The organism is Cellulophaga fucicola (assembly GCF_900119145.1).
Classification (GTDB): domain Bacteria; phylum Bacteroidota; class Bacteroidia; order Flavobacteriales; family Flavobacteriaceae; genus Cellulophaga; species Cellulophaga fucicola.
The window spans coordinates 115,344-173,014 of the sequence record NZ_FPIY01000005.1 but is presented as its reverse complement, the minus strand read 5'-3'; the positions used below and the strand labels follow the sequence as shown (position 1 = coordinate 173,014).

39 protein-coding genes and 1 tRNA gene (2 of these 40 cut by a window edge) are annotated in these 57,671 nt (G+C 30.0%); 26 read left to right on the top strand and 14 right to left on the bottom strand.

The genetic code is table 11. From position 1 onward, the window contains the following. Positions 1-842: the 5' portion of a Na+/H+ antiporter NhaC family protein gene (locus BT107_RS15135; RefSeq protein WP_072304674.1), read on the bottom strand. Its footprint begins 637 nt before the window's first position; only the first 842 of its 1,479 coding nucleotides appear in the window; the start codon lies at positions 840-842; the stop codon falls past the left edge of the window. Between the two features lie 241 nt (positions 843-1,083). Here BT107_RS15135 and BT107_RS15130 point away from each other — a divergent pair. The 26 genes from BT107_RS15130 to BT107_RS15005 all read left to right on the top strand — a co-directional run bounded on the left by BT107_RS15130 (position 1,084) and on the right by BT107_RS15005 (position 41,514). Further along, positions 1,084-1,156, top strand: a tRNA-Met gene (locus tag BT107_RS15130). 54 nt (positions 1,157-1,210) lie between these two features. Continuing rightward, a complete protein-coding gene (locus BT107_RS15125) occupies positions 1,211-2,587 on the top strand; it encodes a tyrosine-type recombinase/integrase (protein WP_072304673.1) in 1,377 nt (458 codons plus the stop codon). Further along, complete coding sequence (locus BT107_RS15120) at positions 2,588-3,268, top strand: transcriptional regulator (protein ID WP_072304672.1); 681 nt, start codon at positions 2,588-2,590, stop codon at positions 3,266-3,268. A 360-nt stretch (positions 3,269-3,628) separates the two neighbouring features. Beyond that, positions 3,629-4,846 carry a DNA polymerase IV gene (dinB, locus tag BT107_RS15115; RefSeq protein WP_072304671.1) on the top strand — a complete coding sequence of 406 codons (1,218 nt, stop codon included), beginning with the start codon at positions 3,629-3,631 and terminating at the stop codon, positions 4,844-4,846. After that, positions 4,846-7,848 carry a DNA polymerase III subunit alpha gene (locus BT107_RS15110; protein ID WP_072304670.1) on the top strand — a complete coding sequence of 1,001 codons (3,003 nt, stop codon included), beginning with the start codon at positions 4,846-4,848 and terminating at the stop codon, positions 7,846-7,848. The genes dinB and BT107_RS15110 overlap by 1 nt, the downstream gene beginning before the upstream one ends. A 192-nt stretch (positions 7,849-8,040) precedes the next feature. After that, complete coding sequence (locus BT107_RS15105) at positions 8,041-11,691, top strand: AAA domain-containing protein (RefSeq protein ID WP_072304669.1); 3,651 nt, start codon at positions 8,041-8,043, stop codon at positions 11,689-11,691. Further along, positions 11,681-13,909, top strand: a complete 2,229-nt coding sequence (locus BT107_RS15100; protein WP_072304668.1) for a PIN domain-containing protein — start codon at positions 11,681-11,683, stop codon at positions 13,907-13,909. The genes BT107_RS15105 and BT107_RS15100 overlap by 11 nt, the downstream gene beginning before the upstream one ends. A 1-nt stretch (position 13,910) precedes the next feature. Further along, a complete protein-coding gene (locus BT107_RS15095; protein WP_084639249.1) occupies positions 13,911-14,549 on the top strand; it encodes a hypothetical protein in 639 nt (212 codons plus the stop codon). A 4-nt stretch (positions 14,550-14,553) separates the two neighbouring features. Continuing rightward, positions 14,554-16,149, top strand: coding sequence for an AAA family ATPase (locus tag BT107_RS15090; protein ID WP_072304667.1), 1,596 nt, complete (start codon positions 14,554-14,556; stop codon positions 16,147-16,149). A 682-nt stretch (positions 16,150-16,831) separates the two neighbouring features. Then, entirely contained in the window at positions 16,832-17,839 is a 1,008-nt protein-coding gene (locus BT107_RS15085; RefSeq protein ID WP_072304666.1) for a restriction endonuclease subunit M, read from the top strand. Between the two features lie 5 nt (positions 17,840-17,844). Continuing rightward, the gene (locus BT107_RS15080; RefSeq protein WP_072304665.1) at positions 17,845-21,828 is read left to right on the top strand and encodes an Eco57I restriction-modification methylase domain-containing protein; all 3,984 of its coding nucleotides are present in this window, start codon (positions 17,845-17,847) and stop codon (positions 21,826-21,828) included. Positions 21,829-21,833: 5 nt separating this feature from the next. Continuing rightward, a complete protein-coding gene (locus BT107_RS15075) occupies positions 21,834-24,335 on the top strand; it encodes a DUF4268 domain-containing protein (RefSeq protein WP_072304664.1) in 2,502 nt (833 codons plus the stop codon). A gap of 140 nt (positions 24,336-24,475) precedes the next feature. Further along, a complete protein-coding gene (rnhA, locus tag BT107_RS15070) occupies positions 24,476-25,219 on the top strand; it encodes a ribonuclease HI (protein WP_072304663.1) in 744 nt (247 codons plus the stop codon). 159 nt (positions 25,220-25,378) lie between these two features. Beyond that, positions 25,379-30,196 (top strand): RecQ family ATP-dependent DNA helicase, encoded by a 4,818-nt coding sequence (locus BT107_RS15065; protein WP_072304662.1) that lies wholly within the window; start codon positions 25,379-25,381, stop codon positions 30,194-30,196. Between the two features lie 538 nt (positions 30,197-30,734). Then, positions 30,735-31,466 carry a phospholipase D family protein gene (locus BT107_RS15060; RefSeq protein ID WP_072304661.1) on the top strand — a complete coding sequence of 244 codons (732 nt, stop codon included), beginning with the start codon at positions 30,735-30,737 and terminating at the stop codon, positions 31,464-31,466. Between the two features lie 176 nt (positions 31,467-31,642). After that, a complete protein-coding gene (locus tag BT107_RS15055) occupies positions 31,643-32,479 on the top strand; it encodes a hypothetical protein (RefSeq protein ID WP_072304660.1) in 837 nt (278 codons plus the stop codon). A gap of 209 nt (positions 32,480-32,688) precedes the next feature. Further along, positions 32,689-33,753, top strand: coding sequence for an ArsO family NAD(P)H-dependent flavin-containing monooxygenase (locus BT107_RS15050; protein WP_072304659.1), 1,065 nt, complete (start codon positions 32,689-32,691; stop codon positions 33,751-33,753). 84 nt (positions 33,754-33,837) lie between these two features. Then, positions 33,838-34,299: a lipocalin-like domain-containing protein gene (locus tag BT107_RS15045; RefSeq protein WP_072304658.1), complete on the top strand. Its 462-nt coding sequence runs from the start codon at positions 33,838-33,840 to the stop codon at positions 34,297-34,299. Between the two features lie 242 nt (positions 34,300-34,541). Beyond that, positions 34,542-35,063 (top strand): hypothetical protein, encoded by a 522-nt coding sequence (locus BT107_RS15040; RefSeq protein WP_072304657.1) that lies wholly within the window; start codon positions 34,542-34,544, stop codon positions 35,061-35,063. A gap of 54 nt (positions 35,064-35,117) precedes the next feature. Then, on the top strand, positions 35,118-36,368 hold the full coding sequence (locus BT107_RS15035; RefSeq protein ID WP_084639248.1) for an outer membrane protein assembly factor BamB family protein: 1,251 nt from the start codon (positions 35,118-35,120) through the stop codon (positions 36,366-36,368). 56 nt (positions 36,369-36,424) lie between these two features. Further along, positions 36,425-37,489, top strand: a complete 1,065-nt coding sequence (locus BT107_RS15030) for a hypothetical protein (RefSeq protein ID WP_139254332.1) — start codon at positions 36,425-36,427, stop codon at positions 37,487-37,489. Between the two features lie 52 nt (positions 37,490-37,541). Beyond that, a complete protein-coding gene (locus BT107_RS15025) occupies positions 37,542-38,057 on the top strand; it encodes a hypothetical protein (RefSeq protein WP_072304655.1) in 516 nt (171 codons plus the stop codon). Position 38,058: 1 nt separating this feature from the next. Further along, a complete protein-coding gene (locus BT107_RS15020; protein ID WP_072304654.1) occupies positions 38,059-39,549 on the top strand; it encodes a hypothetical protein in 1,491 nt (496 codons plus the stop codon). A 92-nt stretch (positions 39,550-39,641) separates the two neighbouring features. Beyond that, complete coding sequence (locus tag BT107_RS15015; RefSeq protein WP_072304653.1) at positions 39,642-39,881, top strand: hypothetical protein; 240 nt, start codon at positions 39,642-39,644, stop codon at positions 39,879-39,881. Positions 39,882-39,904: 23 nt separating this feature from the next. Beyond that, a complete protein-coding gene (locus BT107_RS15010) occupies positions 39,905-40,696 on the top strand; it encodes a hypothetical protein (RefSeq protein WP_072304652.1) in 792 nt (263 codons plus the stop codon). A gap of 89 nt (positions 40,697-40,785) precedes the next feature. After that, positions 40,786-41,514, top strand: coding sequence for a hypothetical protein (locus tag BT107_RS15005; protein WP_072304651.1), 729 nt, complete (start codon positions 40,786-40,788; stop codon positions 41,512-41,514). Positions 41,515-41,617: 103 nt separating this feature from the next. Here the strand turns inward: BT107_RS15005 and BT107_RS15000 are convergent, their stop codons facing one another. The 13 genes from BT107_RS15000 to BT107_RS14940 form a co-directional block, all read right to left on the bottom strand. Continuing rightward, the gene (locus BT107_RS15000; protein ID WP_072304650.1) at positions 41,618-42,331 is read right to left on the bottom strand and encodes an SDR family oxidoreductase; all 714 of its coding nucleotides are present in this window, start codon (positions 42,329-42,331) and stop codon (positions 41,618-41,620) included. Positions 42,332-42,377: 46 nt separating this feature from the next. Next, a complete protein-coding gene (locus BT107_RS14995; protein ID WP_072304649.1) occupies positions 42,378-43,904 on the bottom strand; it encodes a Dabb family protein in 1,527 nt (508 codons plus the stop codon). A 5-nt stretch (positions 43,905-43,909) separates the two neighbouring features. Beyond that, the gene (locus tag BT107_RS14990) at positions 43,910-44,455 is read right to left on the bottom strand and encodes a GlcG/HbpS family heme-binding protein (RefSeq protein ID WP_084639247.1); all 546 of its coding nucleotides are present in this window, start codon (positions 44,453-44,455) and stop codon (positions 43,910-43,912) included. Positions 44,456-44,536: 81 nt separating this feature from the next. Continuing rightward, positions 44,537-45,112 carry a Crp/Fnr family transcriptional regulator gene (locus tag BT107_RS14985; protein WP_072304648.1) on the bottom strand — a complete coding sequence of 192 codons (576 nt, stop codon included), beginning with the start codon at positions 45,110-45,112 and terminating at the stop codon, positions 44,537-44,539. Between the two features lie 12 nt (positions 45,113-45,124). Continuing rightward, positions 45,125-46,609, bottom strand: coding sequence for a cryptochrome/photolyase family protein (locus BT107_RS14980; RefSeq protein ID WP_072304647.1), 1,485 nt, complete (start codon positions 46,607-46,609; stop codon positions 45,125-45,127). Positions 46,610-46,680: 71 nt separating this feature from the next. Then, a complete protein-coding gene (locus tag BT107_RS14975) occupies positions 46,681-47,451 on the bottom strand; it encodes a M90 family metallopeptidase (RefSeq protein WP_072304646.1) in 771 nt (256 codons plus the stop codon). Between the two features lie 148 nt (positions 47,452-47,599). After that, positions 47,600-48,940 (bottom strand): cryptochrome/deoxyribodipyrimidine photo-lyase family protein, encoded by a 1,341-nt coding sequence (locus tag BT107_RS14970; protein ID WP_244543134.1) that lies wholly within the window; start codon positions 48,938-48,940, stop codon positions 47,600-47,602. 66 nt (positions 48,941-49,006) lie between these two features. Continuing rightward, positions 49,007-49,408 carry a DUF2452 domain-containing protein gene (locus tag BT107_RS14965; protein WP_072304645.1) on the bottom strand — a complete coding sequence of 134 codons (402 nt, stop codon included), beginning with the start codon at positions 49,406-49,408 and terminating at the stop codon, positions 49,007-49,009. A gap of 114 nt (positions 49,409-49,522) precedes the next feature. Beyond that, on the bottom strand, positions 49,523-50,959 hold the full coding sequence (locus BT107_RS14960; RefSeq protein ID WP_072304644.1) for a rubredoxin: 1,437 nt from the start codon (positions 50,957-50,959) through the stop codon (positions 49,523-49,525). 10 nt (positions 50,960-50,969) lie between these two features. Then, positions 50,970-54,500 (bottom strand): nitrate reductase, encoded by a 3,531-nt coding sequence (locus BT107_RS14955; RefSeq protein ID WP_072304643.1) that lies wholly within the window; start codon positions 54,498-54,500, stop codon positions 50,970-50,972. 181 nt (positions 54,501-54,681) lie between these two features. Next, positions 54,682-55,353: a response regulator transcription factor gene (locus BT107_RS14950; protein WP_072304642.1), complete on the bottom strand. Its 672-nt coding sequence runs from the start codon at positions 55,351-55,353 to the stop codon at positions 54,682-54,684. 131 nt (positions 55,354-55,484) lie between these two features. Beyond that, positions 55,485-56,765, bottom strand: a complete 1,281-nt coding sequence (locus tag BT107_RS14945; protein ID WP_072304641.1) for an alginate export family protein — start codon at positions 56,763-56,765, stop codon at positions 55,485-55,487. Between the two features lie 48 nt (positions 56,766-56,813). Further along, positions 56,814-57,671, bottom strand: the 3' portion of a protein-coding gene (locus BT107_RS14940) for an MFS transporter (protein ID WP_072304640.1). Its footprint extends 540 nt past the window's final position; only the last 858 of its 1,398 coding nucleotides appear in the window; its start codon lies beyond the right edge, outside the window — the gene reads right to left on this strand; it ends in the stop codon at positions 56,814-56,816.

Here is a 57,671-nt window from a genome sequence, read left to right as displayed (position 1 = left end):
AAGTTTATTGGCATCATAAACACCATTGTAGCCAAAGGAATAATCATATTATACGCCTTTGCTTTAATACCCTCTTTTGGAGCTAAAGAAGTAACCTCACTAGATAGCATAGGTTTAGAATTGTCGTTTAAAAGTTTACCTGTTTCTCGTGTTCTTTTTTCTGCTTTGGCCATAGGGCCAATATCTTTTTTAGACACAATTACAATTACCACTATTGCAATGGCTAAAATTGGATAAAAATTATACACTATAGATGAAAGCATTAATCCAAACGGATTTTCTAACCCTTGTGTAACCAACAAGCCCATAATAAAAGCTCCCCAAGCATTAAAAGGAATTAATATAGATGATGGTGCAGAGCTAGAATCTGCTATATAAGCTAGTTTTTCTCTTGGTATTTTTAGTTTATCAAAAACTGGTCTGTACAACGTACCAACCGTTAAAGAACTAATACTAGTTTCTACAAACAACAAAATACCCGTTAATAATGCTAATAACTGTACAATTACCCTACTGTAGCCTTTTTGTTTTTTCTCAAAAAAAGCAATTACTTTATTAAGCTGATTAATAAAACCTTCTACACCTTTGGAATACTGAATAAACAGTAGCAATGCACCAACTAAAGCACTAAACATTATGGTTCTTGTATTCCCTTCTGACTTAAATACGTTTACCATACCTTCTATAGCACTTAATGTACCTGTTAAAAAGTTCCAATCGTTTATAATTACCCAAGAAAACCAAATACCAAATAGCAATGCTATGTAAACTTGTTTGGTACGTAGCGCTAGTACAATTGCAATTATAGGAGGTAATATTGATAGCCAGCCGTAATTATCCATAAAAAATAGGTTTAGTAAAGGTTTTAAAAATCTTTACAAAATAGTAAGATTTTATAGAATAGCAGTTTTTTTAAGCAGTAAAAAACTGCTTAAAAAAATGGGGAATAAATATTTTTTAGAATTATTTTGATTTTAATTTGCCAGTTCTAAAAAAGGGCGTATATTTGCAGTCCGAAATATAACGGTCAGCAGTTATGATCTGAAAGTTAAAAGCTAAGTTGTTTATTTTGGAAACGCAAATCGCGGGATAGAGCAGTAGGTAGCTCGTCGGGCTCATAACCCGAAGGTCACTGGTTCGAGTCCAGTTCCCGCTACAAAGCTTCAAGCTAATAAATTAAACGGATTGTGTTCTCACAATCCGTTTTTTTATGTCTTCTATTTTCTTACTTTTACAAAAAGTACACGATAAAGTACACGATTTGCCAATGAAGCTAAAATATTCACAACCAAAAATCTACACAGGTGGTATTGATATTAATGCTTGGAGTTCCCTTTCAAAACAAGAAAAAAAACTAGCCTTAGAAAAAGACTGGTATGTATATTTTTCTTTTAGAAATCCTAAAACAAATAAGTTAGTTCGTCAACAAAACATCAAAGCAGGTGCAAATAGATATAAAGACAAAAAAACTAGATTGCACATTCTTAATATTCTAGCTAAGAGCTTAGTTATTTTATTAGAGGAAGGTTTTGACCCCTATAAAACTAATTTAACACTTAAGCAATATTTAGAATTAAAAGAAAAAGAGATCGAAACTGAAAAAACAATTGATCTACCTCCTACTACACCAACAACTAAAATAATTCCAACAACAGAAACTACAACTGTTGTTGCTAAAGACACTGTAAGCATAAAAGAAGCTTTTGAACTAGCTCTTCCATTGAAGCAAAGTGTTATGAAAGAAAACTCTTTTAGTAAGTTTAAGAGTAAAATAGGACAATTTGAACGATGGCTTGTATCACAACAAATAACCCCTGATCAACCTATAAGTATTATTACCAAAAAGATTGTAATGCGATACTTAAATGATGTACTTATAAGAACAAGTGCACGTAACCGAAATAATACACATACAGATTTACGTTCATTTTTTCAGGTATTTGAAGAAAATGAGCTAATTCCAGATAATTTTCTTCAAAAAATATCAAAATTAAACTCTAAACCAGAACGCAACAAAACATACACTCCAAGTCAACAAGAAGAAATTTTTGAGTATCTAAAAGAAAATGACAAAACATTATTGTTGTTTATTCAATTTGTTTCTTATAATTTTTTACGACCTATAGAGGTATGCCGATTACGAATAGGAGATATTGATGTAAAAGATAAAAAATTGTACGTTAGAGCTAAAAATCAGCCTGTAAAAATTAAAATCATTCCAAACATCTTATTAAAAGAACTTCCTGATTTAAGTATTTATAAAAAAGATGATTTTTTATTTACAAGTACTTCTGTTGGTGGTGTATGGGATTCAAAAGAAGACAACAAAAGAAATCATTACTCTAAAAAGTTTAAAAAAGTTAAGGATCATTTTGGTCTTGGTACAGATTATGGTTTATACAGTTTTAGACATACCTTCATCACTACATTATATAGGGAAATGGCCAAAGTTCCAAATGCTACACCATCTATGATAAAAAGTAAAATGCAATTAATAACAGGACATTCAACTATGCAAGCATTAGAATTGTATCTTCGAGATATTGATGCTGCACTTCCTGAAGACTATTCTAATTATTTTCAATAGATGGATAATTTCGAACTATATACATACACTTATGAAAAAACCTATCGTATAGCGGAACGATTTTTACGATTTGCTTTTATCGATAACAAAAACAAGAATAGACCATTTGCAACAATAAAAAACCAAATAACTAAATGGTTGTATGTATATACTCAAGAAAACTATACTAATATACTTGACACAAAATATACTGAGCCTTTTGAGCTTTTTAGTAAAAAGGCTCAGTATTATGAAATGGAAACTGAATTGGAAGAAATTAAATGTATTTTAGAAAATGAAATACAAGAATATTTTGCAACAACAAACAACAACATAAAGGACTTTATCTTTTCCGTTGCAATACATAAAGCACTACAGGAAATCTACAATATATTTAGCACAACTAGTCCCTTTTTCAAACTCGTATACAATCAAAAAAAATACAAATACATTCAATTTAAAAAACTAAAAAACACTAGTTACCAAACGTTGACTATCTATGAAAAAATGATGGATATTGAATACCCTTATCGTATAATAGAAAGAGAGATTCAAAACCCAAAAGCAGAAATAACAACAACTAAAATTGATAAAATCAAAAACAATCTTACACATAAGAAGAAACAATTATTTGACTTTACCGAGGATGACGGGATTGCCTATTTAATTACCAATTATTTTAATAAGACTAGAAAGTCATAATACGTAGTGCTTACTATTAACGAAACTCTTTTTTTCTAATAACACTTTTAACAACAACCAAAAAAGTGTTGTTGCAACGGCATATACAGCTCCCCAACTAGATACATTAGGAAAATTACATTAAGCAACACTAATATAATTTGTTGTTGCTAATCCAGATAATTAAAAAAAGATCAACAAGGAGAATACATCTTTTTTTAATACACTACTCTAATTCCGTAACACATAATTAATTCCGTTTACTACAATTTACTAAAAATTACCATTGTTAATAACAACAATGTTAAAAATGAGTTTTGATTTGCTTTAATGTGTAGTTTTGGAAAATATCCAGTTTTACAATTGGATTATATCCAATATATGAAGCCAGAATCAATATTACATTTAGATTTAGATACTTTTTTTGTGTCTTGCGAACGCTTAATTGACTCAACGTTAGTAAAGCGACCTCTTTTAGTTGGAGGCACGGGAGACAGAGGTGTTGTTGCTGCCTGTAGTTATGAGACTAGAAGGTTTGGAGTACACTCTGGTATGGCTATGAAATTAGCAAAACAGCTTTGCCCAGAAGCTACAGTAATTAGAGGAGATTCTAGTATTTACACAAAGCACTCGCAAACTGTTACCCAAATTATAAAAGAACGTGTACCCTTGTTTGAAAAAGCTAGTATAGATGAGTTCTATGCAGATTTAACAGGTATGGATAAGTTTTTTGGTACGTATAAATTTGCCACAGAATTACGCAATACTATAATTAAAGAAACAGGTTTGCCCATATCTTTTGGTTTATCATCAAATAAAATTGTTTCTAAAGTTGCTACTGGTGAGGCTAAACCCAATAATCAAATGCGAGTAGACAATGGTTTAGAAAAGCAATTTTTAGCACCGTTATCAATTCAGAAAATACCTTCTGTAGGTACAAAAACCTACCAAACACTGCGTAATTTAGGGATTACAACAGTGCAAATAGTACAAGAAATGCCTGTAGAAATGTTGGTTAGTGCTTTAGGTGTAAAAGGTGAAGTGATATGGAAACGAGCTAACGGAATAGATAGACCTCCTTTAATTCCGTTTCACGAGCGTAAATCTATCTCTACAGAGCGCACATTTTCTAAAGACACAACAAATATGGTTCAGTTACGAACCACATTAACCGCAATGGCAGAAAATTTAGCTTATCAATTACGTAGAGCTGATAAATTAACTGCTTGCATTTCTGTTCGACTTCGGTATTCGGATTATCAAACCTATTCAAAACAAATAAAAATACCTTATACGAGTGCAGATCATATTTTAATACCTAAGATATTAGAGTTATTTGAGCGTTTATATGATAGACGTTTGTTAATACGCTTGGTTGGCGTAAAATATACAGACATAGTAACTGGCAATTATCAAATAAACCTATTTGATGACACTGAAGAAATGCTAAATCTATATGATGCTATGGATCATATACGTCAAAAGTATGGAGAAAAAAGTATTATGAGAGCAACATCTATGGGCGCAAAAACTATAGGTCGTTTTCATAATCCATTTAGTGGAGAACCACCAATTGTTTTAGCTCATAGAAAACAATAATGTATTTAAATTGTCACACATATTATTCTTTGCGTTTTGGTACATTTTCAGAAATAGACCTTTTGGAAATGGCTAAAGGTTTTGGCGTGTCTTGTTTGGCGCTAACAGATATCAATAATACATCTGCTTGTTTAAACTTTATTCGTAAATCTAAGGAATATGGAATAAAACCAATTGTTGGTATTGATTTTAGAAACGGAGCAGAACAATTGTATGTAGGCTTAGCTATAAATAATGAAGGATTTAAAGAATTAAATGATTTTTTATCACTGTACTCTCATAAATCACAACCTTTACCTAAAGAAGCACCAGAGCTAGCAAATGCATTTTTTATTTATCCTTTTGAAAAGGTTTTACAATTAGAGAAAATAGAATTTAGACCTAATGAATACATAGGCATTTCTATAGAAAACTTAAAACGATTGCCATTTTCTAAATATAAAATGTATGAAGAGAAATTGGTAGTTCAACAACCTGTAACGTTTAGAAATAAAAGAGATTTTAATGCGCACCGCTTGTTAAGAGCAATAGCAAACAACACCTTACTAAGTAAACTTCAAAAAACAGAAGAAGGTAGTCCGTCAGAAAAAATGTTACCTATAAATGAGTTGCTAAAAACCTATGGTGATTTCCCATTTATTATAGAAAATACTAAAAAGCTGTTGTCTACTTGTTCTATAAGTTTTGGTTTTGGAGAAAATAGAGTCTCACAGAATCAACAAGTATTTGGAGAGTCCAAAGAAGCTGATTTTGAATATCTAAATGAGCTTTGTAGTATTGGATTACCAAAACGATATTCTACTATAACTAATGCCGTTACAAAACGTTTAGAGGTGGAGCTTAAAACAATTAAAGAAATGGATTTTGTTTCCTATTTCTTAATTAATCACGAAATAGTAAGCTATGCCAATTCTAAGGGTTATTTACACGTTGGTCGTGGTAGTGGTGCAAATAGTATTGTTGCTTATATAATAGGAATTACAGATGTAGATCCTATAGAGTTAGATTTATATTTTGAGCGCTTCATCAATCCTTACCGTGCTTCGCCTCCAGATTTTGATATTGATTTTAGTTGGAAAGACAGAGATGACGTAACTACGTATATTTTTAATCGATTTAAAAATACAGCGTTATTAGCAACCTATAATACTTTTAAATACAGGGCTGTTGTTAGGGAATTAGGTAAAGTATTTGGTTTACCTAAAGAAGAAATAGACAAACTATGCAAAGGTCATTTTTCTATGAATGACATAGATGAAATGGGAAAACTGGTTTTAAAATACAGTGCACTTATTAGAGGTTTTCCAAATTACATTAGTGTACATTCTGCTGGTATATTAATACTAGAAAAACCAATACATTATTATTCTGCAACAGACCTACCACCTAAAGGTTTCCCTACAGTACAGTTTGATATGAATATAGCTGAAGATGTAGGTGTTTTTAAGTTTGATATTTTAGGACAACGAGGTTTGGCTAAAATTAAAGATGCCTTAGATATTATTAAAGAAAATAAACCAGAAGTAGGCGACATAGATATTACTCAGGTTGAAAAATTTAAAGTAGATAAAAACATCAACAAACTTTTAAGTCAAGGTAAAGCAACTGGTGCTTATTATGTAGAATCTCCTGCTATGCGTGGTTTAATGAGTAAACTTAGGGTTAATGATTATTTAGGCTTGGTTGCTGCAAGTTCTGTAATAAGACCAGGAGTATCTAGTTCTGGTATGAAAAATGAATATATTAGAAGACACCGAGATCCTAAAAGACGTAAACAAGCGAATCCTATTCTAGCCGAAATAATGCCTGAAACCTATGGTATTATGGTGTATCAAGAAGATGTTTTAAAAGTTGCAAATCAGTTTGCTGATTTAGACTTAGGCGAAGCTGATGTGTTGCGTAGAGGAATGAGCGGTAAGTTTAAATCTAGAGAAGAGTTTACACGGGTAGAAAACAAGTTTAAGTCAAACTGTAAAGCAAAAGGCTACACAGACCAATTAACTACAAAGGTTTGGGAACAAATAGCAAGTTTTGCTGGCTATGCTTTTGCAAAGGGTCATTCTGCATCCTATGCTGTAGAAAGTTACCAGAGTATGTATTTAAAGTGTTACTACCCATTAGAGTTTATGGTAGCTGTATTAAATAACGGAGGTGGTTTTTATACAGCAGAACATTACATACACGAAGCTCGTATGTGTGGCGCTAGTATACACCCACCATGTATTAACAATAGCAACAACCATAATATAATTAAAGGCAAGGATATTTACTTGGGTTTTGGATATGTAAAGAATTTAGAAAAATTAGTAATACAACGTTTACTTACAGAACGACAATTGTATGGTAACTATAGTTCTTTAGATGATTTTATAGATCGTGTTGCCATAAGCATAGAGCAGTTGTCTATTTTAATAAGAATAGGCGCTTTTAGCTTTACCAAACTACAGAAAAACCAATTGCACTGGCAAGCAATTTTTAAATTAAATAAGTCTAAGAAAAGAAACACAAATCCTAGTTTATTTAAACCTAAACACAGAAATTTTGAGTTACCAGTATTAGAGCATTCTTGGTTAGAAGATGCGTATGACCAAATGGAGCTTTTGGGGTTTCCGTTGTACAGTTATTTTGATATGATAGCAGAACAACTACTTAGCAACACAAAAGCAACAGAAATGAAAAATTATGTGCATAAAGAAGTTTTGTTGTATGGCATTTTGGTAAACACACGTTTTAATACTACTAAGCACAACAAACATATGCGCTTTAGTACATTTATAGACCAAGAAGGTACTTATTTTGATGTTGTACACTTTACAAAAGTAGTAGATAAATATCCTATAACAGGTATTGGTGTGTATGCGTGTTACGGTAAAGTAACTGAAGAATTTGGGCACTATAGTATAGCTGCTATTTGGACACGAAAAATTGCACAGCAAGGAGATCCAAGAGCATCAGACAAACCAACTTTTAAAAGTCTAAAAGAAAAGGGTATTCATAACTAATTCTATACCATTTATAAGTAATTCTTATCCAATTACACATTTCCGTAATTGAACACAAAAAAATAGTTTTACATTGTTTAAAAATTAAAAAATAAACTGCAATATGGTTGTAAGTAATGCGAAAATCGTGCTAAAATTGAACATTTAAACTAAAAAAGCCAACGCACAACCGAACTGATAAAAAGAGAATGAATGGCATACCATAATAATGAAGATATTTTCGATGACGAACCTATAGAACTAATAATACGATTCGAGAATAAAGCAATAACTACTCTTGACAAACAAAATAAAGGAAGTTTTGAAGAATTAAAAAGGTGGATTGAAAACAAATCAATAAAATGCTTCTTTCAAAAGAAAAATGAGGACGAGCATAAAGTAGTTTTTCAAGTTGAAAATAAGCAAATAGAGTTTATATTAAAATGGCAAGAACAAACTTTCGACTACAAAACATTAATAAATCAAAAATCGAAAAATGTAATATCTGAAATTCAACAACTCAATTCAGATGAATATACTATTACTGAAAATTGTATAGTAAAACTTATTGACTTCAAAAAGCCTTATCGCTCTCAAAGAGAATTAGAAGATTTATATAACAAAATATGCAAACTTGAAATTTCGCCAAAATCAGAAATTGAAAATCAGCAAGAAATTTGGGATAAATGGATTGAAGCACAAAAACTCATTCTTAATAAAAATTCTCAACCATTAGAAATAGTCAAATACGACCAACCGATAAATATTCACGAATCACTCTATCAATTTCGAGTTAAGTTAAAGCAAGAAGAAAATCCAGAATTTAAGAATATTGAAAAGATTATTTCAGAAGAACCTTTCAATTTAAAGGAACGAATAAATCCTGATGGAAGTCTGTTTTTGAGGTTTAAAGATATTAACGATGTATTAGATAGAGTTATACAAAAAGATTTTACAACCATACTCGAAAGGAATAAACAAATTGCTTGTGTTCTTAAAATCACACCTTTTTCTATATCAAATAAAATTAGTAAAACATTTAACAATCGTTTTATAGTTTCAAATAATAGCGATACAATTAATGTTTACATAAATAATTTATCTCAAAAGCAAGAGGTTGTAGATAAAATGTTTTTAGAGCAATTTTACTTCAAGAGTTACGGAGCAGAATTCGAAATTGATTGGCATTGCAATATAAAATTAGATAAGAACTTAAATATTAGCGACCATTTATTGAGACGATTAAGGCACAATGTTTTCTCAAGAAAACATAATGAATTTGATAGTCTAAAAAAAATGTACCAAGAATTAATCACCATTTTTGGAAAAGATAAAGTTAAGTCAAAAGTGTATTTACAATTCGACCAATCTAGAGTTAACGAACCAATAAAGTTTGAAAACTCATCATTTAAAAACACTTTTTGGACTGAAATAAAACGAGAATTTTATTCATTCGATTTTGACACAAATGTTAGTGAATCACAACAAACTCTTGCTTTTGAATTTGTCGATTATTCAGATTTAAAATCAAAATACGAGAAAATAAAATCTTTAAATAGATTTAATATTATGCTCTCGCCATTAAATGACGATTTTAAATTCAAAGTAAAAATTGACATCATAGCTAAAAAATCTAAAAAAGAAGAGTTTTTGGATAAAACAAGACAGATAGCTCGTTCAGAATTCTACATTGATAGAGGTGATAAATTTGAATACAAAAAAAGACAGGTTGTAATTGGAAATTTAAATGGTAGAAATTCCGACTATAATTATTATGTTTTCAACTTACCTTATAAATGGTCAGGTGATAAACGTCAAACAGATAAATTTTTCAAGTTCATTGAAGAAGAACCTAAAATTAAATTTGTAACACCAAATTTAAGAGGAGACCAAGCAAAAATATCTTGGCTAAATGAAGCAATGAATAAAATTACTAATCCAAAAGAAGGATTAGACCTAAAACCTGTAAACGAAAAAATCAAAGATTTCATTTTTGATAGTTCAAAAGCAGAGGAAATATATAAAAACCTCTCAAAAGATGAGGAAGAATGGAATGAATTAAAAAGACACGAATTACTAATCTTAAACGATTCTCAAAGAAAAGCTGTTCTATCTGCTTTAAATTGTACAGATTTAGCATTACTTCAAGGTCCACCAGGAACTGGTAAAACAACTGTTATCGCAGAAATGATTTGGCAAATGGTAAGAGTTAACCAAGAACAAAAAATTCTTTTAACTTCTGAAACAAATCTTGCTGTAGATAACGCATTAGAAAAATTACTAAATAAAAATCATACACTAGTAAAACCAATACGTTTTGGAAGAGCTAGTAAGTTTGAGGAAGAAGGAAAAAAGTATGCGTTTGAACGCATAATGAAATGGGTTGACGAAAAATTTGAAACTGATGATAATTATGAAAATGAAGTTTTAGAGGAAGATGATGTTGAAATAGTTGAAGAAGATTTTTACAATAATTCTGTACAATTATGGATGCGAAGAATTGCGAACAATTCTCAACAATCTAATCCAAAATATAGTGACATTATGAAAGATTGGGCTTTTGAAATGGCTCAACCTGATAAAGAAATGAAAACCTTATTTAAAGATAAATACTTTAAATATGCAAATGTTGTTGGTAGCACAAGTAGTTCAGCAGGAAGTCCAAATTTCGGTGCTGATTATCAACGAATTTTCAACGATTATGAAGGCGAATTAGAAATTGGTCAATTATATAAACGAGCTAAAAATCTAATTAAAAAACATATAGGTTTTAACGGTTGGTATAAAGGAACAAATTTATTAGAGGTAATTAAACCTATTGAATTTGATACAGTAATAACTGATGAGGCAAGTAAAGCGACACCACCTGAATTATTATTGCCAATGTGTTTTGGACGCAAAAACATTATAATTGGCGACCATAGACAATTACCACCAATGCTTCACGATAAAACCTTTAAAGAAACATTAGAATCACTTGAAACAACAGAAGCAAAAGAATTGGCATCTGAAATTAACAAGGACTTTGTTGAAACCTCTCAGTTTGAAAGATTAATAATGCACCCTAAAGTTTCAACAACCATTAAATCTACATTTAATGAACAATATAGAATGCATCCAAAAATTAACAATGTAATTAAACAATTTTACTTGGATGAAGGTGGTTTAGAACCAGGAAAACCGATAAAGGAAAACGCAAATGACCCAAATCTAAATAATCCATTTTCTAGACATCACGGATTTTTACTTAATAAATTTATAAATCCAGATATTCATACTATTTGGGTTAATGTGGATGAGCCAGAAGAATTAAGTGGAACATCAAGAATAAATAATTATGAAATTGAAGCTGTTGAGCTAGTCATAAAACTTCTGAAAAAATCAAATGGATTTGAAGAGTATATGAAATATTGGGAAAACAGTAATGACCAAAATAAAATTCAAGAAGAAAAAGAAATTGGTTTAATTAGTTTTTACGGACATCAAGTATCTAAACTAAAGGAAGTTGCCTTAAAAGCAAGAAACAAATATGATATACCAGTTCGATTAAATACTGTCGATAAATTTCAAGGAATGGAAAGAAATATCATTATTGTTTCAACAGTAAGAAGTGATAAAAAAATTGAAAACGGAGTAACATTAACAAACAAAGATATTGGTTTTGCTAAATCACCAAAGCGATTAAATGTAGCACTGTCAAGAGCCAAACGATTATTAATAGTCGTTGGTAATAAAAACATGTTTTACAGATTTAAAGATAAAAATGGAAACCAAATTTATAAAAATGTAATTGACACTATAAACGATGAAGGGATTGTTGTTGATTTCAAAAACTTAAAAAAAGAATTTGGTAATGATGACTAATATAGACTACAACATATTTAAAGCAATAGAACAAGATAAAAAACTAACAGAAATATATCTTGGCTATAAACCTTTTGACTGGTTTTTTACAAAAGCAAAGTATTCTGCAACTTGTACAGAAGCAGTTGAATTTACATTATTCGACAAGACTATTTGTGGTTTACTAAATATTGAAAGCTCGTTAAGTTTTGAAGAAATAGGCGAAATTTTAGGATTTAATGTAACTGACAATCCCTCTCAAAGAAAATATAAAGACTTTGCCGAATATGAAATCTTGAAAGATGCTTTACAAAGTTTAGAAGAATTTGAGATGATAACGACTGGAGATAGTTCTTATTCTTATTGCCAATTGACTGATATTGGTAAAGAATACTTTCAAAAAGGAAAAAAATTTAAAGTCCATACAAATAAGCGGTTTGAGTTATATTTTGACAACACAAATAATCACCATTCAATAGCAAAAGATAATTTTGAGTTTTTGAACAGTGTTAATACTGAAGAAAATTCAATTAATTCTAGGATTAATTATGAAGATGAACAACTATTAAAATCTTTTTCAGAAAATCAAATCCCTGAAATTTATAATGTTGCAAAAATGAATTCTTTTAAGGATTCTGTTCTAATCGAAAAAGAACATAAATCTGCTACTTTATATGCAGTCTTTTTAGTTGATGTAATTTCTGGAAAATATAGAACTCTTGTTTATGAAGAATATTCAAAAACAACTAATGATTACTTTTCTTCATATTTAAATGAAAACAAAGTAAACGCAGACAATTTGTTTTTTCAAATTTTACGCAAGTATGGTATTTATCAAAATCCAACTTCTAGTGATTTTTCATATCGAAAAGAGCTACTTAAATCTCAAAAAGAAATTGAAAGGTTAATAACAGAGGATAAAAATATTTCTGAAAAAATCGCAAAAAACGTCAATCAACTAGAATTTATTGAACCATTTATGTTTATTGATAAATTAGATACAATTATCAAAAATTCAGAAAATGAAGTTTGGCTAATGTTTAATAAGGTGTCAGGTTTACTAATTGAAACATTATCTAAAATTATTATCGACATAAAAGATAAATATCTTTTCATTTATCTTCCTGTTAGTGTTGATTTAGAAACTGAATTAGAAGAGTTTAAAAGTAAAGTTTCAGAAACTTTAAATTCATATTTAATAATTGGCAACATAGATGAATTTAATGTAATAACTGAAAACTCAAACAAAACATTTATATATAAAAAAGAAATTTTTCCTTTAGAAATAAGTAGTAAATCAATAAAATATCAATTCGTTAAAAAACATACCAATGTAGAAATCAAAGAGCACATTGATTCTTTTAGGCGAGATTTTGCTGATGAATATGTGAAAAATATTAATAATAAAATCGATTCTCTAATTGCTGAAAAAATTAATAATGACGATTTATCTAATTATAGCATAAAGGAAATTGAGGATATTGATTTTAAAATAAGACCTTTTTATAATTCAACTGAACACGATTTAATTTTAAGTGAAATTAGAGAAAATAAGATAGCATTGCTAAAGGCTGTAAAAAATGCAAAAAATGAGAAAATAAAATCTTTTATAAATTCAATGTTAGCAGAACTTAAAATCTTAGAGTTGTCTGATGAAAGAAAATTTAAAACTTTAAAATCAAAAATAAATAAAGAAAAAGAAAAATTTGAAGAGCAAGAATCTAGTTTATTCTTAGAATTGGAAAAGAAGTTTTTACTTAAAGAGAAAGAGTTTGAACTGATAAAAAAGAGAAAATCAATAATTATTGACACAAATATTCTAATTGAAGAACCTAAAATTATAGATGTAATAGGTCCACTTCAAAATATTGTCTTTTCTAAAAAAGTTATTGACGAACTTGATAATAAAAAGAGAGATTATAAAATTAAAGATAAAGCTCAACAAGCAATTAAGGAAATACTTAAACATCAAAAGGATAAAAATATATATTTCGAAGAGAGTAATATCTCAAACCTATCTAATGATTATGACGAAAATTCACCAGACAATAAAATTTTGTCTGTTTCGCTTAAGTACAAGAGAAAAAATCCGATAATTTTAACAAAGGATAAAGGATTAATGCTAAAGGCAGAAATTGAAGGAATACCAGCAAAAAACATTGACGAATTGTCGAGGTTATTGTCCTTGAGTATAAAAAGTTTCTCAAAAAGAAAGTTAAACAATAGAAAAAAACGATAATATGTCTTGTTTTGAAACATCTACTTTCCTAAAAAACCCTCAAGTTTTCAAAACAGAGGTTTTTATCGAAGCAGTTAAAAAATTTAATTGGGATTATGAAATTAAAAGTAATAATGAAGTTGTTGTTACTAAAATTCCAAATACAAATCTTCACGGAGAATATGCAATACAAATTAAAAATGGAACAGTAACTTATAACAGTTATTACTTAAAAAATGGCAAAGAATTAATTAAAAAATTGCAGAGTGATTTTTTTGTTTTAAATGTCGAATATGCCAAAAAAACTATTCTTACTGAATTTGAAAGTGTTGGGTTTTCTTTAAAAAAAGACTACGACTTTAAACCAAATGAAGAAGTGAAAGAGAAGTTTTTTATGGTTGGTTATTCTAAGCTAGAAAATGAAGATGAAAAACGTACTGAAATAGAATTTTCAATTCTAAAAGATGGTACTATAATTTCAGATTCAAACTATATTCCATATGATGTTCACGAGTTAGCGGATAAAGCAATGGAAGGAATAGAAAAGTCATTCGGAAATACTAGAAGAGAAGGAATAGAAATAAAAAGAAAAGAAATACCAGTAAAATATAAAAACAAGTCTTACTGTAGTGCTTCAAATAAAATCATAGCAAAAAATTAAACCAATGGAAAAATCATTTGAGGATTTAAAATATATGCTCGACGCTAATTATCCACTAATTTATTTAGCGTCACCTGAATATGGACGCATAATTCAAAAAGTTAGAAGCACAGCTTTTAGAAAAGGATATACATTTAGCACTTGGGATATTGTTGATGGTTTACAAATCCACAATAAAGATGAAAATTCTAATAGATTAGATAAAGTCGAGAAACATCCTAATAATGGCGAAACTAAAAATCCTGATTCTTTTCTTGAATTTTTATTAAAAGGTAATAATGAAAACCGAGAATCAAAAGAGATTTTTATTATTGAAGATGCACATAAACAGTTTCGAGATGAAAAATTTGTGGTTCAATTAAGAAAACTAACACAATATTTTAAAGCACTAAACAAACACTTATTGTTGCTATCCCCATTTTTCAAACTACCTATTGAATTAGAAAAATATGTGACAGTTCTAAATATGCCTTTACCTGATAAAAATGATTTAGAAAAACGGCTTAATGTAATAATTAGAGAAGAAACTATAAACGAGGATTTAAAAAACCTAATTCTTGATGCAGGTGCAGGATTAACAGATGTTGAAGCTGATTTGGCTTTTCGCTTAGCAAAAGAAAAAGTTGGTTTAAATAGTAAAGATGCAATTAGAATTATAGCAAGTGAAAAAGAACAGATAATCAAGAAAAGCGGTATCCTAGATTATTATCATACAACAGAAAATTTAGATTCAAGCGTTGGTGGTTTAGATAGTTTAAAAATATGGCTGAAACAAAGAAGTAAAGCATTTGAAAGAAAGGCAAAAGTATTCGGTTTAAAAGAACCAAAAGGAATGTTGCTTTTAGGTGTTCCTGGAACTGGTAAAAGTTTAACAGCAAAGGCAATTGCAACAGAATGGAATCAACCATTATTAAAATTAGACATAGGTAAAGTATTTCAATCAGAAGTTGGCAGTAGTGAAAACAACATAAGAAATGCAATAATGACAGCAGAAGCAATCGCACCTTGTGTTTTGTGGATAGATGAAATCGAAAAAGGATTAAGTACTGGAGGTGGCGAAAAAGATGGAGGAACAAATTCAAGAGTATTTTCAACCATTTTAACTTGGATGCAAGAAAAAACGAAGCCAGTTTTTGTTGTTGCAACTGCCAACAATATTAGCAATCTTCCACCTGAACTTTTAAGGAAAGGTCGTTTTGATGAAATCTTTTTTATAGACTTACCAACAAAAAAAGAAAGGAAAAATATATTTGAAATTCATCTTAAGAAAAACAATCAATTAAATATAACTGACTTCAATCCAATAATTAATGAGTCTAAATATTTCAATGGAGCTGAAATTGAAGAAACTGTAAAAGAAGCAATGTTTAAGGCGTATATTGAAAATAATGAAGAACCAGCAATTAAATTATCACATCTAATTGAATCAGCCAAAGCAATTGTTCCTCTAGCAATCACAATGAAAAATAAAATTGACGGATTAAGAGATTGGGCATCAACAAGAGCTAGACCAGCAAGTTCTGATATAGATAAAGAAGATTTAAAGAAAGATGAAACTAAAACATTGACAAAAAGAGAAAAGGAAGAAGATATATTTTAGAATACGAACCTTATCAAAATATACAGACTGAAAACAGAATCGCTAAAAAAAGTATGAATTGAATGAAAAGCCCGCGCTAAAAGCCATACACATTTACAGTCGCATCATCCAAGCTTCACTAAAATTGCAAAAGAGTAAGCCTTTTTCAACCCTATAAAGAAACGTGAAAATTAAAAATCAATTTCTTTGTTAATTTGAGATATTATAAGAATAAGCTCATAGATTTTAAAACAGATTCTTTGAGCTTTTTTATTATATTTTTTTATTGTTATGTGCGTTAAGTTTAACTGGCTACCTCTTTTCTACTTTAAATAGTAAAAATAAAGTTTACTTATAACCAATTTTATGCCATTTATAAATAATTGACACCCAATTACACATATCCGTAATTGAACATAAAAAAATAGCTTTACATTGTAAGAATGAGAATTTCTAGTGGTACTAAATATTTATAAAAAAAAGATCTAATACCTATTCATAATTAATTTGTATGTTATAAGATTAACATAGGTGTAAGAAAATTATAGTCAAATACTAAGTATTAATCCAAAGTAAAAACTATATTTAAAAATATAATTAATATTATAAGTAATTAACCAAAATAGTCTTAACTCTGATAATTTTAAATGCCAAATAATTACTATAGAGTTTTTAAAATTGTTAGTTTCATAAAAAAATATAAGTGCATATTCAAGTAGATATATTAGAAAACGAAATCATTGAAAAATATCCTGATGTTTTGGATGTTCTTTTACGAGACCAAACAACTCAGCGCAATATTTTATGGGCTACTAATAACTACAACGATTTAGGTCAATCGTATAATTACAAATCTGAAATTAGTCCTGCATCTATTACAGGTCATAATGGAAATGTAATTATGCCAAGGGTACAAAAGGATAAAATCTTGCAACAATCAAGAGCAAGAAATATGGCAGAAGTATTTACACCATCTTGGATTTGTAATGCGCAAAATAATCTTATTGATAATTCTTGGTTCGAGAAACAAAACGTTTTTAATAAAGAAATAGAGCTTGATGATGGTAGTTGGGTTTGGGATGTGAATCCACGAAAAGTAACATTTCCGAAAAATAAAACGTGGAAAGATTATGTACGAAATAAACGTCTTGAAATGGCTTGTGGTGAAGCACCTTATATAACAAGTCGCTATGATACAACTACAGGAGCCTTTATCCCTGTAAATGAAAGAATAGGAATATTAGACCGCAAACTTAGAGTAATTAATGAGAATGTAAATACATCTGGTGAATGGTTAAAGGCGGCACAAACAGCATTTATGTCAACTTATGCTTATGAATGGCAAGGAGATAGTTTGTTGTTAGCAAGAGAAGCAATGTTATTTACGTTTATTGAAAACTACACTCTGAAATTTGGTAAAGAGCCATTGTTGAAGTCAATAAAATATATAGCATATATAATATCTTGGAATGTTTGGCAAATGGATGGTATAAAAGGAGTTATTCCTGATTCTTGCAAAACTATTCATACATCAAATGAATTGTTTTTTGATATTGAAGAAGTTAAAAGTTTTCCTTGCTCTGGTTGCGAAAAGGATAATATCAGAAAGCACAATGGAATATATTGTTTAGTAAAAGACTGGTCAAAAAAAGATAAAGCAACAGGACGAAAAGGCAAGAAGATTAGATTTATAGACCTATTAAATAATTAAGATTAATGAAATTTACTTCAGCATTAAAACTCAAATTAATCTATGTGTTTCGCATTAATGATATTACACATTTAGATTGTCTAAAAGTTGGTGAAGCAACCTCAGATGATTTTGATATTTGGGGACTTGCACCTAACAGTAAAGCTTTAAATAAAGCTGCGAAAAATAGAATAAATAGTTACACTCAAACTGCTGGTATTGCCTATGATTTGCTTCATACAGAATTAGCAGTATATAACGATAAGGGTACTATTAAATCATTTAACGACTATGAAGTTAGAAATGTACTTTTTCGTTCAGGCATAAAAAAGAAAGTATTTGATATTGAGAATAAAGCTAATGAATGGGTAATTACCGATTTAGAAACAGTAAAAACAGCAATAAAAGCAGTTAAGGAAGGTAAATCTTCTTTAAATCCGAGTGAAATATCTACTAATAAAAGTCCAATAATTTTTAGACCTGAACAGCAAGATGCTATTGCAAAAACTAAAAGGCAATTCAAAAAGAGTAATGAAATGCTATGGTTTGCTAAAATGCGTTTTGGGAAAACACTTTCTGCTCTTCAAGTAATTAGAGAACACGATTTTAAAAGAACTTTAATACTAACGCACAGACCTGTAGTTGATTCTGGGTGGTTTGAGGATTTTAGTAAAATATTTTATGATAAAGAGTATTATCATTACGGCTCTAAAAATAAAGGGGGTGAATTTCTTGTATTAGAAAACCGAAGTAATAAAGAAGATATTCATTATATCTATTTTGCTTCTATACAAGATTTAAGAGGCTCTGAATTAGTAGGTGGTAATTTTGATAAGAATGATGAGATTTTTAATGCAGCTTGGGATTTTATTATCGTAGATGAAGCACACGAGGGAACACAAACAGACCTTGGTAGAAATGTTTTAAATGGGCTTAGAAACAATAATCCTAAAATTCTTCACTTATCAGGGACACCATTTAATTTAATTGATGATTATAAGGAAGAAGAAATCTACACTTGGGATTATGTAATGGAGCAAAAGGCAAAAGCCGAATGGGACGAAATACATTTTGGTGACCCTAACCCTTATGCATCTTTACCTAAGATGAATATTTTTACTTATGATTTAGGGAAACTTATTAATGATTTTGTTGATGAAGATGTTGCTTTTAATTTTAAAGAGTTTTTTAGAGTTGATGAAACTTACAACTTTATACATAAAAAGGATGTAGAGAAATTTCTAAATCTTATTTGTAAAGGTGATTCTGAAAGTAACTATCCATTCGCTAAAGAGGAATATAGAGATAATTTTAGACATTCTTTATGGATGGTTCCTGGTGTTAAAGAAGCTCGTGCATTAAGCGCCTTATTAAAATCGCACCCAGTTTTTAGTCACTTTAATATTGTCAATGTTGCAGGAGATGGAGATGAGGAAGAAGCTAACGAGGAGGCACTTAAAAAAGTAGAAAATGCTATAACCGATAAACCACAAGAAACGTATACAATAACATTATCCTGTGGTCGTCTTACAACCGGTGTTTCTGTAAAAGCGTGGACAGCTGTATTTATGTTATCAGGTTCTCACAATACGTCTGCTTCAAGTTATATGCAAACTATTTTTAGAGTACAAACACCTGCAACCATAAATGGTAAGGTTAAGGAAGAATGTTTTGTATTCGACTTTGCACCAGATAGAACACTTAAAGTTATTGCTGAGGCCGCTAAAATGTCTGCCAAGGCAGGTAAAACAACAGACAAAGACCGTAAAATAATGGGTGAGTTCCTCAACTTTTGTCCTATTATTTCTGCTGAAGGCACTCAAATGATAGAGTACAACGTCAACTCAATGTTGGCACAACTCAAAAAAGTGTATATAGAGCGTGTCGTAAATAACGGTTTTGAAGATTCAAATTTATACAATAATGACCAGCTAATGCAGTTGGAGGAATTAGACTTAGAAGAATTTAATGGTTTAAAAAAAATAATCGGTAGCACTAAGGCAATGCCTAAGACAAATGAAATAGATGTTAACAAACAAGGTTTTACTGATGAGGAATACGAAAAATTAGAAGCTGCTAAAAAGAAGAAAAAAACTGAACTAACAGAAGATGATAAAAAACTTTTAGACGCACGTAAAGAAAAAAAGAAAAATAGAGACACAGCGGTTTCTATTCTTAGAGGTATTTCTATACGTATGCCATTATTAATTTATGGTGCAGATATTAAGAATGAAGAAAAAGAATTAACCATCGACAATTTTGCGGACTTAGTTGATAACCAATCTTGGAAAGAGTTTATGCCAAAAGGTGTAACCAAAGCTACCTTTAAAAAGTTTAAGAAATACTATGAGCCAGATGTATTTAGAGCAGCTGGTAAACGTATTAGAGCATTAGCAAGAGCAACCGACAATTTAACTATAGAGGAACGAATTGAACGTATTACGGCTATTTTCAGCAAATTTAAAAACCCTGATAAAGAAACGGTATTAACACCTTGGCGTGTTGTTAATATGCATATGGGAGACTGCTTAGGTGGCTTTGTTTTTTACGATGATAAATTTGAAAATAATATTTCACAACCTCGCTTTGTAACTCAAGGTAAAGTAACAAAAGATGCTTTTGATGTAAATACTAACATTCTTGAAATTAATTCTAAATCAGGTTTGTATCCTCTTTTTGTTGCATACAGTATATATAGAAATGTAATTGCCAATGAGTATCCCAATATAGAGTTTAACCAGCTAACAGTTAAAGAACAACAAACGTGTTGGGATAAAGTAATTGATAAAAATATTTTTGTGTTATGTAAAACACCAATGGCAAAAAGTATTACTAAACGTACGCTATTAGGTTTTAGAGAGGCAAGTATAAATACGCATTATTTTGAAGATTTAGTGCATCAGATAACTAATAGACCAAACAAGTTTATAGTAAAAATTAAAAAAGGGCAATCCTATTGGAAGGCTAATAACAATAACGATATGAAGTTTAATGCTATAGTAGGAAATCCACCTTATATGGAAATGGATGGTGGTGCACAGGCAAGTGCAAAACCAATTTACAATCAGTTTGTTGAAATCGCTAAAAAAATTCAACCAAATTATATCTCTATGATTATGCCTTCTCGATGGTATTCTGGTGGTAAAGGTTTGGATGAGTTTAGAGATAATATGCTAAATGATAAAAATATTGCTGTTTTACACGACTTCTTAAACCCAGAACAAGTATTTCCCAAAACCAATATTCGTGGAGGTGTTTGTTATTTTTTATGGGATGAAAGTCATAATAATCAGGAGAGTTTAACTAAAGTTGTAACTCACGAACGTAATAAAGATTCAATTTCCGTATTGCGTAATTTAAAGACCAACAAAACAGATATTTTTGTAAGACATTTTACTTCTGTTGAAATTTTAGATAAAGTCTTAGGTAGCACTAAGTTTAAGCCTTTTGATACTTACATTTCATCAAGAAAGCCTTTTGGTCTTGATAGTGCATTCATAAAAAACTCAAAATTTAATTTATCAAAGGACGGTTTAAAAAAACCATTATTGTGCTATGGTAGAGGTAAAAAAACTGGATATGTTGAGTCTGATTTAATTAAAAATAATATGAACTTAATTAATAGGTTCAAAATTTTTGCGCCTTATGCTAATAACATTGGAACAGAACTTAATGATGATAACCTAAATTCATTTATAGGAACACCAGGGACAATTTGTACTGAATCTTATATTGTGATTGGTGCTGAATTAGAATTAGATAAAAATACCGCAACATATGTAAGCAAATATTTATCGACTCGCTTTTTGAGATTTATGCATAGCCTTCTCAAAGCAAGTCAACACGCTACCGCAAAGACATACAGGTTCGTTCCATTACAAGATTTTACAAAAAAATCAGATATAGATTGGAATCAATCTATTGTAAACATAGACAACCAGTTGTATGAAAAATACAACTTAACAAGTGAAGAAATTGAATTTATTGAAAGTATGATAAAACCAATGTAAATTGTATGAAAGCAAACGAACTACCAATTATAAATTTCTTACAAGCGCCTAATGTTCAATTTGTAATACCTGTATATCAACGTAATTATGACTGGACAAATAATGAATGTAAAGAATTATTAAACGATATTATAGCTGTAGAAACAGCTGATAGAGGCACACATTTTATTGGTAGCATCGTTTTTATTCACGAGGGTGCATATAGCACGAGTGAAGTTAAAGAGTTAGTAATAATTGACGGTCAACAAAGATTAACTACCATCAATATTTTATATGTAGCACTATATCGTTTTGCAAAAGATAATGATATGCAACAAGAAGCAGATATGTTGCATAATATGTTTTTAGTAAATCAATACGTTCAGCAAGAAGCAAGCAAACTAAAGTTAAAACAGACTGACACCAATTCTTTGGCTTTTAAAGCGATAATGAATAGTACAGAAAATGAATTTGGTCATTATTCTAATGTAATTGAGAACTTTAATTTTTTCAAATTAGCAATTACAAAAGATAGTTTTAATAACATACTAAATGGGTTAAAGCGACTCATTTTTGTAGAAATATCTTTAGAACGTGGTAAAGACGATCCACAGCGTATTTTTGAAAGCTTAAACTCTACAGGTTTAGATTTATCTCAATCTGATTTAATTAGGAATTATATTCTAATGGATTTAGATCCAAAAAATCAGCATAAAGTATTTGAGCAAATTTGGAATCCTATTGAAGAAAATGCAATAGATTTAACTAAACAGAAATCGTTAGTATCATCTTACATAAGAGACTACTTAACACTTCGCAACAAAAAGATTCCTAACAGAGGTAAGGTATATGTAGAATTTAAAAAATTGTATGCAGTAAAAGACGAGGCGTATCATCAGGAATTAGAAAATATTAAATCTCTTTCTTCACACTATAAAAAGTTTATTAACCCATCTTCAGTCAAAGAACCTAACATAAGAAGAGAATTGGAATATATTTCTCGTCTAGAAATTAATGTAGCGTTTCCATTTCTATTACAAGTATTTGAGGATACCGAGAATGGATTGATAACAAATGATGAATTACTAAAAGTATTAAAATTAATACAGACCTATACGTGGCGTAGATTTGTTGTAGGCTTACCTACCAACGCTTTAAATAAAATATTTATGACTTTGTATTCTGAAGTTGATACTGAAGAATATTATGATTCCATTGCATTGGCCTTAATAAAGAAAAGAGGTAGTTCAAAATTTCCAACAGATGAGGATTTAAAAACAGCTTTAAGAGATAAAGATTTATACAATATTAAATCTAAGAATAGAAACTATATGTTTGAGTTATTAGAGAATTTTAATAACCGTGAATATGTAGATACCTCAAATGAAAATATAACTATTGAGCACATCTTTCCTCAAAACCCTAATGATGATTGGAATAAAGACATTACACCCGATGATTATTTTCAATTAAAAGAAAAGTACGTTAATACAATAGCAAATTTAACTTTGTCAGGTAATAATGGTGCTTTGAGTAATAAGTCCTTTCGAGAGAAAAAATCAATGAATAGACAAGGTGCTGAACAAGGTTATAATTTTAGTCGCCTTTGGCTGAATGACTATCTTAAAACAATTGACAACTGGGATATTAGAAACTATAATGAGCGATTTGATTTAATTTACAATAGGTTTCTTAAGATTTGGGAATACCCTAATGTAACTATTCCTACTTCAGATAATAGCGAGGCACAAAACATATTTATTGCAGAATCACCAACCCATAAAAAGTTAGAGTATTTCATTTTTGAAAATACTAAAGTAGATGAAGAGGTAATATCCCAAATGTATATTTATGTAATTAATAGACTTTATGAAAAGAATCCACAACTATTATTAGAAGCAAAAGACATTTTTAAAATCACAAGAAATGCTGAAGATTTTAGAACACCACAACAATTAGATAACGGCTATTTTATAGAATCTAATTTAGATAGCAACTCAAAATTTAGTAGCCTTAAAAGGTTACTTAATCTATTTGAACTTGAAGATGAATTAGTTATAAAATATGAAGATAATGTAAGTAACGATTCACAAAATAGATTTTCAATACGCAGAGAGTTTTGGAAACAATTATTACCTCAAATAGTAAATACCAAATTATTTGCTAATGTAAGCCCTACAAAAGACCATTGGTTAAGTTCTGGAGCAGGTATAAGCGGTGTAAGTTATACTTTTGGGATTACTAGTAGTTATGCTAGAATTGAATTAGGTATTACTTCTTCGAGTAAAGAAAAAAACAAAAAGTACTTTAAAAACCTTCTAAGTCAAAAAGACAGTATTGAAAATGATTTTGGTAGACCTCTTGAATGGGAAGAATTACCTGAACATAAAATGAGCCGTATTAAGTATGAGCTAACCGGTGTTAATTTATTTGATAGGGCTGAATGGGATAAGATGAGTCAATTCTTAATTGAATACTTACCAAAGTTCGAATCTGCATTACAACCTGCAATTAAGAAATTGAAATAGTAAGATTGTCAATGCCTTTAGAAGAAAAAAAATATGATGTAGAAGCCAATAAGGATTGGGCTAAAAATGTAAAAGGAGAACAACTAATTTAAAATAATTATTAAACCATTTAGTTAGTATAGTTAACAATAAATTACATTATGAAAGAGTGGGAAGTAAAACCAAATGTAGAATTATATTCTGATGGAGGTGCAGAACCTAATCCTGGTAAGGGTGGCTTTGGAGTTATATTGACATATAATGACAAAAAAAAAGAGTTCTTTAAAGGTTATAAACTAACCACGAATAACAGAATGGAGCTAATGGGTGTAATTTTTGGTCTTGAAAAATTAACTGTGAAATCCAATGTTCAAGTCTATACAGATTCTAAATATGTAATAGACGGCATAACAAAGGGGTGGGCTCAAAAATGGAAAAAAAACGGTTGGAAAAGAACAAAGAATACAAAAGCTGTAAATAGTGATTTATGGGATAAATTACTAACTGTTATTGAAAAGCACTCAGTAGAATTTAATTGGGTTAAAGGACATTCAGGACACATAGAAAATGAGAGATGTGATACCCTTGCAGGTTATGGTATAAATTCTAATGATAAAATTGATGATACTGGCTATGAACTAAAAGATACTAGCGTAAAAGAAGCAAGTGTTAACCAAATTAATTCTAATTCTTTAAATAAAATAAAAGTTAATAAAGAAGGAGACCCTTGCAGAAAATGTAATGAACCTGTAGTTAAAAAAATGAGAAATAAAAAAACGAAGATTAAACCCAGTCAAACTTACTATTTTGAGTATACTTTATTTTGTAATAGCTGTAAAACAATTTATATGCTAGAAGAAGCTAAAAGACATATAAACCAAAATAATAATTTGTTTAATGAATAACAGTACTCATATCCAAAAGATCTTTTTCATTTAGAAAACAAATCAACAGCAGAAGTATCTGTCTTTTATTCTTATATAGAAAACCAAGCTACATTTTAACAACAAACAAAATCTTAAGTCGTTACATAAAAAGAGTTATTTATTACATTACCAATAATTATGATAAATGAAATTCTTTATCTAGATATAGAAACAAACCAACAAGGAAAAATTAAAGATGTTGGTGCTCTTTTTAACGGGCAAGAATTGCATGAAAATAAATTAGAAAAATTAGAAGTTTGGATTAATCAAGCTAAATATATTTGTGGTCATAACATAGTTGCACATGATATTCCTTTAATAGAAAAAGTATTGGGCAGAAATGTTTTCGCAAATAAAAAAATAGTTGACACACTACTTTGGTCTCCTTTATTATTTAGTGATAACCCATACCATAAACTTGTAAAAGGTTACAAAATAGTTAATGACAGTGAGTACAACAACCCACTATCAGATTGTAAGTTAACCAAACAACTATTAATAGATGAGCTCAACAGGTTTGATGAAATAGAATCAAATATAAAGCAGGTATATGGTAAATTGTTAGCTAATAATAATGCATACTCGGGCTTTTTAGAACTAATTAATTTTCAAGCAGATTATTCCTTAATTGATATTAACATTCTATTAAAAAATAAAATATGCGATAGCTCTAACATTATTAAAATAGAAAAGCATTACCCAGTAGAACTGGCATATGCTTTTTCTTTGATAAATACCAAAGAGGATAAATCTATTTTAGCATATTGGGTAAGTAAAACACACCCAAAGACACAACAAGTATTAGATGCTCTAAGGTTTAGTTTTTGTGGTAAACCTTCTTGCTCTTATTGTAATACCAACTTAAACCCTAAAAAGGCTTTAGAAGCTTATTATGGATATGAAGACTTTAGAAGTTTTGATGAAAATGAAGGTGTAAGTATTCAAGAAAAAACGGTTAGAGCAGGATTAACAAATAGTTCTTTCTTAGCAGTTTTCCCTACAGGTGGAGGCAAGTCACTTACATTTCAACTACCTGCATTAATGAAAGGTTCTTTATCAAGACAGCTAACAGTTGTTATATCTCCATTAGTGTCTTTAATGAAAGATCAGGTCGAAAATCTTGAAAAACGTTTTGATATAACATCAGCTATAGCCATTAATGGATTGTTATCCCCCTTAGAAAGACAGGATGCTATTGATAGGGTAGAAAAAGGAGGTGTAAATTTATTATACCTTTCACCAGAATCTTTACGATCTCCAACCATTTTAAGAATATTAAGACAAAGATCTATAGCTAGATTTGTAATAGACGAAGCACATTGTTTTTCTTCTTGGGGCCAAGATTTTAGAATTGACTACATGTATATCGTTGATTTTATTAAAAGTCTTGAGAAAGAAAAAATGTATGGTAGCATACCTGTTTCTTGTTTTACTGCCACGGCTAAACCACAGGTAATTACTGATATCAAAAATTACTTTAAGACCAAACTTAATATTGAATTAGATGAATATGTTACAAGAGCTAATAGAACTAATTTAAAATACGAAGTAATAGGTATTAAAGACCCTACTCGTAAGATGAATACTTTATTGCCACTATTAGAACGTTGTGAAAAACCAATAATAATTTATGCTTCAAGAACTAAAAGAGTTCAAGAGATACACGGTCTAATAGAAAAGGCAGGTTACAATGCTACATATTTCCATGGAAAGCTAGACAAAGATGTTAAGAAAGAGCATATGGATGCCTTTATGGGCAATGAAAAAGACATTATTGTAGCAACTTCTGCTTTTGGTATGGGAGTAGACAAAGATGATGTAAAATCTGTAATTCATTATAACATATCTAATTCTTTAGAAAACTATGTACAAGAAGCAGGGAGAGCAGGGAGAGATGAAAAAATAAAAGCTAAATGTTATATTTTATTTAATGAAAACGATTTAAACAAGCATTTTAGCCTACTACAACAGACCAAAGTAAACCAGAAAGAAATACAGCAAATCTGGCAAGCACTTAAATTTTTATCTAAATATAGAAAAACAAAAAGTATTAGTAACTCTGCTTTAGAAATAGCACAAAAAGCAGGATGGGACACTGAAATTCAGGAACTAGAAACAAAAGTAAAAACATCTATTTCTGCTTTAGAAGATCAAGGATTCCTTAAAAGAAAACAAAATTCTCCTAGAGTTTTTGCTAATAGTCTTATGGTTCCAAATATTTCTAAAGCTCTAACTTTAATTCATAAAAGTAAAGATATATCGGAAATACAAATTGATCATTGCTCTAGGGTACTGCAACGCATTGTTAAGGATGATGAATGTAGAATAGATTATTTAGCAGATAGAACAGGATTAAAATTAAGAGAAATAAGAGATGTAATTAATATTCTTAGAAAATTACAGATACTAGGTGATGCTAAGGATTTAACAGCTTTTATAAATCTTTCTAAATCTACTAATAGCTCAAAAAAAATTCTTGAAAGATATAGAAAAGTTGAAATTGCACTTCACAATTTTATATCTAATAATATTAAAATTTCAATGAGGTCGCTAAACCAAAGTATCATTGATTTAGGGGAAAAAGAAACATCTATTGAGGCTATAAAAAACATTCTTAATTACTGGGAAATAAGAAACTTTATTCAAAAAAAACGTGTTGATCGTGAGAATGATTTATATCAAATAATTATAAAAAAACATAACTCTTTAAAGGAAGATATAGAATGGAGACACGAACTAACATTAGATGTCTATGAAATCCTTGAAAAATTTTACATTGAACAGAAAAAAAAGGATAAGCTTAAGGAAAAGAAAGATTTACCTGTAAATTTTTCTATGTTAGAATTAAAAAATTCTAATCATCTTTTTGGAAAAATTAAAGAAGAGGATGTTAAACGATATGAGAAAACATTATTATTCTTAAATCAAATAAAATCAATAAAACTAGAGGGTGGTTTTATGGTTTCTTATAATAAATTAAACATTGAAGATATTGATAATTCCATTCCAAGGTTTACAAGAGAGAACTTTTTAAAAATGGAACAACATTATTTACATAAAACCGAGCAAATACATATAGTTGGCGAATATGCAAAAAGAAGGCTTCAGAACTATGAAGCTGCCTTATCATATGTCAATGACTACTTTAGTCAACCATATGAAGAATTTTTGTCTAAGTATTTCCCTAGACGTAAACTAGAAATAAGTAGACCACTTACACCTGAACGATTTAAAGAAATTGCTGGGGAATTAGATGTTGATCAAAGAAAAATTGTAGATGATAATAAGTCCGATAATATTTTGGTATTAGCCGGTCCGGGTAGCGGAAAAACCAAGGTCCTTGTACATAAAATTGCTAGTTTACTACTTCTTGAAGATATAAAACCAGAACAATTTTTAATGCTTACTTTTTCAAAAGCAGCATCATTAGAATTTAGGGCAAGAGCCAGAAAGCTAGTTCCAGAATACTCTGGGTTAATAAAAATAACAACTTTCCACGGTTTTTGTTTTCAACTAATGGGGCAACTGGGAGATTTAGAAAAATCTGAGAATGTAATTCACGACTGTATTACAGCAATTAATAATAAAGAAATTGATATATCTTCAATTATCAATAAAAGTGTTTTGTTACTAGATGAATTTCAAGATGTAAATGAAATTGAATGGAAACTTATACAAACCATAATAAAAAAATCGAAGAACATAAGAGTTATTGCCGTTGGAGACGATGATCAAAATATTTATGGATTTAGAGGCTCGTCAAACAAGTATATGTTAGAGTTCAAAACAAAATATAATGCTACAAGCTATTCTTTAATTAAAAACTATAGAAGTAGCTCTAGCATAGTTGAATTTAATAATGAATTACTTAATAAAATATCAAATAGATTAAAAACACAAAAATTAGAATCAATAACAAGAATCACAGGGATTAGTATTAAGGTTATTAAATACAAATCTAAATATCTAGAAAAATCATTAGCTGAAAGGGTAATTAAAGATGACTACCAAGGTACTACAGCAATATTAGTTAGGACTAATAAACAAGCTCTAATGCTAAGAACATTTTTAAGTGAATATGGGCAAAAAACTAGACTCATAACAGGCCTAGAAGGTTTTAGTTTAGATCACTTATTTGAGCTGAGAACATTTACTGACTATTTAAAACTTAAACAAAATGATGCAGGCATTATTTTTAACAATGTATGGAGAGAAGCTAAGGATGATTTTAAATTAAAGCATAATTCTAGCATACATTTTGATATCTGTTGTAAAATTATTTTAAAGTTTGAGTCTAATTTTGATAAGCATAAACAATTAGTAGACTGGTATGAATATACAAGAGAGATAAAAATAGAAGATGCTATTGATGCAGATTCTACGGCAATAGTAATTGCTACAATGCATAAATCTAAAGGAAAAGAATTTGATAATGTTTATCTGTTATTAGAAGACTATAATTTTAATGATAACGAAGCAAAAAGATTATTATATGTAGGATGTTCAAGAGCTAAACTAAACCTTCAAATTCATTGTAATACTAGCTTTTTTGATGAATTTCAAACAAATAATTTATTTATAGATCAATTTTTAGGAGTTACAGCACAACCTGAACATTTTGAAATAATACTTGGTCACAAAGACATTTACTTGGGGTCTCAAAAATATTCTGAAACAGCCAATACTATAAAAACTCTTAAATCTGGGGATTTACTAAAAAACAATAAAGTAAATTTCAAAGAAAATACAGCTTTGGGACTTGGAAAGCTAGATGGTGGTAATGTGCTTTTATATTCTAGGGAATTTTTAAATAAAAAGCATAGTTCATTTTTAAAACAGGGTTATCAAATTGTTAATGGAAGTGTTGAGTATTTAGTATATTGGTTTGATAGCAAAGATCAAAAAGAATATAAAGTTGTACTACCTAAATTGAAGTTTGAGAAAAAGAAAAATTAAATTATACTTTTTGTAATTCATTTAGATGAAACAATTTTTATTATATATTTGCTTAAAATTATTAACTAATCAGAGTACACAATACCGTACACGGTTTATTATATATAAGGCATTTTTAGTGTAAAATTTGGGGTGTTTTTAAAACTCATAACCCGAAGGTCACTGGTTCGAGTCCAGTTCCCGCTACAAAGTTTAAAAGCTTCACAGAAATGTGAGGCTTTTTTTATGCGCTAAATTTAAACAAGTGCCGCTACTCTATTTTATATTTCTACACTTCTGTTTTACATACTCTTTCTACTTTAAATAGCATAAGAAAAGTTTACTCATAACTAATTGTATACCATTTATAAGTAAATCTTATCCAATTACACATATCCGTAATTGAACACAAAAAAATAGTTTTACATTGTGTTGAAAATTAGCAACCAAAAATGGACTAGCAAGCTAAATGTGTTTTTATTTAACCATTTTGTGCAATAAACTTTAGTAATTGCGGTTATTTATAGTTGTATAACTATTAAAAAAAACTGAAAAAGAAATGGCAAAATTTTTAGACACCACAGGTGTTTCTTATCATTTAGAACAATTAATAAAAAATACAGAAGACCAATTAATTCTAATAAGTCCATATCTTCAATTTCACAAAAGAGTAAAAGATAATTTAGAGCATTTACATATTCGAAAAAAAGATATACGAATCATCTACCGAGAGAATAAATTACAAGTTGAAGAAAGTAATTGGCTTGAAAGTCAAATTGGCATTAGGACAAGTCTCTGCAATTCACTACACGCCAAATGCTATTTAAACAAAAAAGAAGCTATTGTAACTTCTATGAATTTATATTCTTTTTCACAACAGAATAATGATGAAATGGGAATTTACGTGACCAAAGAAGCTGACGAAGAATTGTATAATGATATTAGAAAGGAAGCTGAAAGACTACTAACTATAAGTGAAGAAATTCGAGTTTCTGTTAAAAAAGTTGACAAAAATATTGAAAGACAATCTGAAAAAACAATTTCAAAAATTGCTCTATCCAAAAACACCTCAAATTCCAAACTCTTAACTACAAAAGAATTATCTCAGTTAACAGGTTTAAGTAGTCGAAAAGTTAATAAATGGTTTTCCGATAAAAAATTGATGTACAAAAAAGATGATGATTGGATCACGACAAAACAAGGAAAAGAAATTGGAGGAATCGAAAAAAGTGGCCAATATGGAAAATTTGTTGTTTGGCCTGAAGACATTTCTGAACACATAATAGAATAAAAACTGTTTACTACATAGTATAAAACCATAGAGCGTTTGTGCTAAACCGAAAGTTCCGTGTTTATTTACAAAGTTGCCTAAATTTAAAATTTGGCTCGTACTAAATCCTATAATAATTATTTAATTTTCAATCTACGAGCCACATACACAAACGTTGTATAACATAACCAAACTGAATGGGAATACAAGCAGATAATCCAAATCTAATTGAATTACTTCGTGAACAAAGTAAAAAACTTGAAAAAGATAGAAAGGTTGTGCTTTCAAAAATAAATCCTTGGTTAGATATTTTAGAAAAGAGTTCACAATCAAAAATTGAAAAAAAACAGAAACATAAAGAAATTATTGACATTGGGAACTTTATACATTATTTTGATTCGAGTTTAGTAATCGAAGACGCTTTAAGCGAAAGTCCTGACTTTATTATAAAACAAAATGAGTTAAATATTGGTGTTGAATTAAAGGATCTAGTAATTCGACAGAATGAAAAAGAAAAAGAAGGAATTTTAAAATCACTTTTTGAGCAAATTAAATCCGAATTAAAAAGTGAAGAAAAATCTCTTTGTGGATTCTATCGTGTAGAATTAGTTGATGAAAATTTATCTTTAAAAAAGAAGAATAGAGAAGCTCTCAAAAAAGAAATAATTGCTCTGATTAAAGGTCAGGAAATAGAACAAGAATATGTAAAAGCTATAAAGAAAAGACCAATGTCTGAAATTAGCATTTACAAAGGAGAAACTACAATTTTAGGGAATTTAGAACGAACAGTTGTTGAAGAAAAAATAAAATCAAAAGAGAATAAACTGAAAAGTTATACAAATGAAAATCTTGATGAAATATGGCTGTTATTAGTCATTGCTGGAGTTGAAAAATCATCTGATTATTCATTTTTCGATTCTGGCATCACCGAAAAACCTTTTGAATCAAATTTTGATAAGATATTTATTTATGACTTTTCTCATAGAGAAATAACCGAATTAAAAATTACGTTGCCTAACAAAAAACTAAACTAAAAACAAATTCTTAGTTATTTTAAGGCTTTATTATAGTAAGCTCATAAGCTCTTAAACAGGTTCTATGAGCTTTTTTTATACGCTAAATTTAAGTTGGTGCTTCTACTCTATTTTTTTAATTACACAGCTGTTTTTAAATATGATTTATGTTCTTTTTCCGCTTAAAAAATAAGAGTAACTTTAGTCTATAATTACTAAATTTAGTAGCAATGAAAAGTAACTCTGAACATAAAATATACGACTGTATTATTATTGGTGGCGGACAAGCTGGTATGTCTGTTGGTTATTTTTTTAGAAGAACTAAATTAACCCATCTTATTTTAGATGAACAAGATACCACTGGTGGTGCCTGGCTAAAAACCTGGGATAGCTTAAAACTATTTTCGCCAGCAACATACAGTTCTTTATCTGGTTGGCAAATGCCTAATACAGATGAAGAATACCCAACTAAAAACGAGTTTATTAAGTATATTACTGCTTATAAAAAAAGATACAATTTTCCTGTAAACTATAGTACAACTGTGCAACAGGTAGTTAAAGAAAATAATTTTTATAAAGTAACTACAAACAAGGGTGATTTTTATAGCAAAACACTAGTAAGTGCTACAGGTACTGCTAAAAATCCTTTTATTCCAACATATCTAAAAGCTGACATTTTTAAGGGAGAACAAATACACTCTGTAGATTATAAAAACGCTAGTAATTTAAAAGACAAAAATGTTATTGTTGTTGGTGGAGGTAACTCTGGTGCTCAAATTTTAGCGGAAGTATCTAAAGTTGCTAAAACAAAATGGGTCACCTTAAAAAAACCTAAATTTTTACCTAAGGAGATAGATGGTCGTTATTTGTTTAAACAAGCTACAGAAAGCTATGTTAATAACGATACAAAAAGCTATACAGAGAAAGTGTCATTAAGCGATATTGTACAAATTAAAAGCGTACAAGAAGCCTTAAAAAGAGGTGTTTTTAAAGATTACAGACCTTTTACATCCTTTTATGAAGATGGTGTTATTTGGGAAGACAACACTAAAGAACCTGTAGATGTAATTATTTGGTGTACTGGCTTTAGAGCTAATTTAAAACACTTGTCTACATTGCAAATTACCCAAAACAGTAAAATAAATACTACAGGTACAAAAGCTACAGATATAAATGGCTTGTGGTTGGTTGGCTATGGCAACTGGACAGGCTTTGCATCTGCCACTATTTATGGTGTTGGAAAAACTGCCAAACAAACTGTAAAGGAGATTGTATCACACATAGCTAACGTATAATCCTTCAAAAGAATAAGAAATTATTAATTTGTAGGTTTTTATTTTTTAATTTGTAAGTTTGAAGTCAACATTTTAAACTTACTTATGAAAAAAACATTTTACTTATTTATTACGTTATCTATTAGTCTATTTATAACTAGCTGTAATAGCGATGATGACTCTAAGCCAGAAATAGATAATGCAATACAAATTATAGGTCTTTGGGAAATTGACAAACAATTTTTAAATGGAGATATACTTCCGTTTAGTGATGACTGCCATGCAATAGAAACTACTGAATTTAAAACAGATAAATCTTTTTTCTCTGTAGAATTAGATCCAATACAAGGAGAATGTGTTGAAGCAGAACCATCTAAAGGAACTTGGAGCATTAGTAATTCTAAATTAACTTTAAATTACACTCAAACTGGAAGTATAATTCAAAATGACACTTATATATTTGAAATATTAGAATTAACTAGTAGCTCTTTAAAAATTAAAACTGTATCTACTGATATAGATGGTGATGAACAAAACGATGAGTTTGAACTACAATACGTAAAATAAATCTACATTACACAAAACATTGTGTAGCCATAGTGCATAATTTAAAAGCTTACTATCCCTAAACATATAGAGATAGTAAGCTTTTTTATTTTATAATAAACCAAACGAATATAGATTAATGCTTAACGAAAAAAAACTTGCTACAACACCGTATCTATAAAATGCTTTTTTTAGTAGTAAATAAACTTAATTAGGTGTTTTACTAGCCTAATATTTTATAAAACCTAAAGAAAACAACAGCAATGGCTAACTCTATTATTTTACAAAGCAGATATACAACACATCAAAAAATACATATGGTGCTAGTATTAGGTGCGCCATTTATACTTATTATAGTCTCTTTACTAGGTATAGATTTAAACTACATAGGCTATATGGTATTACTATTCTTTATACTAATGTACACTGTGCTTATTTGTTTTGCATTTACTAAAAGAGGGCTATTAAAAAAAGATAACCAATTGTACAGATGTCTTTATTTTAAAAACAAACTAATTAAAAAAAAGAAAATTAGCTTAACAGCTAAGCCTAAAGTAACAATACTAAGATTTAAAAGGTCTCAAAAAATGGCTTGGTTCTCTGCTGCAAAGCCGGACTTAGCTTCAGAATTTAATGCTTTTGATATTACCTTATTAAATGATAAACACACAAAAAAAGAAATGTTGATTACGTTAACTAACGACGATATATCAAAAAAAACTATTACTTATTTAGAAGAAAACTTCAACTTAAAACACGAAGTATATAGTCCCGATTTTTCTTAACACAAGAAAATTTTAATACTAAAAAATAAAGAACACGAATTAAAATCTATATAAATGAAAAAAAAAGTTTTACTAACAACAATTTTTACGGCACTAATTAGTGTTTTTACATTTGGACAAACAATGAGTCTTGGTAGTGACGATACCGAGACCAACCAGTATAGCAATGACCAAATAGCAACTTCTATTAAAGAAATTCTAAATACAACCTACCACAAAGATATTTTAGGCGATGAAAAAGTAGAGAAAGACCTTATTATTGTTTTAAAAAATGACGGACAATTAACATCTTACGATTTAGAAAGTCTAAATCAAAAATGGAATATTCAATTTACAGATAGTTCTAATAATAAAATGAATAATCAGTTTAATATAGAAAATGCCATTTTATATGCTACAAGTACACAAAAAGAAATTATTGCTGCTAATGTAAATGATGGTAGCTTGTACTGGAAAACAGAAATAGGTATGCATAATGAGGTTGAAAGAAGATATGATATAAATGGTCAGCATCTACCAATACAGGGAAACCTAATTTTTTTAGCTTCTAACAACAAACAACTCTATGCTTTTAATAAATATACTGGTGACAAAGTATGGAATTACAAATTACAGTTTCCTTACAACAACTACACTCCTGTTCTAAACAAAGAAAATTTAGTAATACCTAACGCTCCTTATGTGTACTCTTTTAAATCGCAAACAGGCCAGCCTATTTGGCAAAGAGGTTTTGGCAATACTCCTATGTATTCTTTAATGCAAATTGATGATAAAAAAGCCTATGTTGCTAGTGAATCTAATAAAGTATACGCACTAAATATTGATGATATGGCGTCTATAGCATGGGAATACGAAACAGAATACAACTATGCTAGCCTGGATAATAATACGATACTAGATGGTGATACTTATTATTTTGCTGCTGATACAGAAAGTAAAATTTCAAATGTGATAGCTTTAAACAGCAACAATGGAGAATTAATATGGAAAACTAGTTTAAATAATGAAGAAGAAGTAAGGTACTTTAGTAAATACAACAACTATATTTTTGGTTTTACAAAAGCAGATACTAACGCATTTTTTATTCTAAACTCTAGTGATGGTAAGCAGTTAAAAATTAATCAGCCTAAAGAAAAAATACTATCTAACATTTTTATTTCAGAAGGAAACTTAACATTTTTAACCAAAAGTTATTTTGTGACTTACAATTTAAAATCTGGAAAATATGTTTACAGAGATATTAAGTTAGAATATGAAATAAATGACGCTTTTAACCTATATTTTGAAATAGTAAAGGCAAACTAATTAGTTGCGTAAATAATATTGTAAATGTAATTCTCTACCATTTAAAATAATCGCTCATGAGTAAAATAAACAAAATATTATTATTTAGGTTAATGCTATTATTGTTGATCAGCTTTATGTTTACAGGTGAAGTTTATTCTCAAAATTCATTATCATATAAAGCTAACCAAGGTAATTATCAATATTCCGATGCTCAATACTATTACAATATTATTAAAGATGGTAGCAAGTATAAATTAACAGACCCTAAAAACAGAAATGTTCTGCAAAAGGAGTACGATACTATTATAAAAAATGCACACTTTATTAAAACCGTAATTGGTGATTCTATAACAATTTACAGGTGCAGCACATTAAAAAAAATAAAATTACATAACACACAACAAGCTTATTTTGTAAGAGATGGTTTAGAAGTTTTAACTAAAAAAGGAGCACAATATTACGACAATAGCATTTCTAAAATTGATAATTTCCCATACATAGAACTTTTTAAATGCGGAACTGTTTATTCTGAAACATACAGGCTTAAACAAGATAGCAAAACAAAAAAATACAGTCTTAACATAGAAAAAGGAGATTTTGGAGCTACAACCAGGCAGTTAACATTAGAGTTAAAAGGACTTCCTGACAACATAGAGGAATTAAGTTTTTTAAATGATAAAACCTACCTAACCAAAAGTATTAACAACGATTATAACCCTCATCCGTTGCTTATAAAAGCAACTAAAAATGGCAAAGATGGTATGTATACATATAACCTTGAAGATGTTATTTACCCTAAAAAGCAAAAAACTAAAAAAAGAGAAATTTATACTATTGACACAGTAACCAGAGATACTATTTATGTTCCTGAACTATTAGAGTATGCATACTTTTTTAATAAAAAAGGAACCATAGCCTTTAAAGAAGTATTGCCTATAGTTTACAACCAAATTCAGCAAAACACCAATACAGGCCTTATATACTTGTACAAGGACAACAAAATAGGTCTGTACCCAAAGCATATGAGCACTAGTTTTTCTGTGTTTGATGAAAAAACAACATCTTTTTATAAAATTACAAAGAATGAAAAGAAAGGCTGGTTAGACATTAAGACTTTTAAAGAATATTATTTTGATTGATATCCTAAACATAAAACAATTTATAGTTTTACTATTTCTGACTCTAAGCCTTTTGTCCTGTGAAAACAAACCTAAATTAGAGTTAAAACCAATTATTGCTAAAGCAGAACAAATTACACAACCTGCAATACAGCAAACAAAATCTATAGAAGAACTTTGGAATGTTATGGTTCTAGAAAAAGGAGGTTGTTTGGGTGGTGCGCAGTATATAAAAGACTTTAAAAGAGAAATACCTACTATGGTGTTTAGCGAAAAAGAATGGAAGACATTCTCTAAAAGAGATAAAACAGAAGTAACATCTTTTTTACTTTCTAAACTAGCAGACACAACCAGAACAGCTGTGCACACTTGTCCGTTTTCTAATGCCACAAATGGTGAAATGGCTGTTTACGCTCTTCAGCATATTTACGATATAAACTGGTACAACTTTGCACACTTTAAAGAATACGATGGTAAAAAAATTACAAGTGCAACAGATCAACCCCAAATGTGGTTACAAAACATATTGAAGAATAAAAAGGAAAGAGAAAAATTAGCCTCATTATTCAATAATAAATTGAAGAATTAATATGAAACAAAAATTACTTATTACTCTAATTTTTCTTTCTGTAATTGCTTGTAAACTGGCACCAGACACTACTAAACCAGACACCTCTACAAAAGACAAGAAAAAAACAACTAAGGATACACTTTACTACAATGGTTTTAAAGCTAGTTATGTAACTCTTTCTAAACCTAAATTAGACTTTCCTAATCATATGCAGTTAGATTATTTTGAGTTTAAACCTAAAGATTCACTTAAAACCCCACAATATACTTATCCAAATAAAGAATCTGTTTACATTAATTACCCAAACAAAGAGCGTAGTTATGGCGGATATGTTTATAAAGGGTATGAAGATTGGGTTGTAAGAAAAAATCAATCTTTGCACTATGTAGATTATAATTACAAAGATTCTACTTGTGTAATTTACACAGCTCCTAAAGGAAACTTATATCTTAGAAAAGAAGATATAAAAATCACTAAAAAATATTATAAAAAAGAATTGATAAAGACCCTGGAAGTTAAAGATTCTCTAGGAGAGAAATATATAGTAAACAATGTAAGCGGAAGCAGGTTCTACTGGTATCCGCATAAAGATTCTGTTTTTCCAGAATATCAATATGATAGACTAAACAACAGACCAACAAAAACACTTGCTCTGTATGAATCTAGATTTGTTTATGAACCTACATTGTATAAGGATTGGTATGTATATAAAAATAGTTTTCAAATTAGAAGCTATGACTCTATTAAGCAATATAGTACCAATTACCAAACAGATTTTGGATATGTTTTTACTCCAAAATCAGACTACATCAAAGAAAATAACATCAAAATTAAAGAAAGCCTATTAACTGAAATTATAGACTATAACCGAACTGATAAAAAAACAAAAATAGATTCTTTGCTAGATATTACGGTTAGTAATAAGTTAGAGTTTGATACATATAAAGAACAAAAAGAGCATATTACCTACAACCAAAACATAAAAAAAGAAGAAAACACATTAACGCTTCCTATTAAGAATGAACCTTATAAAATTGTATTAGAAGACAGTTTTGGCGAATATACCATGAGGAATAAATACAATGGAGAAATTCCTTTTTTAGATGCTTATATAATAGAATTTAACGACCCTGATTATATAGTAAATAAACTTATTAGTAAAACCACAGGAAAAGAAATAATTACTTTAGACGGACAGCCATATATATCTCCCAATAGCAACATTATTATATCTGCAATGCCTAATGGTTATGATAACACCTCCTTTATTCAATTTAATAAAATTAAAAACGGAAAAATAGAACCTCTTTATTCTTTTCAATTTCCTCATTGGGTTATAGACTATCACCCTAAAATTAGATGGGTTAATAACAATACAATAATACTACAAGCAATTTCTCCTATACATAGTAATGCTTTTTATAACAAGCAAGAAGAGAAAATAGAATATCTAAAAATTAAAATAAAAGATGCTTTTTTTAATAAGCTAATAGAAGAAAATAACAAATAAAATTATTACAACTTGCATTAGACACGTACAAAATACCGTTTCATATTAAAAGACCCAGCAACAATATTACCCTTAATTTAAATTTTCAAAAAATGAAAAAAGCCTACCAGGTGTTTTTAGTCTTAACTATATTAATAGCTATACCCTTTATTATTTCTTTTTTTCCTTCATCGCCTACGCCTAGTACTTATGTACACAGAGATCCTTCAGGTTTTGGCAATGGATACGGAAAAGCTATAGCTAGCTTTATTGTAGACGTTATTAGAGTTACATTTGGCATATTTGCTGTAACAACAGTGATGCTTAGACTTGCATTAATGCCAGACAAATAATTAAATCAATACTGTTTTTACAAATGAATAACAACCTAATTATAATATTGCTTGTTTTAGCTTTAACATTTTTAATTGTTTTTTACGCTTTAAAGAGAATTAAAACAACTGGCTGCTTTGCGTTTATTGTTACATTTTTTATTATTCTCTGCTTAAATGTACTTACTTTTTATGCTTGGACTAATTTATCTAGAATTGCTTCTAATGTTTATGTTGCCACTACAACATCAGAAAAATATATAGGAACCGTAATAGAGTATGATTCCATACTCATAGATGATGATGACCCTAAAAAAAAGACTTTCGTAAAATACACACCTATTGTTTTATTTACTACTAATACTGGTAATGAACTTACCAAAAAATTAAATTTTATGGTCTCTAAAACAAAGTTAGGAGACACATACATTCTATATTACAATGAAAAAAAGAATACCGTAATTGCTTTTAGCCCTAATATATATTTAATAATACCTATAAATATATTTGCTTGTACATTACTAACTTTTCTATTTATAGGTATTTTTAAATATGCGCTAGGATACCCAATGAAAGGCTATTACTCTAGAGACAGCCTCTCCTACCTATTTTTTAAATTTGGTGTACCGTTAATAATACTTTTTTTTATGATAATAGCTCTTATAGGTATTTCTGTTTCAAGGAATCCAGATGGCCTTCCTAATAACATAATAATTTTAGTTGTTTTTGGTGGAGCAATGCTAATCTGGGGCTATATAAATAGTACCTCTGAACTGAAAAATCCTAATAAACTGGATAAAAAATCAAGAAACACAAAACAAACAAGAAAAAACTAACGTATAACTATAGCATACTTCTGATAAAGTCACTTAGAATAACATGTACCATATTTGTAACAATAATAGCACTAGTCTTTTCTTTATTTATGGCTTTTTATTTTGTAAAAAGAGCCAATAAACCAGGCTTCTTATCGTTCTTTACAACCATTGTTATAATGTTTGCATTAAATATCTGTTTATTGTTTTCATTAATGCTTGTGTATAGCTCTGTTAAAGAAATGCATCAAATCACAATTTTAAATGAAAAATATACAGCAACAGTTATTAGTTATACATCTGAAACAGAAAACGACTCTTATGGTAATTTCTACGTTGTATACAAACCCTTAGTACAGTTTAAAACAAATACGGGTAACATTATTGAAAAAGAATTAGATTTTCAAAAATCTAGAATAAAAATAGGGGATACCTATACGGTTTATTATGATGTTAAAAACGATGAGGAACTTAAATTTCCAACCGAATTAATTGGAATAATAATTGGGAAGCTTCTTTTTTGTTCCCTCCTTGTTTTTATTTTTATAGGTGTTCTAAAATACACACTAGGATACAGAATGAAAAGATTTAAAGAACTTACCTTTAAAATAATTGTCCCTGTAATACTAATTGGCTTTAACCTAATGCTTATATATGGTATTTTCTTTGGAAACCCTGTACCCAGATTTGTTACTGCCATACTAGTTTTTTTTGTTATAGGACTTGCATTAGGGACCTGGGGTTATTTTATAATGATAGCTAAAAAAGGAATTCCTAAAATGGAAAAAATTGGTCACAACAAATGGGTGAGCAAATGGGATGATGACGAAGAGCTATAACCTTAATTATTTTTAAGTATAATTTCATCAAAAAAGGCCTCATATATAATATATAAAGCCTTGTATAAATTCCAAAAATTACGTGTTTTAAAAACTTATATTTTTATTTTCGTGCAGATGGCGGTACAGCTGGCCTCACCTCTACTTTACTTGGTAAAGTTCTAGGGTTCATATGTACCAAATCTACTACCATTTGGCCTATATCTTCTGGTTGTATTTTCCAAGCATCAGCAGCTGTTGGTGTATGTCCGTTAAAGTATGTAGCTACAGATCCTGGCATAATAGTAGTTACTTTAATATCATACGATCTTAGATCTAACATAATGGCTTGTGAAAAACCTACTATCGCAAATTTACTAGCGTTATAAGCTGCTCCTTTTTCAAAATAATTAGTACCTGCTAAACTGGCTATAGTAAAAATGTAACCTTTAGACTTTTTAAGAGCTGGTATTGCAGACTTTACGGTATTAAAAACACCTGTTACATTTATATCTATAACGGCATTCCAATCCTCTTCACTCATTTCATCTATAGAAGAAAATTTTCCTACGCCTGCGTTAGCTATACAATAATCTAATTGTCCCCATTTATCTACAACTTGTTGTATGGCATTTTCTTCATCTGCTAGGTTTCTTACATCAGATTTAATGACTAAAACCTCTGCATCACCTATTGTTTTTAAATGTTTCTCTGCCTCATTTAAATCGTTCTGCGTTCTTGCAGTAATAGCAACATTAACTCCATCTTTTAGCAATGCCTCTGCTATTCCTAGTCCTATTCCTTTAGACCCGCCTGTTATGTATGCTGTTTTTTTCATCTTTTATTATTTTTATTTACCTCTAAAATTAGTAATAAATTCTCTTTTACTCTTTTGTATAGTAATCCATTACAAAAACATCATCTATTAGTGAACCTATATTTTTTATAAGTGCTAAATGTTCTTTGTGAACTAAATACACCTCTAGTGCTTTTTCATCTTTAAAAGTAAGCATAAAGCTATGGGTAAACCCTTTACTTTTTCCTTCTTTACTATTGTTAATTCCCCATTCAAAATCTATAATCTCAGGAATTTTATTTTTTAACGCTACAAAATTCTCTACTGCCCTATTTACCTCTTTTGGTGTAGCAGCATCTTTATATTTTAAATTTACAACATGTCTAAGTTTTTTGCCATTTTTTGGCTTAAAATTGACTTTATAAGCAAACATCTTTTTTACTTTTGGATCTACAGAACCCGATAGAAAAAAGAAATTCTCATTAATTTTTATTGATGCTAACCCGTAATAAATAGGGTAATTAGTATCTAATACACCAGAAGGTGTTAATACGCCATTTGCGTTTAATTTACATAGTTGTATGCTGTTATCATCACGAGTACCTACTGCAACTAATGCTTCAGAATCATCAATTTTTAATATTTCAATACGTGTTTGTCCTGCTAGTTTTGTAGTAGCATCATTTACCAAAACCGAATGAGGAATAAGTTCTCCTGCAGCATTAACTTTAAATACACTTACGCCATCACCGTGAAATATAAAATCTTTCTTTTTAATAAAATTACCTCTCTTATAATATTTATGATGTCTATGACCAACTACTACATAGTGGTTATCTCCTAAAGTAACTCCGTTTACAGGGTATGCACCTGTTAGATAACGATTGGTAGTATTATCTGCAATGTTATTTATATTTTTAAAATTACCATTATTAAAAACCTCAAAACTACTAATACCATTATCTTGAAAACCACCTGTAAAAAGGAATGTTTTACCATTAATTTTATGCGAATACATACCAATTATACCGTCTGTATGTATAAGGTCATTATCTACAAGAGATTGTATATGACTAAGTTTTCCGTTTTTATGTATTTTAAAACAGCTTAAACCTGGTGTACTCTCTAACCCTCCAACAAAAAGATATGAATTGTTTTTTATATGAATAACTTTTAATGTAATAACAGACCCTAAATAAGTTTCTGACGTGTCTGCTACAGTAAATACAAACTCAAGACTTCCGCTATTAGTAATACTATATACTTCTACAGTATTAGCTCCTTTATTACCAATAAATAAATAATCTTTTCCTTTAATATTACTAGCAACTATACCTCTTGCTGGGCCTTTTTTGTTCTGCAATTCATAAGCACCAACTGGCAATAATTCTCCACTAGCATTTAATTTAAAAACATTTATAAATGCACCATCTCCTCCAGAAAACACATAACTAACCCCATTTTTCTTATACGTTGTAGCCGTTACCGTATTGTACTTAGTAGTTTTAAAATCTGTTTGCTCTAATAATGTCTGGGTATCTTTTGTTGGCTGAGCATAACCAAATAGGCAATTACAAGTAATAACAATAAAAAATACACTTTTAATCCAATTCATTTTATTTAGTTTTTTAATATAGATTTTGCTCCAAATGAAGCTATTTTATGATCCTCTTCTATTGTACCACCACTAACACCAATGGCACCTATTATTTCTCCTTCTTTATTTGTAATAGGAACACCACCAGGAAAGGAAACCAACCCATTATTAGAGAGTTCTATATTATAAATAATACCTCCTGGTTGCGTAAGTTTTCCTAAGTCGCCAGTGTCAATATTAAAATAACGAGAAGTCTTAGCTTTTTTTATAGCCACATCTATACTGCCTAAAAAAGAATTATCCATACGTATAAAAGCTTTTAAATTTGCTCCTGCATCTACCACAGCAATATTTACTAAAACATCCATACTTTCTGCTTTTTCTTTTGCTGCTAAAACAGCACTTAAAGCATATTTATCTGTAATATCTGTTATGGTTTGGGCCTTAGTTATAGTAGAAGCAAATATTAGGAACAACAATAAAAACTGAATATATTTTAAGGTCTTCTTTTTTTCTACTGATTTAGATATGCTTGTATGACTTTTAAAATCAAATAATTTTCTTTTCATTGATTATTACATTTTTTAATGAATGTAAATCTCCATAATGAAAATGAAAAAAAAGTTGAACAAGTTCAACTCTAAAAAAAATTATTTCTCTGTCTTTTTAATTTTACTTAAAAATTCGTGCCTAATACCTAAGTAACCTGCTATTTGTTTATCTGTAAGTTTTAATGATATGTCTGGATATGTTTTTATAAAATACAAATACCTTTCTTTAGCTGTTAAAGAGTGGTTGCGTATTAATCTTCTTTGCCACGATACAATTGCTTTTTGAAACATAATTTTAAAAAGCTTCTCTACAATTGGTAACGAGTTACACAGTTCTTGTTTATCTTCTCTACCAATTAATAACACCTTACTATCTTCTAATGCCTCAATACTTAATTCTGATGGTGTTTGGTTCATAAAACTATCTATATCCATTAACCACCAATCTTTTGCTGCAAAATAGAGGGTATTATCATTACCATTCTTATCTATTGAAAACACTCTAAAACAGCCTTGCACTACAAAGCCCTCAAACTTACATATGCTACCTTGAGTTAATAAAAATTCTTTTTTCTTTATCTCTTTAGATGTAAAATAAGAGCTTATTTTCTCTAGCTCTTTGCTAGAAAGGTTTAAATTACCGTTTAAGTTTTTCTTTAATAATTGGTATGGCATGGTTAAAATAAGTTAGTCTAATGTAGCTAAATACTTCTCTGCATTTTTAAAGTGATTTTTTTGCTTCTCTTCAGGCATTTTATCATACATACGCACTAACATACCCAACCTAGGGTTAGACAAGAAAAAATCTCTTTGGGTGTGCATAAATCTCCAGAAGAGCCCGTCCCAAACGTCTTGCCACTCCCCTTTTTTATAGTTGCTCATTTTCATTAAATAATTGCTGCCGCTTATATAGGGTTTGGTTGCCATTAAACCGCCATCTGCAAACTGACTCATACCATACACATTGGGCACCATAACCCAGTCATAAGAGTCTATAAACAGTTCCATAAACCATTGGTATACCTCATCCGGATCAAACTCGCACAACAGCATAAAATTACTTAGTACCATTAAGCGTTCTATATGGTGACAATAACCTGTTTGTAATACTTTTTTTATAGTTTGGTCTATTGGTGGTATACCCGTAGAGCCATCATAAAAAGAAGCTGGTATTTTACGTTTAAACTTCCAAAAATTGGTTGTACGTTCCTCTGTTCCTTTAGCAATATACATACCTCTAATAAACTCTCGCCAACCAATAATTTGGCGTACAAAACCCTCTATAGAGTTAATAGGCACTTTATTTTCTTCTGCATATTTTAAAGTAGTATTTAGAATCTCTTTTGGTGTTATTAACCCAACATTTAGCATTGGTGTTAAAACACTATGGTTTAGTATAGAGTTCTCTGCCACAATAGCATCTTCATACACTCCAAACTCCATAAAACGCTGATCTAAAAATTGCTGCAACCAATCTTCTGTTGCTTTAAAATTAGTAGGATAAAGAGACAGCTCTGTTATTACTCCTAAATGATTCGAAAAATGCATTTCTACATATTTCTTTGCCTCTTTGTAATAAACATCTACATCTGGAAACTGAATAGATGGTGGTGTTTTTTTAGCAGGATATTTTTTGCGATTCTCTGCATCATATGTCCATTTACCACCTTCTGGGTCTCCGTTTTCATCAATAAGGATATCTAATTTTTTACGCTGTTCTTTGTAAAAAGTAGTTTGGTGGTATTTTTTTTTGTCTGTGGCAAAAAATGATGCTAAATCTTTTTCAGAATTTAAAAATAAAGGTGACGTATGCACTGTAGTTTTTATTCCTGCTTTTTCAGCACTTTCTTCAATTCGTTTTTTTAACCAATTATCCGTAGGGTCTATATAGTTTATATAACTAATGCCTTCTTCTTTTAATGCAGGGATTAATTCTCTAACATCAGCAATAACTTCTGTTGCATTTACATAGGTTACATTATAACTTTTTTCATCTCTTAAAAAATCTAAATACCATTTCATTGTAGCCCTATGAAAAGCTATTTTTTGTTTATGAAAAGGATACTGTTTAAAAAACAAGAACTCTTCTACCAGATAAATAGGACCTTCTGTTTTAAAAAGAGGAGACTCTTTAAATAATTGATGAGGAAAAATTATACTTATACTTTTCATTTATTTCTTTTAAAACTCTTTCTGTAAAATCTTGTGAAATATTCTCAATACTTTTATCTACTATCCTAGTGCTATTCATCTTTTACACGAAAACAAACTTTAAGCATTTGGTATAAATCTGGATGTTTTTTCTTCATTAATTTAGGTCTTTCAAAAAAGTATTCTGAAGCTACTGCTAAAAATTCAGCTTCATTAGTCCCTCCATAATTTCTAATATCAGATGTATTATTATTTATGTCCTCCATTTTTTTATGTATGGTTTTTAACCAAGGAATAACATAAGGCTCTTGTATTAACCTTTCTGGTACACCGTCTATTATACCATCTTGTTTATCTATTAAATGTACAAACTCATGAATACCGGTATTGTGTATATGCAATTTTTTCTTAAAACCACTATGAAGTGCCTTTCTAGACAAAAGCATTTGATTCTTAAATTGTCCGTTACCAACCATACCTGCAATTTGCCTGTTTTCATCGGTTTGAGCAAAACCTAAATCTTCATTAAAATGATCTGGATACACTAGTACCGTACTTAAACTTTTGTAGTACCATTCAGGAAAATTAAAGACTGGAATAACAGCGCTAGATGCAATTAATATTTTATCAAGATCATCTAACTCAAAACCTACGCTGTCTAAGTGAACTTCACTTAAAAACAACATCATACGACTCTGAAAACGTTTTTGCTCTGCAACAGGTAAATTTTTATAAAAATGAACATGTTTAATTAATAGATTATGCCAATTGGCAGGGAAAACCTCAACATCTTTCTTTCTTGTAGAAATAAAACCATAAATAACAAACCCTATTAACAGTAAAAATCCAATACCGTATATCATATCTATTCTTATTTTTTTGTAAAAGTATTCTACTTTCTTTTATTTACGTGTGTAGCCAGTATTCTATTTTTTTCTTGTTGTACTGCAGGATGATTTTTGTGACTCCAAATTTTATCTCTTGCTACTTTAGCACTTTCTTGTAAATCTACTATTGGCAACGGATAATGCTCACCAATAACAACTCCACAAAAGTCTGCTCCATCTGTGTCATTTTCCAAGGTTCATGTATATAACTTACAGGAACATTAGCTAATTCTGGAACCCATTTTTTAATAAAAACACCTTCTGGATCGTGTTCCATAGAGTTTTTTACAGGATTGTATAGGCGTACCGTATTAACACCTGTAGTACCAGCCTGCATTTGAAATTGGGGGTAATGTATACCTGGTTCATAATCTAAAAATTGTCTCGCTAAATGATACGTACCTTCTCGCCAATCCTGGTCTAAGTTTAACGTTAAAAACGAAACAACCATAGCTCGCATTCTAAAATTAATCCACCCTGTTTCTTCTACTGCTCGCATACAGGCGTCTATTAGCGGATAGCCTGTAGTTCCTGTTTTCCAAGCTTTAATAAAAGAATCGTTTTTAGGGTGATCTAAAAGTTCGTAACCTTTATTTATACATTGGGTTTCATAAGAGCATTCTACTTCGAATTTTTGAATAAAATGACAATGCCAATGCAACCTTGTAAGCATTGCTGAAAATGCTCTGCTATTTTTTGTTCCATTAGGGTGAGTGCCAACAAACTGAAAAGCTTGTTTTATACTTATATTTCCCCAAGCCAAATAAGGAGACAATCTACTACAAGAAACTCTACTCTCTGCAGGTTTAGATATGTGTCTTTGATAGTTAAAACCCCTTTTTGATGCAAAAGATTTTAAATACCGCCAAGCATTAAATTCGCCAGCTGGTTGGTATTGTCTTGGGTATTCTTTTAATTTTTTAACCAACTCTTCAGGTAATTTAAAAGAGTGCTCTAATTCTATATTTTTAGAAAACGAATAGTTGTTTTTAATAACTGGCAAATGCATTGTTTTATGCCATTGGGTGTTCCAATCTTGTCTATTTTTTATACCTCTTAAAATACCATCTCTTTGAGATTCTTGCCAAATAATATTTTGTTGTTTACAAAACAGCGTTACTTCTTTATCTCGTTTCCAAGTACTTAATGTTCCGCTTTCTTGATAGCTAAATATATTTTTAATCTTGAACAACTCATTTAAATAATTAAAAACATTAAGAACTTCTGCATAAAAAACAACAACCTTTCTATTATAAGACTCTAAAACACTATTTAAGGCTTCTATAGAATAATAAATAAATTGTAAGTGGCGTAGGCTTGTATCTGGGTATGTAATTAAACTAGGCTCTAATACATATATAATATAATACGGAACACCTGCTTGCTCTGCTTTAAGCAATGGCTCGTGATCCTGAGAGCGTATATCTCTTTTTAGCCAAACAATATTTATGAGATCTTTTTTCAAATAATTAAGCTCTTATTAAATGCTTTTAAAATGGAATTTGATTTTCTTTTCTGTATAATTTTCTTATTATACTTTCTCCCAAATTTGTTCTACATTTAAGTAAAAACTCCCCATAAAATTAAAGTTACATTCGTCTGGTTTTATAATAGACAAGAAGGTTTCATTATTCTCTCTTTTGTACAAGTGATATGTTTGACCAATTATTGGCTCAAAAGTAAACTTAGCTTCAAATATAAGTTTGTTATACTCAAACTGCTGTATCATACTATCATACTCTGCTTTTAGTTCAGAATACCTTGCCTCTAATTTATGGTTTACTTTATTTATGCTTCTGTTTTTCCAAGCAATATTATCTGTAGTAGTAATTACTGGCGCACCAACAGATGTAGCATACGGTTTTAAAGCCGCATCATACTTTTGTGTTTCTGTATTAAAAACTACACTATCTGGTTTTTTATCTTCCTTCATTTACAATAACCTGTTTATCAATATTTAAAAAAATAATTCTAAATAATTACTCTTTTACCTTATAAAGATAAGCATTGTATCATAATTAATATACCTAAAAGTGAACTAGCGTTCTTATAAAATTGTTAATTCTACGCTCTTGTAATTAGATTTTGGAGCATCACAAACCGCACACTTGTAATCTATAGGTAAGTCCTTAAAAGCTGTATTTTTTTTAATATTAGCTGTAGCATCTCCGTATTCTTTGTCATAAACTGTAAAGCAAGATATACATTGGTGTACTACTTTTGCTAACCGCTCTGTGTTATTACTATCTTCTTTAATTACAACCTCTGCACGCCCTAATTGTTTAAAATACTTTTTGCTAAGCTCCATTAGTAAACCTGGCAATTCTATTTTATCTACGTCTAGTGCATATGCTTTGTATATATGTGTATTGGGATCAAAATTTTTAAAATGTAGCACATTATAAGTTGGTCTTATTACAAAGTCTTTTGCAATAGTTGGGATTGTATTTTTCTCTATAATTACAGAAGCAAAATGGGTTCTTTTTCCTGACTCATTACTTAATCCAAAAGTTAAACCATACGTACTAATATCATTCTGATTTAAACTTAAAACTAAAAAGTTTTTTAATTCTAAAGCCTCTAAATCATCTACTGGCAAATGCCAATTCATCTCTAACTGAGAGTGTCTTATATTTATTCCTCTTTGACCCAAAAAACGCTCTAAGCCGGGTCTGCTTTGCTTTTTTATCCCTTTTACAATAAAAGATTTCCAAGGAGTAATGCATATTTTACCTATTCCGTTATCTAAACAAAAGCCGCAAAATTCTTTTAAAAATTTTAAATCGTACTTATTATTTCTCCAATACAAACCAAGCCAATATTGATCTAACCCCATCCGATTCATCCCCTCATAATAAGGAAAAGTTAGGTATGGCACCTCTAAATCTTTTTCTATGGTTTTATTATTAGCATCTAATTTTTTACTTAAAAAAAAGAATAATTCTTCTACGTTTTCTACATCTTCATAAATATCTTCAATAGCTTTAGATACTATATCTATATCCCAACTATAAATTAACACAGGGTAATAATCTCCTTTTTCCCAGTGTGGCAATTTTACATTTAAGTACCAATAATCTTCATTTTCTGATGCTATAAAATTTAAATTTCCGCTAAAAATAGGTACTAAACGTTGTTTAGGGTCTGTGATGTTTATTTTTAATTTAGGCAGATAATTAAAACGTTCTAAAATGTATAAAAAGGTAGATCCTTTTAGCCAAAAAGTCATATCAAAAATATCTGCGCATACATATGAAGAAACTATATTTTGATATGAACGAGTACCTACAATATCTGTATTATACTCAGATATACGCTCTAACTGCTCTTCTTTAGCATTCTCTAACGGAAACAACAAATCTTGCCTAGATCCAAAAAAAACTTCTTTTAGGCCTGCCGTTTCTAGCATTGTAATTATGTCTTTTAATTCTCCAGGAGATGTTACTCCTCCTTTTAATAAAATTCTATGTAAATCATCATTCATAAGTAGACTATTAATTTGCTAGTTGAAGTTGGCTATTTAGTATTTCTTTTATTTCTGGTTTACAGCTGCCACATCCCAAACCAGCGCCTGTTTGCGAACATAACTTAATAAAATCTGTACAACCACTTTGTACCGCTTCTATAACATTACCCTCACCTACCTGACTACAAGAACAGATTAACTTGCCTTTTAGCGGAGCCGAATTAGATGCTCCTCTTAGCAACTCATTTCGCTTTTCAGATAGCTCTATTTCCTCTTCAATTAAACGCTTAAATTCTGCAAACTCATTTTTATCACCCATTAAAATAGCTCCCTTTAATGTATCATCTTTAACAATGCATTTTTTATAAAAACGTTTGCTTACATCCATTAAAATAATTTCCTCATAACTAGTATCATCTGCTGGAGAATTTACCATACCAATGCTACACAGATCTAAGTTTTCAAACTTTAAAATATTCATTAAAACAGAACCATTGTAAATACTGCTAAAGTCTCCTAAGATATAATTAGCAGCAATATCTGCTTGTTGTTCTGCTGCAGATGTAATTCCAAAAAGTGAGTTTCTAAATTCTGCTATTTCGCCCAAAGCAAAAATAGATGGGTTACTAGTTTGCAAATATGAGTTTACAACGACACCTCGTCTAGTTTTTAGTTTTGTTTGTTTTGCTAATTCTATATTTGGTCTTGTACCAATGGCATAAACTATGGCATTACACTTAATAGTTTTGCCCGTTTTTAAATTCACCAAAATGGTATGACTACTTGTTTTTTCTTCAAAAACGGTACTCACTTCATTATCAAAATATAAATTAATTCCTCTTTCTAAAACATCTTGCGCTAATAATCTACTAGCTACACTATCTAACTGACGTTCCATTAACCTTGGTGCTCGTTGTATAATACTAATGTTTACATTTATCTTTTTTAAAGCAGCAGCTAGCTCTAAACCTAAAAGTCCGCCACCAACTATAACAACGTGTTGCTCCTCATTTGGCAAACCTGTTTCTCCTAGATATTTTTTTAATTTATCTGCATCTCCACGTTCTCTCATTGTAAATCTCCCAGGAAGATTTATTTGTACATCACTAGGTACAAAAGCCCTACTACCTGTTGCCATAATTAGCAGATCAAAACTATGAGACACACCATTACTGTCTATGACTTGCTTATTTTCATCATCTACCTTAGAAATTCCTATTCCGGCATGCAGACTAACATTTAACTTCTTTAACTCACCCTTTTTAAGTTTTTCTAATGCCTCCCAAGACAACTCATCACTAACATATTCTGGTAATAAAACTCTATTATAAAAAGGATCTTCTTCTTTAGAGAACACGTGTAGTTCATCTATTCTATTTTTTTCTCTATAAGATTGTATAAATCTATATGCAGCTGCACCTGCACCAATAACTACGACTTTCTGTTTTGGCTTTACATACTTTTGAACCTGTACGGCACAATATTTAAAATCGGGTTCTTTAGATACAGGATCTACAATATCGTTAGTAAGATTATTTGCCCTTCCAAAATCGTTATTTAATATTTTACCCCAGTGCATTGGTAAAAAAACTACCTGCTCACGAATATCATAATTAATGGTTACTTTAACCTGTACCTCTCCACGCCTACTTTTAATTACTGCTATATCACCTTCTTTTAGTTTTCTTAAAAAGGCATCTATCTTATTCATTTCTAAATATGGAGCAGGTATATGGGTTAATAAACGTTTTACCTTTCCTGTTTTAGTTCTTGTATGCCATTGATCTCTAACCCTACCTGTATTCAGAATTAAAGGGTAGTCAACATTTATTTCTTCAGATTGATTGTAAATTTCCGCAGGTGCATTAAAATGTGCTTTGGTATCTGTAGTATTAAAGACAAAGTCACTAAACAGTCGTGGTGTTCCTGGGTGATTATTATGTGGTACAGGCCATTGAAAGCTTCCTTCGTTCTTTAGTCTATTATACGATAAACCAGAAATATCTATGCTAGTGTCTTTGGTTAACAAACAATACTCGTCATAAACCTCACTTGCATTATTATAATTGAAGCCAGAATACCCCATCTCTTGTGCAAAACGCCATAATATTTCTGCATCTGGTAATGCCTCACCTGGCGCATCTATAACCTTTGGCAGGTAACTAATTCGCCTTTCAGAATTAGTCATAGTACCTTCCTTTTCTAACCAACCAGCAGCAGGTAAAAGTAAATCTGCAAATTCTGTTGTTTCAGAATTATGAGAGATATCTTGAACAACCACAAAGCTTGCTTTTTTTAAAGCACGTTCTACCTTGTTAACATTAGGCATACTTACTGCCGGATTTGTACAAATAACCCAAACGGCTTTTAGCTTCCCCTCATCTAAGGCATTAAACATTTCTGTGGCCGTATAACCTGGTTTGGCTTGTATTTCTTTACCTCCCCAAAAATCTGACACCTCTTTTCTATGCTCTGGATTATTTAAATCTTTGTGCACTGCTAATAAATTAGCCATTCCACCAACCTCGCGCCCACCCATAGCATTTGGTTGCCCTGTTAAAGAAAATGGCCCAGAGCCTGGCTTGCCTATATGCCCTGTCAGTAATGATATGTTTAGTAATGATACATTTTTAGAAACACCAATTACACTTTGGTTAAGGCCCATTGTCCACATACTAATAAAGCCTTTTGCATTGCCTATATAAAGTGCTGCTTTTTTAATATCCTCTGCTTTTATTCCGCATTTCTTTGCAGCAGCATTTATTGTTAATTGAAAAGCACTTGTCTTGCAATCTTCAAAATTAACTGTGTATTTTTTAATAAAGTTTTTATCTATTTTCTTTTTCTCTATAAGTATGCGCGCGATAGCGTTAAAGAGAATTACATCTGTACCTGGTAAAATTTGTAAATGCAAATCTGCAGACGCACAAGTTTGTGTTTTTCTAGGGTCTACTACTATTATTTTTACATTAGGATTTTGTTCTTTATGCTTTTCTAATCTCCTAAATAATATTGGGTGACACCAAGCTGGGTTTGCTCCTGCAATTAAAAAACAATCTGCCAATTCTATATCTGCATACGCAATAGGGACTGAATCTTCCCCTAATGCTTTTTTATACCCAACAACAGCAGAACTCATACACAAGCGCGAGTTGGTATCTATATTATTGCTTCCTATAAATCCTTTTATTAATTTATTAGCCAAGTAATATTCTTCTGTTAAACACTGGCCAGACACATAAAAACCAACACTATCCGGACCGTGCTTATCTATAATACTTTTAAAAACAGCGGCTGCTCTTTTAAAGGCATCATCCCAAGAAACTCTTTGTAATGGATGGTTTTTACTCCAGCGCATTTCAGGGTATAAAATTCGATCTGTAGTATCTTGGGCTACATAGTTTAAATTTTTACCTTTAGAACAGAGCATACCTTTGTTTACTGGGTAATCTTCATCACCCTCTACTGTTAAAACACCTTTAGCATCTTTCTCTACTATTATTCCGCAACCTACTCCGCAATAAGAGCAAATAGTTTTGTGTTTTGTATTGTTTTGCATAGTTCTAAATCTAGATGTATTAACATCATTTTTATACTATGGAAAGATACTAAATTACGTATTAATACGTAGTGATGATTTCACAATAATTGGGTCTTCATTTTATTGTATTTACAAATAAACCCCTTTAAAAAAAGGGGTTTAAAACATTGTTAAAAGAAGCAAAGCATGTCTATAAGTTTTAAACTAAATTATACTGTTGTGCTTTTTTAGATAAATCTATAAGGTTTTTCACTTCCATTTTACGCATTAAGTTAAACCTATGCGTTTCTACAGTACGCTTACTATTTTCTAGTTTTTCTGAAATTTGCTTGTTGGTTAAACCTGTTAATACAAGTTCTAATACCTGAAGTTCCTTACTTGTTAAGTCAAAAGGATTGTTATTACTTTTAGTTGTGCTTACTGTTTCTGAAATAGACTTATTACCACTAAGCAAACTATTTACCAATACATTAGAAATATCTCCGCTAAAATATGTACCTCCTTGTTGCACAGTTCGTATAGCTTTTATAAACTCTACCTTACCCGTATCTTTTAATAAATACCCATTTGCACCAGCCTTTACAGATTTAAGAATGTATTCTTCAGAATCGTGCATAGATAAAATAATGGTTTTAGTAGCTGTCCCTTTTGTATTTAAGATCTCTACTGCTTCAATTCCATTCATTACAGGCATTCTAATATCTATAATTAAAAGATCTGGTTTTTTCTCTTCTACAATATCTATGGCTTCTTGGCCATTAGATGCTTCTGCTACTACAACTAAATCTTTTTCTTCTTCAAGCAAAGAACGTATACCGTCTCTAACTAAAGAATGATCATCTGCCAATACAATACTTATAGTGCTACTCATTAATCTAATTATTTTTACAAATATAATTTAAAAATACGTAGTTGCATACGTAATAGCATACTTAGAAACACCTCTAAAAAAACCGCCACAATCTAATTGCGGCGGCTTAGTAACAGTTATTTAATTGATGACTACTTACTTGTATTTAAAAACTTTGGCTTAATGGTTAACATAGCCCAAGCCCAGTTTTGACTTCCTGCAGCTGCATCTTCTGTAATACCTTTTAACTCATACATACCATCATTGGCAAACATTTGAGAGTACCCAATAGCTAGTCCGTATCCTTTAAATTTCTTTGCAAATACAAGATCTATTTCTGTTCCTAGAGACTTTTTTCCACTAACTAGCTCTTGTTCTCCTCTAAAATTTAAAGCCTTAACCATAAAACTAGAAGTTTCATTCAATTGAAATTTTGCACTAATATGCATATCTAATAAACCTATTGAGTTTGCATGATTCCCTACATAAAAATAGTCCATAAACCCATTAAACTTATGGTTAGTTCCGTACAATGGAAAGAAAGCTCCTGTTTCTCCTGCATCACCATCATTACCACTAATAATTTCTACTCCAGCACCCAATGTTACTTTATTAGACGTTTTAAAGCTTGCATCTAAACTTGCTAAGTAAGCACCCTTTACATCTACCTCTCCTTGTCTTTGTCCTGTTTGTAAAAAGAGATTACTCTCCAATTCTAATTTTCCCTTTTTATATGATAAATGAGTTCCAAACGTCAACAAACTACTAGTGCCATCTGGTGTTATAGCATCATTTTCATATTCCTGAAAACCATTATTTAACACCAACAAACTCCCCGAAAAAGCTTCCCAACTTTGCTTTAAATAAACATATTGCATTGTTTTGTAAGAAAAGAATCCTGTTGTACTATATGCTGTACCTACAGACGAAAAACCAGATAAATCTGCTTTATCTTGATTAAATGCCAAACCTACATCTAATAAAAAATTATCTTTTTTATATTTTAATAATGCAGCATCATGGTTCCGTGCTTGTTGTGCCCAACCTACAGAACCTAATATTCTTTGATCATCATAATCTAATGTTTGTCTACCAATTTTTGCTAAAAAACCTTCTCCTAAAGTTAGCTCTCCCCATACCTCAAAAACTGCAAAAGAATTGTTAGCATCTGCTGGTAATAATTGCCTATTTTCTCCCCAAGTCATTACATCTTGTAAACTTAAATATACTTTGTATGATTCATCTGCGTACCCAAAATTTACACGCGCCCTTGTAGATATTCCAAAACCAGCATCTGTATCTTCAGGAATTAAGTTTCCGTAGCCATGGCGGTACTCTGTTCTTGGCCTAAACTCGCCATCTATTGTAAACTGAGCAATAGTATAGTTAGAAATTAGACACACGAATCCTATAAAAAAATGTAACTTTTTCATTTTTACTTACTTTTTGATTGATTATTATTTTTGATAATAGAACTCTAATTATTTATCTGCTACTTGAAGATTTGCAGATACCGTTTCTTCTGAAGATGCAAATTTTATAGTTAAAGACAGTAACGCAGCTATTAAAATACAACCACCAATCACAAAATAACCAGCAGAAACTGCTGAGGCAGAAGCAACAGTTTGTGCTGCTTTTACCGCTTCTTCTCCTAAACTAGAAGTTGATGATATTGCTGCACTTTCTGCAACAGCAGACTTTGATTTTAATAATAATGCAGCAAAAAAAGCACCTACATTACCACCGGCTCCTACAATACCAGATATAGAACCTATTGCTTTTTTATTAACAAACGGAACAACAGAAAACGTTGCACCTTCTGCCATTTGTACGGTTAAACTAAAAGCAATTAAAAACAATATACCCACAGCTATACTTGTTGTCATAGAAAAGAAAGACAGCATTAAACCTTCTGCAGCCAAAATTACAGCCAAGAAAACTACACGACCACGAAGACCTCTTGTATTACCAAATTTATCACCAAAATAACCACCTAGTGTACGAGCAAAAATATTCATTAAAGCAAATGATAATACCAAATTCCCCGCAAAGGATCTTTCTAATCCAAACCGATTTTGAAGGTAATCATCCATTGTACCATAAACCGTTAATTCTATTCCAAAACAAGCTGCATAAACAAAGAATAAAATCCAAACTCTATAGTCTTTTAATACACTAGCAAAAGATGCTTCATCCTTTTTAAATACAGGCATTTCACCTCTTTCTTTTAATTCTGAAAAGTTACCTTCTGGAGTATCTTTTGTAAAAAAGTAATAAGCCAAACCCATTAAAAAACATAAAACTCCGGCAATAACCATACAGTAACGCCAAGCAATTTC

What these genes read in the sequence shown, in the direction of transcription:
- BT107_RS15125 (WP_072304673.1), top strand. Translation starts at nt 1,211, where the DNA reads ATGTCTTCTATTTTCTTACTTTTACAAAAAGTACACGATAAAGTACAC.
- BT107_RS15120 (WP_072304672.1), top strand. Translation starts at nt 2,588, where the DNA reads ATGGATAATTTCGAACTATATACATACACTTATGAAAAAACCTATCGT.
- dinB (WP_072304671.1), top strand. Translation starts at nt 3,629, where the DNA reads ATGAAGCCAGAATCAATATTACATTTAGATTTAGATACTTTTTTTGTG.
- BT107_RS15110 (WP_072304670.1), top strand. Translation starts at nt 4,846, where the DNA reads ATGTATTTAAATTGTCACACATATTATTCTTTGCGTTTTGGTACATTT.
- BT107_RS15105 (WP_072304669.1), top strand. Translation starts at nt 8,041, where the DNA reads ATGGCATACCATAATAATGAAGATATTTTCGATGACGAACCTATAGAA.
- BT107_RS15100 (WP_072304668.1), top strand. Translation starts at nt 11,681, where the DNA reads ATGATGACTAATATAGACTACAACATATTTAAAGCAATAGAACAAGAT.
- BT107_RS15095 (WP_084639249.1), top strand. Translation starts at nt 13,911, where the DNA reads ATGTCTTGTTTTGAAACATCTACTTTCCTAAAAAACCCTCAAGTTTTC.
- BT107_RS15090 (WP_072304667.1), top strand. Translation starts at nt 14,554, where the DNA reads ATGGAAAAATCATTTGAGGATTTAAAATATATGCTCGACGCTAATTAT.
- BT107_RS15080 (WP_072304665.1), top strand. Translation starts at nt 17,845, where the DNA reads ATGAAATTTACTTCAGCATTAAAACTCAAATTAATCTATGTGTTTCGC.
- BT107_RS15075 (WP_072304664.1), top strand. Translation starts at nt 21,834, where the DNA reads ATGAAAGCAAACGAACTACCAATTATAAATTTCTTACAAGCGCCTAAT.
- rnhA (WP_072304663.1), top strand. Translation starts at nt 24,476, where the DNA reads ATGAAAGAGTGGGAAGTAAAACCAAATGTAGAATTATATTCTGATGGA.
- BT107_RS15065 (WP_072304662.1), top strand. Translation starts at nt 25,379, where the DNA reads ATGATAAATGAAATTCTTTATCTAGATATAGAAACAAACCAACAAGGA.
- BT107_RS15060 (WP_072304661.1), top strand. Translation starts at nt 30,735, where the DNA reads ATGGCAAAATTTTTAGACACCACAGGTGTTTCTTATCATTTAGAACAA.
- BT107_RS15055 (WP_072304660.1), top strand. Translation starts at nt 31,643, where the DNA reads ATGGGAATACAAGCAGATAATCCAAATCTAATTGAATTACTTCGTGAA.
- BT107_RS15050 (WP_072304659.1), top strand. Translation starts at nt 32,689, where the DNA reads ATGAAAAGTAACTCTGAACATAAAATATACGACTGTATTATTATTGGT.
- BT107_RS15045 (WP_072304658.1), top strand. Translation starts at nt 33,838, where the DNA reads ATGAAAAAAACATTTTACTTATTTATTACGTTATCTATTAGTCTATTT.
- BT107_RS15040 (WP_072304657.1), top strand. Translation starts at nt 34,542, where the DNA reads ATGGCTAACTCTATTATTTTACAAAGCAGATATACAACACATCAAAAA.
- BT107_RS15035 (WP_084639248.1), top strand. Translation starts at nt 35,118, where the DNA reads ATGAAAAAAAAAGTTTTACTAACAACAATTTTTACGGCACTAATTAGT.
- BT107_RS15030 (WP_139254332.1), top strand. Translation starts at nt 36,425, where the DNA reads ATGAGTAAAATAAACAAAATATTATTATTTAGGTTAATGCTATTATTG.
- BT107_RS15020 (WP_072304654.1), top strand. Translation starts at nt 38,059, where the DNA reads ATGAAACAAAAATTACTTATTACTCTAATTTTTCTTTCTGTAATTGCT.
- BT107_RS15015 (WP_072304653.1), top strand. Translation starts at nt 39,642, where the DNA reads ATGAAAAAAGCCTACCAGGTGTTTTTAGTCTTAACTATATTAATAGCT.
- BT107_RS15010 (WP_072304652.1), top strand. Translation starts at nt 39,905, where the DNA reads ATGAATAACAACCTAATTATAATATTGCTTGTTTTAGCTTTAACATTT.
- BT107_RS15005 (WP_072304651.1), top strand. Translation starts at nt 40,786, where the DNA reads ATGGCTTTTTATTTTGTAAAAAGAGCCAATAAACCAGGCTTCTTATCG.
- BT107_RS15000 (WP_072304650.1), bottom strand. Translation starts at nt 42,331, where the DNA reads ATGAAAAAAACAGCATACATAACAGGCGGGTCTAAAGGAATAGGACTA.
- BT107_RS14995 (WP_072304649.1), bottom strand. Translation starts at nt 43,904, where the DNA reads ATGAATTGGATTAAAAGTGTATTTTTTATTGTTATTACTTGTAATTGC.
- BT107_RS14990 (WP_084639247.1), bottom strand. Translation starts at nt 44,455, where the DNA reads ATGAAAAGAAAATTATTTGATTTTAAAAGTCATACAAGCATATCTAAA.
- BT107_RS14985 (WP_072304648.1), bottom strand. Translation starts at nt 45,112, where the DNA reads ATGCCATACCAATTATTAAAGAAAAACTTAAACGGTAATTTAAACCTT.
- BT107_RS14980 (WP_072304647.1), bottom strand. Translation starts at nt 46,609, where the DNA reads ATGAAAAGTATAAGTATAATTTTTCCTCATCAATTATTTAAAGAGTCT.
- BT107_RS14975 (WP_072304646.1), bottom strand. Translation starts at nt 47,451, where the DNA reads ATGATATACGGTATTGGATTTTTACTGTTAATAGGGTTTGTTATTTAT.
- BT107_RS14965 (WP_072304645.1), bottom strand. Translation starts at nt 49,408, where the DNA reads ATGAAGGAAGATAAAAAACCAGATAGTGTAGTTTTTAATACAGAAACA.
- BT107_RS14960 (WP_072304644.1), bottom strand. Translation starts at nt 50,959, where the DNA reads ATGAATGATGATTTACATAGAATTTTATTAAAAGGAGGAGTAACATCT.
- BT107_RS14955 (WP_072304643.1), bottom strand. Translation starts at nt 54,500, where the DNA reads ATGCAAAACAATACAAAACACAAAACTATTTGCTCTTATTGCGGAGTA.
- BT107_RS14950 (WP_072304642.1), bottom strand. Translation starts at nt 55,353, where the DNA reads ATGAGTAGCACTATAAGTATTGTATTGGCAGATGATCATTCTTTAGTT.
- BT107_RS14945 (WP_072304641.1), bottom strand. Translation starts at nt 56,765, where the DNA reads ATGAAAAAGTTACATTTTTTTATAGGATTCGTGTGTCTAATTTCTAAC.